Origin of the sequence: Paenibacillus sp. IHB B 3415, from assembly GCF_000802655.2 — a bacterium.
Lineage (GTDB): Bacteria > Bacillota > Bacilli > Paenibacillales > Paenibacillaceae > Paenibacillus_AQ > Paenibacillus_AQ phytohabitans.
The window spans coordinates 1-57,671 of record NZ_JUEI01000003.1; the positions used below are offsets into that span (position 1 = coordinate 1).

Sequence of the window (57,671 nt, forward strand, 5' to 3'; positions counted from 1 at the left end):
GGATTTAGAGGGATTTATCCCTTTGATTTTCCCGTACCGCCCACTTGCGGGCGAATTCACTGGGATTCCTATCCCGAGAATAACTTCGTCCGTCAGACGAATCAGCTCCAAATTCCAAAGTAACTGACCCCCAACAGACGAATATCATAATTCCCAATATAACAAAAAACCTCCTTGCGGAGGTTTCAGCTAAAAATCTGATTTAAGGTGTCGGCATGCCGCCGTTAGCATTCAGAGTCTCGCCGCTGACATAACTGGATTCCTGGCTGGCCAGAAATACATAGGCCGGGGCCATTTCAGCCGGTTGGCCGGGACGGCCGAGCGGTGTTTTGGCTCCGAAATCCTTCAGCACTTCCTGCGGCTGTCCGCCGCTTACCTGAAGCGGAGTCCATACAGGTCCAGGTGCTACAACATTGACCCGGATCCCCTTGGCGGCTACCTGCTGAGCCAGCGATTTGCTGAAGGTGTTGATTGCGCTTTTGGTGGTGGCATAATCCAGCAGAATCGGCGCAGGCTCATAAGCCTGAATGGATGCAGTGTTAATGATCGTACTGCCCGGCTTCATGTGCTTCACCGCTGCTTTACAGAGCCAGAACAGCGCATATACATTGGTCTTGAAGGTTGCATCGAATTGCTCGGTGGTCAGATCAGCGATATCCGGTACAAACTGCTGCTTGCCGGCGATATTGGCCAGGATATCAATCCCTCCAAGCTCCTCTACGGCTTTGGCTATCAGCTGCTCGCAGTATTTCTCGTCCTTCAGATCGCCCGGTACGGCAACGGCTTTGCGGCCGGCTTCCTCCACCAGCTGGACAACTTCCTTCGCGTCAGCTTCTTCCTCCGGCAGATAGGCAAGAACCACATCAGCTCCTTCACGGGCAAAAGCAATGGCTACCGCCCGCCCGATTCCGCTGTCCGCTCCGGTGATCACGGCCTTGCGGCCGGTAAGCCGCCCGCTGCCGCGGTACGTTCCCGCCCCGTCATCGGGACGCGGGTGCATCTTCTTCTCCAGGCCGGGACTCGGCTGCTGCTGTTCAAACTCCGGCGTAGCTTTTTCATACTGCTTCGCAGGGTCCTGAATCGTATACTGATCGCTCATTGTGTATTCCTCCTCTGTAGGCTTCTGACTCTTTCTATGTAACCAGCTTCCCATTTTCCTAAACGAATTATGTATGACCAGGAATATGAAAAAGCCCCCTGCTAAATAAGCAAGAGGCTTGACACTTCCCATTCAACCCTTCTTAAAACTCTTCGTACACCGCAGGGTCCTGATCCCACAGCGGTCCGGTTGCCGGGATTTCCGCGATCCGCTTCATCTCTTCGTCTGACAGCGTAAAGTCGAAGATATTAATATTCTCCCGCTGATGCTCTTCCGAAGAGGATCGCGGAATCGGAACTGCACCCAGCTGCACATGCCAGCGCAGAACAATCTGTGAGATGGATTTATTATGCGCTGCGGCAATTGCGCCGAGCTGTTCATTCTTCAGCAGATCCGTGCCGCGTCCCAGCGGACTCCAGGATTCTGTAATAATCCCGTGTTTCCCGTGGTAAGCACGCTGCTCTGCCTGATTGTAATACGGATGCAGCTCAATCTGATTGATGCTCGGTGCTACGCCTGTTTCCTGAACCAGACGATCCAGATGCTCCGGCAGGAAATTACTTACCCCTATCGAGCGGATCAGCCCCTGCTTCTGGGCATCGATAAGTGCCTGCCATGCTTCTACATACAGGTTCACCTTCGGATTCGGCCAATGGATCAGATACAGATCATAATAATCCAGCCCTGCCCGGTACAGCGATTCCTGAACGGTCACGATCGCCTCATCATACTTGTGGTGACGTCCCGGCAGCTTGGAGGTAATGAACAGCTGGTCTCTTGGCACTCCGCCCTGCCGCACTGCTTCGCCGACAACGCCTTCGTTCTCATAGTTAAATGCTGAATCAATCAGGCGGTAGCCCAAATCGAGCGCAGTCTTCAGACTCTGTACACCCTTCGTGCCTTTAATCCACGCCGTTCCAAAGCCAATCGCAGGCATATTCAACCCGTCGTTCAACAATACTTCTGGAATGTGATTAGCCATGATGATGCAGCCTCCTCTATTAAGATAGTTGCTTACATTATCGCAGAGAATGAAGGTAATATCAAAATCCCCCATATCATTATTCTTATGATCTGCTATACCAGGCGGCTTTCCAGCGGGTAGCATACACCCCTTCCTTCAGATAATTAAACGGTACAGCCTTCCGCCGTAATTCCGGCAAATAGCGGATCAGGTTCAGGTCTTCAATGATCCAGACTGCACCGTCCTGATCTCTGGTATCTACAAACTGCAAATCCCGGCTGTGCAAATATTCCACCAGGTTAAATCCGGAGCCGGAGTCCCCGTCATCTCCCGTTTCAGCACTGTCGGCCGTTAAGCCCTGCCAGTAAGGAAGCTCCAGACCCGCATCCGCTTCCAGCAAGCTAAGCTCCTGCTCCAGCACCGCCTGTCTGTCTTCTTCCCTGCTTCGCATTTCTTCCGTCCAATAGTCCGTCAAATTCGGCTGCCGGCTGATTTCCTGATAAAAGAATTCCGCCGTCTTCTCTTGCTCTTGCTCCGCAGCAATGAACCCCGCTGGCTCCACCGCTGACCCTGGAGAGATCGAATCTTCAACACCAGGTTCCCGTTCAAGCTCCTGCCATTCCCGCCGGATCTGCGCTGCCCTGTTTATGATAACCGTCTTCAGCGCAGGTTGTCCGGCATTCCCGTCATCCACATCTGCCTCCTGCCGGTGAAGCTCACGGGGAATAACGAGCTCCTCCAGTCTGCGGAACAGCGGCTGCAGCGCCTGCTCCGGATTCCGGAAATATTCACCGCCCCGAAGCCGCACAAAACTCCAGCCAAGGCGTTCCAGTATGGCTTGTCTGTCCATATCTTCCTTAAGCTTCTCTGCCGGATGCCATTTGTCTCCGTCGCATTCCACCGCCAGACGTTTCCCGCCGCCTTCAACAACCATATCAATCCGGTACGCCCCTACTTTCCATTGAGGCAGTACTCTATAGCCTTCATCCAGCACCCGCCGCATAACCTGCCGCTCGAATTCGGACTCCAGCACGGGCTCCTGCTGTTTATACGCTGCATCCGCTGCATACGGATTTCTGACATATTCAATTAAACGTTTCCGTAAGTCGCCTTCCTTGAGCTGGGCTACGGAATCGAGTGAGTGCACCAGCCATAGCTGGTCGCGGGCGCGGCTTACAGCTACGTTATACCGTTTCTTGGTGCGGTTCCCCGGATCAGAGATCAGGCGCAGAGGCACAGCTTCCTCTGAAGCATCCACCATGGACAAGAACACAATATCGCGCTCATCCCCCTGAAACTGGGCGGAGTTGCCGCAGCGAATCTTCCGCCGCTTGTATTCCGTTGCCGGAATATACTTCTGCAAATACTGGTCAATCAGAATGGCCTGCTCTTCGCCAAGCAGCGTAATCACGCCAAATGTAGCATCCTTGTATTCTTCCAGCTGGATAGCAGACAGAATTAGCGAAGCAATGGCCTCTGCTTCTGCCTCATTGCGTTTACTGTTCCGGTTCCCGCCCTCAACCCGGTATTCTACGGTATACGGTTTCGTGGTTACTCCGCCGGCATCGCGGAGCGGAAGAATGGAACCATTATAGGAGAGCAGGTTGCTGAACTGGATAATCGGCTCCACACAGCGGAAATGCTCCCTAAGCTGCGTCATGCCCGCGAATGAGGTTTTGGCTAAGTCATAAATTGAGGTGCTGCCGTCATAAAGTGCGGCATTGGGAATCCCCTCCAGATGGGCATCCATCAGTCTTCTGGTCTCATCCAGCCGCTGGCCGATGGCCTCCGGGCTTACCTGCTCATCATCACCTACCACGACAATTTGTGTGCCCAGATACAGTGCTGTCAACGCCATAATATCTGCCTGGCTGGCTTCATCCACGATAACCACATCGAACCGGTTCTCCGACGGAGTGAAGCTGTCGACCACTCTGTACGTAGGCATAATCCAGACAGGAACAGCCGTCTGGCAGACCGGCATCAGCTTCCGGGCTTCGGCAAGCAGATGAGGAGCTGCTTTTCCCGTACGCTTGCCGGCTTTTTTCATCAGCAGCTTCCAGCCGTGAAGAGCATTCTGCTGCTTCAGCGTAGTTTTCCGGGCAAGCGCCAGCCAGGCCTTCTTCTCCACTAAGTGAAGTGTGGCCGCTTTGAACTTTTTACGGATCTCCACCAGTTCTTCTTGAAGTTGTTGTGCGGAGATGCCCGCCCGCTGATCAAGCTCCATATCCAATTGTTTAAGCAGCCAACCCGCTTCCAGTCCATTGGGGGCCCGGTGCTCTCCGTGGATTCCGCTTCTGTGCCTGAGCGCCTCCGCCCAATCCGGAGCACTCTGCTGCAGCCGCTCCAGCCATTCTTCCCTTTGGCTGATCCGCGCGCTTTTATCCCATAATTGCTGAAGCGCCTGATACGCTTGCTCATAGGACTGCGGGTCCAGCCGGGCTATACTCTCCTGCAGCCTGCAGGCTATAGCGGAACGGGAATCTGCCAGTGACTCTGCAGCCCTGCCTGCTTCCGCAATCTGCTCTTTAACTGTTCTCCATTTCTCTGCATTAATATTGGCACCTATAATAGAAGGAAGCTCTTGCTCTACCAGCTCCCGCATATGAATCCAATCCATATGTTTGCCTACCGTCATAGGCTTGGCGTTCAGCAGAACATTCCACAGCAGCCCCTCGCTCTCGAGGGATTGAAGCGGCGGATCAAAGCTTGTCTGCCGCCAGTCCAGCAGGCTGCGGATCTCCTGAATAATGTTATCCATATACTCTTCGGGCTGCGGTCCGAACCGGGCCAGATCATATCCGCCCCCGTCCGTAACCTGACGCTTCCAGCGGATGACGGACTTGGCCCGCTGCGCCTGATACGTACCGACAGTAAGCAGAGCGTCCAGGTAGGCAGCGTTGACCACTTCAATTCCTTTGCCGGGAGGCGCAATAAGCTCGCAGGCCTTCTTCCACGGTCTCTTAAGCAACAGCTGGAACGTGCTCAGCTTTCCCCCGTCTTCCAGATACCGCTTCATCTCCTCCAGTACAGGCAGCAGCGGTTGCAGATCCGTATCGGCCAAATGTTCAAAACCATAGCTGTACCGCGCAGTTCTGGCGGCGCGGTATAGCTCAAGCCACTTCTCCACTTCTTCCAGCAGATCAGTCCAATCCTTCTTCTCCGTTTCCTTGGATGAGACCAGATTCAGCTTCCAGTCCTCCTCAGTAACGGCACCAAACGCCTCACGCAGCTGCTGGAGAGCGGCGTTCAGCTTCCCGGGATGTACAGCCATACCGGGCTTGAAGTAAGGAAGATGTCTGACGGTATCTGCAGCGGCAAGTGTCTGATATTCCAGCACAAGCTCATGGAAAATTTCAGGAGTGACAGGCAGTTCTATACGATTGCGTAAATACTGGAATTCCGCTTCATCCAGCGCACTGATTTCCCCAGAGCTTCTATATAACTGTTCCAGCTCGTCAGGGGTAAGCGGACAAGCCTGTCCGGCCGCTATCCTTCCCGGCACCAGCTCCATCGTATGCCGGCCTGCGGAGATCATTTTGGCAGCTGCGGATGGATCGAAGGAAGTGCCAAACATAACAATAGACCGGTAATCGTTCTCTCTGGAGAGCCGCAATCTGTCTTCAATGCCTCTGATCTGCTCCAGAATGGATTTGCGTCCGGCAGTCAGCTGTTCTACTTCCGCTTCCGTCTGTTCAATGGATATGGAGCTTAAGGTGGAAGTAATCTTATCTATGGAATTCTCCAGCTGCTTCTGCCCGCTGGCATCATCCAGCACGCTGACACACAGATCCTGAAGCGGCCTTGCCACCTTGTCACGCAGCACGGCGAGTGCCCTTGAGGTGTGACTGGTGACCAGTACGCTTTTGCCTTCCGCCAGGAAATGGCCCAGCAGATTGGCAATCGTATGCGTCTTCCCGGTACCCGGCGGGCCCTGCACCAGAACAGAACCGTATCTGCCCAGCTTAAGAGCAATATCCAGCTGCTCTGAGTTCGCTTCTTTGGTGAACAGAATCTCTTCATTCTCACCATTCACATTCAAATTCGAATATGAAAAAACCTGCATTCCGTCTGAAGCCTCCCCCGGATCAATGCCGGTAATTCTGGCAATCGCCTGCGGGAGTTCCTCTCTGTCATTTAGATCCTGTATGATCTCTTCGAAGGCATGATCGAAACCAGCCGACCGCTTGCGCAGGAAAATAACCGGTTCTCTCCGGATATACACTGCTGTCTTGTCCTGAGCCGGTTGTGCAGATGGTCTATTATAAGGAATAAACGCTGTCTGGGCAGACAAGTATCCGGATACTTTGCGCAAATATTCATCCGTATCCGTGAAATCCAAAGGGGAGCATGCAGCCTCGAGCAAATCCGCGGTGCATTTCTTAATCGACCCCGGACTGACTTCAGGCACATCCCTGAACAAGGAGCCATGAAATTCGGGGGCGGCTTCGGAGGATATAACTGTAAATTCGGGTCCCTCCGGATCGAATACAAGCTCGATCCTCTGTAACAGCACCGGATGGTGAATCGTCTCCGGTGTAAGCTCCCAGTGCAGAATCCCGTCGCCGATCATCAGCTCCACAGCGTCCCGCTCACGCTCAATCCACGAATAGAGCATGTACAACTCCTCGAACAGCTTAATCGTTCTGCGGACAGGCCACTCCCGCTCCTGCCAGGCCTCACGCTCCAGAATCCAATTCTCCCAGAGCCGCACTCTCTCTTCGTCCTGATCGAAACGTTCAACATAAGCCTCATATTCCCCGGAATCCGCAGCCTCCCGGTAGCTGTCCATGCTCTCCAGCCGTTCAGGGCGGTTATGAATTCTCTCCCAATCCGGCTTCAGCCAGCGCTGCAGCAGCTCCGGCGGCTTCGGACAGGCTGTCCGGTCAGGCCGCTTCACGCGAAGCAGAACCTCAGGCATCTCCTCGTCTATACGTTCAGAGGGACTTATCCCCTCTGTGAAATCACAGGTCACATTTGAATGAACCGGCAGATCCGCAAGGGACTGCGACCATAACTGCCCGGATATATGCTTGATTATCGGCTGCTTCAGCTGGTGCAGAGCCTGCAGATAGGTGAATACCTGAATAAGCTTCTGTTTCGCCGCGATTCGCTGATCTTCGCTAATTCCCATACAAAGCCCTTCTTCTCTGTCCTTTTGCGACAAAGATCCTGTTTTTTGAACTAATTATAATATAATCTGCCAGGTTACAATACCAGTATTTTCATACCAAGTAGAAACGGTACCGTACTTTAAAGGACGGTACCGTTTCAGCGAGAAATAGAAGGATAATTTATCATGTGAAACATATAAATTCTTATATTTTCAAATAACCCCGCAAGGCGGGGCTTTAACTGCGATGTTTAATCAGGTACTTTGCGTGGACCCCATATCATATAATTATTCCCAAAAAAAGAGACGCGGATTCCCCGCGCCTCTCATCAGCTTTATCTGCTTTTTCAATTACTCTTCTAAAGAAAATCAGCCCGTGCCGGTGTAAAAGCATCCAGTAAAATGCCGTCATCCTCCAGCGGGATACAGCCGTGAAGCACATTCGACGGGAAGTGGATGCTGTCCCCAGCCTTGACGGTCTGTACATCCTGCGTTTCACCGTCATCGATCATGAACTGAAAGCGGCCCTGCAGCACATAGGTAACCTGTTCATGCACATGCTTGTGCAGCGGGATTTCTCCTTCCTGGGCTTGGGCGAACATCACCTTCGTATACATAATCTGGTCGCTGTGAGCGAGCACCTTACGGGTAGTATTGCTGTCTACAGTTACAGCCTGAATCTCTTGATCGTGATAAAACATAAAATAATACCTCCTATTCAATAGTCACTAAATCGATTTAGTTAGTGTGCGAAAAAATTAATGGAACCAGCGGAAAATCCCCCATAGGATAACCGACAAAGAAGTGAAGTCCGGATCAGCGAATGTTACCCCTTCAGCTCCCAGGTAGGAGAACAGCGGCAACGTAAGAGCAGGCAGCAGACACAGCAGGAAACCGTTCAGACAGCTGGAAATGACAGCCCCCCTGAAGCCGCCGCTGGAATTCCCGAAGATCGCAGCAGCACCGCCGGCCAGGAAGCAGGCCATAATTCCAGGAACAATTACCGGCAATCCAACGAGCGGGAACAGGAACACGCAGGCCACACCCGTGAAGAAGCTGACCAGGAATCCGACCAGAGCGGAATTCGGCGATTTGTCGAACAGAACCAGGACATCCACGCCTGGGATTGCGCCCGGAGCGAACACTTGGGAGAAGCCTTTGAAGGCAGGGACGATTTCTGTAGTAAACAGCTTAACACCGGCTTTGGCGATATACAACCCGGCGGCGAAAATTGCAGCCTGCTCCAGAATGAAGACGATATATTCCTTGCCATCCGATAATTCGTTAACAAAATCAGCACCGGCGACGAGTCCTGACACCAGCAGCAGCACCAGCATCGTTAAGGTAGTAGCCACATTGGGATCGCGCAAAAAGCTGATCCGGTCGTTAATCTTGATGTTCTCCGTATCATTCTCACGGTTGCCGAACACTTTGCCCAGGTATGTACCGATGATGTAGGAGGTCATGGAAGCATGAGCGATGGTATATTCATCCGACTTGATGATATTCCGGCTGGCATTGCGCAGCAGATAAGGAAATACCGCCATGTAACTGCCTATGGCCAGGGAACCGACAATAACAGTCACTACTGAACTAAGGCCCAGACCCTTCATAACCGCAGTAGCGGCGAAGCTCATGAACAGAACCAGGTGCAGGGACAGATAGATGTATTTGAACTTCGTAACCCGCGCAAGCACAATGTTCAGAATCATGGAGAACAGCAGGATCAGCGCAGCGTCTGCACCAATCTGATCAATGGTCAGCGCCATGATCGCTTCGTTACTCGGCACAACACCCTTGAGGTGGAAGGCATATGAGAACATTTTGCTGAAGTTGGTGAGCACGCCGCCCAGGATACCGCCGCCTACTTTGATCATGGTGAAGCCCATGAAGGAAAGGGTTGTGCCCGTAATAATTTCAGGAATCTTCTTACGCTGGAAGATGAGGCCGAGAAGCGTCACAATGGCAATAATAATTGATGGCTCTTTGATAATACTCATAAACATATGCATGGCGGGTCTCCAACTTCTTTCTCTTAGTTTTTAATTAGCTACTAAATCGATTTAGTAGTGCTCCAAAAAAATTTGGTATTCCGTAAACCATCGTAAACCATGAAACAACATGCCTTAACATTGTGCAATAAAACTACTTTGTTTGTTTGTGAACAAAATCACAATCGTAGGCAAACACTTCACTCATTAACCGCCATCCGGTACCCCCTCTTCAAAAGAACACGCTATCATTGTTAAAAACAGGAACATTCAGGAATGCAAGGGTATTCATGACTCGAATCATACGATCATTATAACGTGATATCTGCTTTTTGCAACAGAAAAAATAAAACCGTTTCCAAAGCAAAAAAAGACTTACTCTCCTTCTCCGGTTCTGTCTCCGGTCCAAAAGAAAGTAAGCTGCGCGATTCAATAATCTATGCCTTTAATCATTCAGTCCAGCCTGCGGACCGATTCCCTATGGTTAATCTCAGGGTTCAAACGGACCAGCTCGGGCCGCCCTGCCTGCTCCTCTTCCTTCTGGTCAATTAGATCCAGCAGCAGCCGGGCGCTCCTCTTCCCCATTTCAAAGCTTGGCTGGGATATGGTCGTAATCGGCGGATTGTAGAAGGAAGCAAAGGATACATCATCGATCCCGATGAGGGAGAAATCCTCCGGTATGCTTAAGCGGTTATTCTTGGCGTAGATCAGCACCTGCTCCAAAATCATATCATTGGTGGCGATGATGGCAGTAGGCGGATTGTCCATATGGAACAGCTGCCCGATCAGCGCCGGCATTTCGTCCAGTCTGCCGCTTTTGATATAGCTATCATTCACCGGAAGACCATGCTTCTCCAGCGTATTTCTGTAACCGGACAAGCGCTCAACCCGCGTGGTAATTGCCTTTTTTCCAAGCGGGAAGGTGATGATTCCTATTTGGGTATGGTTATGAAGGACGAAGGCTTCGACTGCCAGCTCGCTGGCTTTTTCGTTATTGAGCAGTACGGTGTCCACGCTAATATCGTCTATTTTACGGTCAACAAATACAAATGGATAACCATTCTTAACCAGCGAGGAATACATCTTCTTATTCTCTTCCGTCGGAAAAATAATCAGGCCGTCCACCTGCCGCGCAATCATCGACTGAACGTATTTCTTCTCCTTGAGCGGGTCATCATCGGTGTTGCAGACGATCACCTGCACCCCCTTCAGCTGGCATTCATCCTCTATGGCACGCACAACCTCCGTAGTGAACTTCGATAGAATGGTTGAGGAAATCACGCCTACAATGAACGTCTTCTTATGCTTGAGACTGCGCGCCACCTCATTGGGAATATAGTTAAGCTCGTCAATGGCCTCTTCAATCTTCTTCTTCGTATCCACACTCATATAGTTGAATCTCTTGTTCAGAAATTGCGAAACCGTACTTTTGGATACCCCCGCAAGTTCGGCAACTTCCTTCATCGTAACTGCCATGATCCAGCCCCCTACAACACTTTCCCTTATGCAAAAAGACACTTCGCCCGTGTGCCAAAGTGTTTTCACGGCGCATGTGAGTTCTACTGTATTATATACTTTCTTGGGCGGGTAGGAAATCAGGCATAAATTTGCCCTAAAAAAAAGAGGGAACCAGGAAAAATGTTATGCGGCTAGGCTCCCTCGTCCTTTGAGCAGGATCAACTTGAGCAATGGGGGGACCTAGCCAGGCATTTGGCGGAAACGACACAGTTTGTTCAGAGTTCATTCTTTAAGCGAAACGCGGGATCTTTTGCAGCCGGCAAAGTAATAAATCATAAATGTTGTAAGTTTTGCAACTTTGATTCAATCATATTTGGGTGTTTGAGAGAATTGTTGTATGAAATACAAGAATTCTACCGCTAAGCCGCCTGCAAGAGGAGAAATGTTGCCTTTTGTACAACAACTTCCGATTACGGTCGATTTAATCAAGGAAATGTTGTATTTAGTGCAGGATTTCAAGTCAGTGTAACTGACTGCCGCCAAAAGGATCGCAGGAGGACCTCCACCAGTCCTTCCCCTCAACTAATCAGGCCTCGTTAAGCTGGCCAGATGCCGGTACTGCCATTCACGCTCCTGCGTGACGGCGAGTTCGACTCCGGCAGGGGCCGCTGCGGCATGAACAGCCTTGACGGCATAGGTTGCGGCATGCACTGCATGGGTGGCAACATGCGCAGTTGCCGCAGCATGTCCGGCAGCGCGGGCTGCAGCGCAAGCCTCTGCCGGACCGGCGTCACGGGCCGCCGAATGAGCGGCAAACGCAGCTTGGCGGGCTGCGGCCATCTTAAGCTCACCGCGCACCCAGGCGCGTCCTGCTTCAACCGCTTGCCGCGGCCGCTGGTCTTCCGGACATGCTGCCTCCAGATAAGGCAGCACGCGTTCGGCGCAGTCGGCAGCCCAGAGCGCTAACACTTGATGATTACTTGTGCCTGCAAGCGCGGCGATGGACTTATCCAGCCCGCCCGCGGCCAGTTTCGTTTTCACTATATTCCTCCTATGGAAGAAGGCCGGAATCTTCCAGCGATCCGGCCCTTCGTTATTATTCATTTCTATCAGGCATTGCCAGGCGGAAGCTTGACCAGCACAGTATACTCCGTACCTGGTTTCAGATCCTTAAGAATACCAGCCTCCGCTAACTGGCCGTCCAGATAGACTTCTGTCGCCTTAACCCCCGCTTCACGCTGCATCTTGATATGCAGCTCGGCACCTCTGAAGTTACGTTTAACCGTAACCTCCGGCCAATCGGAAGGGAGCTGCGGCTTCACCTGCAGTCCTTCACGCATGCCCTGGAGTCCAAACAGGCCATCTATCAGGCAGCGGTATACCCACGGAACGGTGCCAGTATTAAACAGATGGCTGGAGCGTCCGGCAGTCTTCGGGAATTGCTTGTAAGCACCGCGGTAATAGTTGGGGATGAAGACAGGCAGTTGGCCGCGTCTGATGATATCCCCGATGTCAGGTCCCGGGATCATTTTGCGCAGCAGGCGGTACGCCTGATCCTGCTCTCCCACCGCATACAGGCCATAGATATAGAACGCTGCAGCATGATTATAGACTGCCCCGTTCTCGGCAGTGCCCGGATGCTTCTGCGTGACCCGGCCTACATCCTCCCGCATGGCGGTATAGGAGGGTGCCAGCTTTTCCACTCCGTAGGGTGTCTCCAGCTGCTCCGTGACCGACTTCATCAGCTTCTCCCGCTTCTCTTCATCGGCCGCACCGCTGAGCAGCGCCCAGCCTTGCGGATTAATGAAGATCCGCCCTTCCTTATCCTCACTAATTCCGAACACGACATTGTCATCGGTGATTCCCCGTGCGTACCACTCACCATCCCAGAAATACTGATTGACGACCGCATTCGTCTCATCCGCCGCAAGGCGGAATGCCCTGCCCGCCTCCAGCCGGCCGCTGTGATCACAGATATCCGCCCAGATCATGCAGGCATACGCCGTAGCTATCGTCAGCCATCCGGATACTCCCTTGCCCCGGTAGCCTACCATATTCATCGGGTCACACCAGTCACCCTGATTGATATAATTCAGACCCCGTTCATCCCGCTCATGCATCAGCCAGTGCATCGCCCGGTCAATATGTTCGAAGACAGATCCGACTTCCTCACTCCCCGCATAAGGGACAACCTCTTCCAGAATGCTGTAATCATCCGTCTCATCCAGATAGGTACTGAGGCAAATGGGCAGCCAGACACAGTGATCCGTATGCGGGACCTGATTAATATATTTCAGTTCAGCGGCCTCATGCAAAATAATGCCATCCGGCATGGCTCCACTTACCGCCTGCTGGCTTAGAGCAGTCAGGAAAGCCCTTCTTGCCGTCTGCGGCTTAATATAACTCATGCCCATATTATCCTGCAGATAATTACGGGTCTGGGGGTCTGTCGTCAGGCGGTTCGTCTGCCCGTGATAGTACATCTGCCGGGGCAGCCAGTGGTTGACCAGATTGTCGAGGTCCGCATCCGGAGTCGTGATCTCAATGCAGCCTCTGCCTTCGCGGATGTATTCCGCGTATTCACGTTCCGCAAGCTCAAATCCGTCTTCGCCGTCGGCATCAGCATTAAGGAACATCCGCTGGCGGATATCAGCGATCTCCTGCTCTGTCTGAGCCGGACCGAAGATGAACCGGTATTCGCGCTCTTCACCAGGCTCCAGGCCGATACTATACTGCAGAATGGCAACTGGTGATTCGTAACGGGCTTCCCCTTTGGAGAGCAGACTGCTTCTCAGCGCTGACGGCGAGCTGATCCCGCCTTCCCCTTCGAATGCTTCCTGGTTCACTTCCCAGGACGCGGGGGCATGATCGGCCAGGAGGAAGGTCTTATCCTTCAGGTGTTTGATCCTGTCATATTCCTGATATTTCTGATATGGCGTAACGGCTGTAGCTACGATGCCTTGCAGAGCTTCCTTATACTCGCCCGACTGGTTCATCCATGACATGTAGCCGATGGTGAAATAGGGATAGATGCTTATTTTCCGTGGAGCAGAAGACAGATTGGTTACCTTCACCCGCCACAGCTCCATCGGCTCATCCTTGGGCAGGCTCAGCGTCATCTCGATGGCGATACCGCTCTTCTCTATTTTCCACACAATATTATGTTTGCCTACAGCAAAGGTATAGTGATCAGGGGGCATACGTACGGGTTCATACGGGGCAGAGAATATCTCACCGCTCTCCTCATCCTTCACATAGACAAACCGGCCGGGATGGTGGGCATAATAGGGCTGCTCCGGCTGCATGAAGGTCTTGGCTTCCAGATTCGGGGCATAGGAGTACTTGGCAGGCTCGGGCTGCATGAACTGGGCTACCGCATACCCGCGGCAATTCATATGAATCATCATCTGCTCATTCCATAGAAATCCTGAAGCCTTGGGCAGAATTGTCGGGCTCGACAACTCATAATACTCGTTATCTTCAGATGCTCTTATCATTCTCATGCCTCTCTTTCCAGGTTTATAATGCGCTGATGTACCTTCTCTATGTTCAAGAATACGCTCTCATAGGTTACACGGCAAGTCTATGAGATTAGATTCATTTTCATCATTTGGGTTTGTATAGTAGAATTAGCCCAAGTGTCCAAGTATAGATGAGAGGTGTACCCGATGAAGGAACAATACCTGGCAAGACTTGAATTGTTCGCTGAAAATGCACAGAGAATCAAGAAAGACTTCCCCTGGCAAAATGCTCAGGTGAACCGCCTGGCCGCATTGCTCTACACCGTGGAGAACAAAACAGCCGATCCTGAAGCGATCCGTGCGAACCATGCGCTGATCAAGGAGAACACCCGGATGTTCTCTTCCTTCCGCGGGACTTCCGCCATCAGTATTGCCACCCTGCTCTCTCTTTCTGCTAAACCGGAGCAGCAGCTTGCCGAAACGTTAGCCGTGTATGATCTGATGAAGGATATCAAATTCAGGGCTTCTGACTATCTCGTCATTGCCGCCTATCAGATTGCTGCCCATACTACATCCGAGCAATATGTCCAGGTGATCGAACGCACGAAGGCATTCTTCGATGGCATGAGAGCGAAGCACCCTTTCCTGACCGGACAGGATGACTATATCTTCGCTGCCATGCTCGGAATTTCCAATATCGGAATCGAGCACGGAGTAGAGCGCCTGGAACAGCTCTATGTTGCTCTGAAGCCTGAGTTTTTCTCCGGCAACAGCGTTCAGGCTCTGACACAGGTAATGCTGCTTGGGGAGGAAGATGGCGGATCTGCAGAACGGGTGCTCAGCCTGCGCGAGGCCTTCCGTGCACAGGACATCCGGATGGACAAGGAATACACACTTCCTTCGCTTGGCATCCTGTCGCTGCTCCCTTATGAACAGAAAGAGCTGGTAAGCGATGTCTCGGAGACGTATGAGTTACTGCGTACCCGGAAGGGCTTCGGAAATTGGTCGATTAACAAACAGGAGCTGCTCCTGCTGTCTGCGGCACTGGTGTCCTATACGTATGTAGACGACGTGAAAAGCGGCATTATCACTTCCGCGTTATCTACCAGCATTACCAACATCATCATTGCCCAGCAGACGGCAATTGCGGTTGCAGCCGCAACATCCGCTGCTGCGGCCTCGTCTTCTTCGAATTAGATTATAGGCCTGCCGTGTGTGGCAGAGACCGGTTATGTGATGGAATTCCTGCACCAAATACAACATTTTCTTCGAAAAATCGGCCCTAAACCAGAACTGTTGCACAAAATGCAACAGTTCTTCGGTTTCAGGCAGTATGACGGGAAAATTCTTGTATTTTATACAACAATACTCTCAAACACACTGGTATCTTTGAACCAAAGTTGCATTACGTACAACATTAGGCCGATACAGTGTTTACCTAAAAGTCTCAATTCTGCCGGCAATGTATGCCGGCGACATTTCTATAAAAGTGGTTCCAGAAAAAGAGCCCGTCCCCAGTTTATTGGAGACAGGCTCTTTATTATCATCTAAGCTTCCCCTGCCTCCTCCGGACGCTCACGCTTGCCAATGCCGAAGGCATAATAGCCGGCAACAACAACGGCCAGGAACGAAGCCCCCACAATCAGCGACAGATGGGTATCCGGGTTGAACCACATGCCGATGATCACGAGTGACAGGAAGATAATGATAATGTAGTTGCTTATCGGGAACAGGCGCGACTTGAACGGATGATCTGCCATTTCGCCCTTCCACTTGTCGCGGAACCGGAACTGGCTGAAGGCCAGAGCAAACCACGGAATCATTCCCGGAAGCACACTGGCGCTGTAAATATAGAGAAACAGCTTGGAATCCGGCATAAGGTAGTTGAACAGTACCCCGACCAGCAGCAGGGAGATGGTTGTAATAATACTGTTTCTGGGCACCCCGCTTGCCGAGACCTTCCCGAAGAACTTCGGAGCCTGTCCGTTCTGGGCTAAGGTGTACAGCATTCTGCCCGCACTGTAGATTCCGCTGTTGCAGCCGGACATGGCCGCTGTCAGCACGACAAAGTTGATGATGCCCGCAGCGCCGACAATCCCCACCTTGGCAAAGGTCATCACGAATGGACTGCCGATTTCGCCAATTTCGTTCCATGGATAGATCGTTACAATGATGAAGATTGCCCCCACATAGAAAATCAGGATACGCCAGATGATATTTTTGATCGCTTTTCGCAACGTACGCTTAGGATCCTCGGCTTCCCCTGCGGTAATGCCCACCAGCTCAATCCCCTGATAGGCGGCCGTGACAATGCAGAGCGCAAACAGGAAGCCCTTCAGTCCTCCCGCAAAAAATCCTCCATGGCTGTACAGGTTCGACAAGCCGAGCGGCTGTCCGCCGTTCCCCAGACCAAAGAAAATCACTCCGGTTCCAATGACCAGCATCACGACAATGGCAACGACCTTAATCATCGCGAACCAGAATTCAAACTCCCCGTACAATTTCACAGCTGCCAGATTGGCTGCCGCAATAATACCTACACCAATCAGAGCCGGAATCCACTGCGGTATGTCCGGGAACCAATATCCCACGTAAATCCCGATTGCCGTAACCTCAGCCATACCTACAGTCACCCAGAGAAACCAATAACTCCAGGCAGTGAGAAATCCGGCCAGCGGACTGATGTATTTGTGGGCAAAGGTGGCAAAGGAGCCGGTGACCGGTTCGAGCACCAGCATCTCCCCCATAATTCGCATCACAAAAAACATGATTATTCCCGCCAAAAGATAGGCCAGCAGCACGGAGGGTCCCGCCCACTTAATCGTACTTGCAGAGCCCATGAACAACCCTACGCCAATCGTACCGCCGAGTGCGATCAGCTCGATATGGCGCGGCTTAAGCCCTCTTGTTAACTGTTTCGTTTCCAAAAAAATGCTCCCCCTCAGATATGTTCCTTGCCTATGTAGAACGCAAAACTATCATAGTATGTCAGAACCATTGTATGCTGTGACATACATTAACGCAATGCAGAATTACTCCACCAAAAGTTCGTTCGATTGTAACAAGAAAATTAGCTGTAAACCTATACATTTTGTTTCATAGTGTTATAATCACTTTGATTTATTCACAAGAAATAAGAAAAACAGAAGCAGGTGATCAGATGTTTGAACTTAAATGGCTGTGGCAAAACCTGGAGGGCAACCGGGCACGGTATATCGTGGCGCTTTGTCTCTCGGTAGTGGGCTCAAGTCTTACGATTGTGAACCCGTACCTCAGCCAGCGTATCGTCGATACGTTTATAGCCGGCGACCATGCAGGGCAGAATCTTGCTACAGAAAGGGGACTGCTCATTGCGCTCTGCCTGGGCATGATTGGCTTTTCCCTGCTCCGCACAGGTCTGGCTTATCTAACGACCATGCAGTACGAAATATCCTCCCAGAATATGATGTACAACATCCGCATTTATTTGTACAACAAGATTCAGGGGCAGGACCGGGAGTATTATGACCGCAACCGTACCGGTGATCTTATGACCAAGATGACAGGCGATCTGGATATGGTCCGGCATTCGATGGCGTGGATTTTCAAGACGATCATTGAATCGCTGACGATTTTTCTGGCGGCCGTTATTTATTTCCTTACGATTGATGTCCAGCTGACGCTGTGGATGCTGATCCTGTCGCCACCGATTTTTGTCGTGGCCTTTATCTTCGCCAAACGTGTCCGTCCCATGTACATTGATCTGCGCGAGCGGCTGTCCCAGCTTAACACGACGACCCAGGAGAACATTTCAGGCAACCGTGTAGTCAAGGCTTTCGCCCGTGAAGAGTTTGAGATTGCCAAATTCACGGAGAAGAACGTCAACTACTCTGTGGCGAACAAGAAGGCGGCCCTCGTCTGGCTTGATTACTTTCCTTATCTGGAATCCTTCGCCCAAGCCTTCAACGTCATCCTGATGCTGGCCGGCGGTTACTTCCTGATGCACGGCCGGATCACCTTTGGTGAGTTCGCAGCCTTCTCCTCGCTAATCTGGGCGGTATCCAACCCTATGCGCAATATCGGGATCATTATCAATGATATCCAGCGCTTCTTTGCCAGCTTATCCAAAATCGTCGATATCTATTATGCCCGCCCCGCTATTGTGAACGAGCATAATGTCACAGAGAGCCGCCGCTATGAGGGCCGGATTGAGTTCGAGCATGTCCGGTTCAAATATGACAGCGCTACCGTGCTTGATGATCTGAGCTTCACGATTGAACCCGGCGAAACGATCGCCATTATGGGCGCGACAGGCTCGGGCAAAACATCGCTGATCAACCTGATCCCCCGGTTCTACGATGTGGCCGGAGGCCGCGTGCTGGTAGACGGCAGAGATGTCCGTGAGCTTGAGCTTGATGAACTGCGCGGGAATATCGGGATGGCTACGCAGGACGTCCTCCTGTTCTCCGATACGATCGACGGGAATATCGCCTATGGCGATCCCGAGCTTACGGAAGAAGAAGCACAGGCCTATGCCGGCCTCGCAGCAGCCCATGACTTCATCGTCAAAATGCCGGAAGGCTATGACACGGTAGTCGGCGAACGCGGTGTCGGCTTGTCCGGGGGACAGAAGCAGCGTATTGCGCTTGCCCGCGCGCTGGCGGTCCGCCGTCCGATCCTGATCCTGGATGATACGACGTCTGCCGTCGATCTGGAGACGGAGGAGCATATTCAGCGGAGTCTGTGTGAGCTGGAGTATCCCTGCACTAAGATTATCATTGCACAGCGGGTATCCACTACCGCCCAGGCAGACCGCATCCTGATCTTAGAGGGCGGCCGTCTGATTGAGGAAGGCACCCACGCTGAGCTGCTGGCCAAGCGGGGGTATTACTACGATGTATTTATGCTGCAGAACGAGGGCATTGGAAGGCAGGTGACCGAGAGTGGCCAGGAATAAATTCGATGTCGATGAGAATCTGGAATCGCCGTTTAATATTAAGCATTTCCGGCGGGCCATGGTCTATATCAGACGCAAGAAGAAACCGATGATTCTCGCATTCGTGCTTAGCGCACTGTCGGCGGCTATCGCCCTATCAGCCCCGCTGATTATGCAGCATGTGGTAGACGTAACCATTCCCGCCAAAGAAATGGGCGCGCTGGTCGGCTGGTCCGCGCTGATGCTGGTGACCATTGTGGTCAGCGTAATTCTGGCTACTATCCGCTCACGGATTATGACCAGTGTCGGGCAGGATATTATCTTCGATATCCGTACCGATCTGTTCAAGCATCTGCAGGATTTGCCGTTCAAATATTATGATGACCGGCCGCAGGGCAAGATCCTGATCCGGGTTGTTAACTACGTCAATGCGGTATCCGACGTGTTGTCGAACGGAATTATTAACTTTATCCTGGAAATCGTGAATCTGATCTTCATCGCTGCCTTCATGTTCGCCGTCGATGTCCGGCTCTCCTTCGTCATCCTTGCCGGATTGCCTGTATTCCTCGGTGTCATGCTGCTCATCAAAACCCGGCAGCGCCGGGCATGGCAGGCGGTATCGAACAAAAGCTCCAATCTGAACGCCTATCTGCAGGAAAGTATCAGTGGTATCGGCGTGACGCAGATGTTCTCCCGGGAACAGCGCAATGAGGGTGTCTTCACGCGTCTGGCCGGTAACTTCCGCACAGAATGGATGCGGGCGCTGCGTTACAATACGCTTATCCCGTTCACTGTCGATAACTTGTCTACTATGGTTACGGCAATGATTTTCCTGGTCGGCCTGCTGACCCTGGACCCGCAGAGCATGACACTTGGTGTCATTCTCGCGATGAGCAGTTATGCCGCCCGCTTCTGGCAGCCGATTCTGAATCTATCCCAGCTGTACAATAACTTCATTAATGCGGTGGCTTACCTGGAGCGTATCTTCGAAACGCTGGATGAGCCGGTTACCGTCAGCGATATTCCCGGGGCGAAGGAGCTGCCGCCCGTTCAGGGCCGGGTCACCTTCGACGATGTAACCTTCGCCTACGATCCCGGACTGAACATCCTGGAGAACATCTCCTTCGATGTCGCAGCCGGAGAGAGCATCGCCCTGGTCGGTCCGACCGGTGCCGGCAAAACCACGGTCGTCAATCTGATCTCGCGCTTCTATAACCTTACCGGCGGCAGAATCCTGATCGACGGGCAGGATATTGCCGGGATCACGCTGAAATCGCTGCGCAGCCAGATGGGGATTATGCTGCAGGACAGCTTCATCTTCTCGGGAACGATTCTGGATAATATCCGCTACGGCAGGCCGGATGCCACCGAGCAAGAGGTCATCGCCGCTGCGAAGGCCGTCTGCGCCGATGATTTCATCCGTGAATTTGACCAGGGTTACCTGACGGAGGTTAATGAGCGCGGCTCCAAGCTGTCCCAGGGACAGCGGCAGCTCATCTCGTTCGCCAGAACCCTGCTGGCCAACCCGCGTATTCTCATTCTGGATGAAGCCACTTCTTCCATTGATGCACAGACCGAGCGTCTGCTCCAGAAGGGTCTGAATGAGCTGCTCAAAGGACGCACCTCGTTCATCATCGCGCACCGGCTGTCCACCGTGAAGAACTGCGACCGCATCATGTATGTCTCGAATAAGGGCATTGCGGAGAGCGGCTCGCATGATGAGCTGATTGCCCGCCGCGGCCTCTACCACCGGCTCTATACGGCGCAGAAGATGGAAGCATAAGCCTCCCCCACAAAGTGAGGTTCCCGCTTCGAAGCTGATTCGGGTACTTTGCGGGGACCCCAGACAGAATATTAGTTCTTACAGCACCAAAAAGCTCAAGCCTATTAACGGGCCTGAGCTTTTTTATCTTATGGTCACACCTGAATATAATCTTCCCTAAGCATACTGTATATCTCCAGATCGACAATTCCTTTGCCTGACCATAAGGCGGCTTGCCGCAGCATCCCCTCCTTGATGAAACCGGTCTTCAGGAGCACCTTCTTGGACGGTTCATTCATCAGCATGACTTCAGCCTGAATTCTGTTCACCTGAACCTCTGTGAAGATATAATCCAGCAGGATTTCAACAGCCTTAGAGGCAATACCTTGTCCCCAATGGTCTTCCGCCAGGAAGTAGCCGATCGTCACCATATTCACCTTCTGATTGAAATCACAGGCTTCAATAATTCCGAGCAGACGCCCCCCCTCACCACTGGCAAAGATCCCCCACTTGATCCTTGATCTTTTGGCGTAGTCCCGTTCAAAATGTCCTATCATATTGCTGACTGTAGCCTTGTTATGCTTCGGAATGATCCCGCAATATTCAAATACCTTGTCATTGCTGTAAATATCAAATAGCTCGTCCAGATGAGTCTCCTCAATTCTGTTCAATACAAGTTCATCTGATCTTAGTACAGGAAACCGGTCAAACACAACGTCCATATTCATTCCCGCCACTCCATTCTCCGAAACTTATACGCGCTGCTTAATGGGGATATATAAATCAACCTTACACTTGCCTTCCTGATCCTTCATAGGATCATTCAGACAGAATTCGAGGCAGGGCCTGTCGTCCGCTTCATATCCGCTGCGGGGTAACCACACACTGAACATGCTGTCATACGCGAGGACCAATTTGTCCACCGTATCGTAGTATGAATACACCGCATACATGCCGCCGGATACTGTCTTGAATTCCACCTGCGGCCGGTGTGCTTCCCGCTCAAACCCTTCCGGAACTGTGACGCAGGCATCATACCGGCACGCAGTCTCCTCTACGAGATCCCCGTCATCCAAGGATATTCCGATAAACTGCTGATTCCCTGCATGAAGACCGTGCTGGTCTGCCCAGCGGCTTAGCTTGTCCCATGCGGTATACGTATCCAGGTAACTTCCAATATGCCTGATATAAGCAACTTCAACATCCGGGATCTGCCTGATTTCTACCATACTATCCCAAGCCCTCCTTAACAGCGGATTACTTCTTGCTCTATTGTAATCTGCCAGGGAAGCTGATTCTGCCTGCATATTGCTGAGGGATGATGCGAAATTGCTATTTCTCCGGCTGCTGTTCCTGATATTGCCCGGTGTACAGCCATAATACCGTTTGAAATGGGCATTAAAGACCGATACCGATTCGAAACCGCATTGACCCGCGACCTCCAGGATGGTCTTATTCGTTTCGGTCAGCAGCACCAGTGAGTGCTGTATACGCTTCCTGGTCACAAATGCCATGGGAGTCACGCCAACTATAGCTGTGAATATTCTGCTGAAATGATATTTGGAGAAATGGGAGATCTCCGCCAGCGTATCGAGCTTAAGCGGCTGACTGCTATGTTCCTCTATGTAGGCAATGACCTTACTGATCCGTTCTCGATATTCCTCATTCATCACTGAATTCCCCGCCCCAATCATGCTACAATACATTACAAATATTAGCAGATGAGGCGATGATTAATGGTTACAAATCTGTATTTCGTAAGGCATGCGCACTCGGCTTATTCTGCCGATGAATTAAACAGACCTTTATCTGAACGTGGACAGGCAGACGCACAGAGGACCACGGAGCTGCTCATCCATGAGAATATTCATGTCCTGATCTCCAGTCCCTATAAACGGGCAATACAGACCATTGAAGGACTGGCCGGACCCCTGGGCCTTGAACCTGTAATCGAAGAGGATTTCAGAGAACGATTATTGTCCGGCGGACCCGTCAGTGACTTCGGCCAGGCCATTGCGAAGGTATGGGAGAATCCCTCTTTTGCCTGGGAAGGCGGAGAATCTAACCTGATTGCCCAGGACAGGGGAGTTCAGGCACTCCACAAAGTATTGCAGCAATACCAAGGCAGTAACGCCGTCATCGGGACTCACGGTAACATTATGGTCTTAATCATGAATGCGCTGGATAAGCGTTATGATTACGGCTTCTGGAAGCAGCTGGATATGCCGGATATCTATAAGCTAAGCTTCAATGGAGACACACTTACCGGCGTGCAGCGGATTTGGAACAGGAGCTGAATCCGGTTAAACTGGACAGACTGCTGTCACAGCTCTATGGTATAACCTAATCAAAGGAGAGTGAGCACGATGGCAAGCTATGAATATTCGTCCAAACAGGAGCTGCTAGAAACGATCCATACCCTCTACCTGCTCTTGGACGCTGAGTATGGCGGTATTGACGATAAGTACAAGGATACGCGAATTCCTGAAGTGGATAAAACCCCCGCCGAGATCATCGCCTATCAGCTGGGATGGCTGGAGCTGGTGAGGAGCTGGGATCAGAACGAGCTGGAAGGACAGGCCTTCCTCATGCCGGCTCAGGATTATAAATGGAATGAGCTGGGCGGATTATATCAGTCCTTTTACGACAAATATTCTGAGTATTCACTGACTGAACTGCGCAGCTTATTCCGGCAATCAGAGCAGCAGTGGCTGGAATGGGTCAGCACATTGACGGAAGAGGAGCTGTTCATCCAGGGCTCACGTAAATGGACCGGAACCAAGGACAACTGGCCCATGGCCCGTTGGATTCATATCAATTCAGCCGCTCCGTTCAAATCCTTCCGGGGAAAGATCAGAAAGTGGAAAAAGCACTTCCCCGCCGCGCTGGCATAACCTCCACTACCCCGGCCCGGATCATTGCTGGCTGCTGCCCGCTCCTCCATCCGTCCCCTGACTGCCGCCTCTCCGCATGCCTCCCCGATCCCCTCCCCGGCCGCCGCCATTGAAATTCGTGCCGCCGTTCATGCCGGGGAACCCGTTTGATCTGGAGTTGAAATCGTCACTTGAAATCTTCTGGGCAGTAATTGCATCGCAAGAGGTGAGCACCAGCGAACAGCTAAGCACAGCAATGAGTAAGGTGATGCGAAATTTCTTAGTCTGCATCTTTAGCCGCATGTCCAAGCCCCCTTTTCGTGGTCAGAAGTTCATAGACATCTTTAAAGCCCATGTAGGATAAGACAATCAGCAGCGGATATACCGGATAGATATACCGGGCCTTGATCTCCCAGAGCAGATAGAAGCCGATGAAGCCCAGAATCACCAGCACCAAAGAGGTTTCCGCAAACCGCTTAGCCCGTATCCCGCAGATCAGCCGGAAGAGAATGAAGCCATACATCAGGAAATTCTGCACATAGAGCACCCAGATTCCTCCGATCCGGTAATCCGAAGCTCCCTTAAGCAGCTCTGATGCAGAGGTTGAATAGATATAGCGGTCCATCACAAAGCCGTTTCGTCCCCCTCCGCCTATAGAGGTTCCATCATTCCCGATGCCGTACCGCTCAACCTGATACGTCCCTTCGGTCCAGGTCCATACGAGCTTTTTATAATACATTCCGGCAAGCTCCCCTAGAGTAGCCTCCCAGAGCTTATTGCTGATGGACGCTTTGAACAGCTCCACGCTCTCCGCTTTATTGTATCCGGCATCCTGCTGATAGATATTATAGCTCTCCCGGTTATCCCAGAAGCCGAGCGTCTCCAGATTGATCCCCATATTCAGCCACATATAGACCGGCGCAGCATTGCTGGAAGGGGATTCGTCCACGATACCTGTTGCCTGGAGCGCAGCGTTCTGCGTCCAGCCCGGAATGTTAAATACCAGCAGCGTTATGCCTATGGAGGCGATGGCTTTTTTAAGCCCCAGGTGACGCAAGCTAAACAGCAGGCAGATAACTACTGCAATCAGGAAGATCATGCCTGTGCTCCGGAAATAGTTGCCGATGGCCAGCAGGATGGCCGCAAACACGATATCCCTCATGGATCTTCTGCGGATGAATGTAACGGCAAAGTACAAAGCGCTGGTCAGCAGAGCTGTTGCAATCACATCATTATAGATAAAGTTGCTCATAAACAACGACGGAATATAGGTCGCGGCGAATACCAGGACACCATAGTCGTTCGATCTGGACTTGGCATTCAGCTCTTTGTACAGCAGATAGATCATTAGCGTGGTGACCAGCGAGAACAGGATATTGAAGCTTTTGATGACCAGATAATTGTCCGGGAACAGGAACAGCAGCGTCTTCAGGTACAGAACGATCGAGAAATTGAACGGGAACATATACAGGTATCCGCCCGGCTGGAAGGATGAATAATCCTTGTTGTACAGCATATCCCACGCCAGCGACAGCACCGTTTGCGAATCGTCCGTAGGCATGCGGGTGAACAGGAAGATAATCACGAGCTGGATGGCGCCAGAAAATAACAGGACCGCAGGGATGACTATTTTCCTGCTGTATTTATTAAGCTTCAGACAGAGCCTGTACAGCACGTAGCTCAGTCCCAGAACGACTGCGGTCAGCAGGATAAACAGCAAGAGATTTTGTTTCTCCAGCACTGTTGTATCACCATAGATTGCATAGTTATACTTCGCCCTGATAAAGAAGGAGGAAGCAATAAAGAGCCCTATGAAGAAGGCGAGCATGACATACAATATTCGCTGGATTCCCTTTACCAATGATAAGCCTCCTCTACGGCAGCGTCCGTTCTCCATCCGCACATGCCTTGATTAATAAAAGTAGTATAACCACCGAACCTGAATAACAGATGAAGATGGGGTTAAGGTGAATTTCAGGTGCGCCAATATACATGGATAAAGCTGGATAGCACGAAAAGACGCTGCAGAAAAGTAAATTTCTCAGCTTCACATGGTAAACATATTAATGTTGTACGTAATGCAACTTCGAATCGTAGATACCCGGGTGTTTGGGAGAATTGTTGTATAAAATACAAGAATCCCTCCGCTGAGCCGCCAGTTGGAGGAGAAATGCTGCATTCTGTACAACAATTGTCGATTACGGCCAGTTTATTGAGGGAAATGTTGTATTTGGTGCAGGATTTCATATTACCTATCCTTCAGATTCACTCCCCGATCACAGTAGGGTATAATTATATGAAACAAGAATAATTACAAGGGTGTGGTAAAGATGAAATGGCAAGAGGTTCGTTCCATTTACCCCGATCAATATGTGCTGCTCGAAATATTGGATTCTCATACCCAAGATAATATTCAGTTCATAGATGATGTTGCTCTAGTACGTGCCATCCAAGATCCCGATGAGGCCACCCGGCTATTATTAAACTGCAAGAATAACAATATTGTTTATCATACCGGACAAGAGAATATCACTGTCGAACTTAGAAATCATCCTCTGTACAGGAGTAGATAAGATGCAAATTGAGTTCATGCACGACTTACTTCAGACATCGATGACTATTAACTATAAAGGCCGTTTCTTAACCATAGACAATTTAGTGATCGATACAGGTGCTGCTCACTCTCTTCTGTCATCTGACATTGTTTCTGAACTAGGCATCAAATTTGAAAATGGAGATAAACTTGTCCGTAGCTTTGGAATCGGCGGGGATGAATACACGTTCCAGAAAACTATTGATCAAATCCAAATCGGTGAATTGATTATGAAGGATATCCCCATTGATTTTGGAATTTTCCATGAAGGTATTAATTATATCAACGGTCTCATAGGACTGGATATTCTAAAAAACGGGAACATGGTTATTGATCTAAGTCAGATGGAAATGTCCCCTGCAAAATCCAGTCACAGATAGAACCAGATAACCCCACGTTAATCCCCCCCACACCGGCTTTCACGATGTTTATCGTTCAGAAGCTTAGATTGGATAGCAGCAACTCAACTCATGGTACAAAAAATCCCCTCCAAGCCCTCTCCAGCCACCGCATCCTAAGATGCTGCTACCGGAAAGTCTGCCTGAAGGGGATCTGCCGTACTTGAATCTATTTACTTAAGCGGGTTAATCATTAATACCCTAACAGACTCTTTGTCTTCGCAAAAATATCATTGGCCATCTCCGTATACCGCGTGCTGCCGTTGGCTTCAACCTGAGCCGTATACTGGTCCCAGTTGTCCAGCTTCTCCTGGCCGGTCACGAACTTGAGCGTCATGGTCTTGACGTAATCCATCAGCGGCGTCGAGATCAGCTTCATCTGCTCATTCTCTTCAGGAGTAGCCATGATCGGCGGTGCCAGCTTGCGGGTATCCCGTGTCGACTGGACGCGGCTCACGAAGTCTTTCTCCCCATCGGTCATCTTGGACATCTTCAGCTTCTCAGAGCCGCCATAGGCGAACATCCCGCCGGCGAAGCCATAATCCACATTCAGCTGCTTAGCAGCACCTTCATTGATTCCGTTGTAATAGATATCCGGATTCAGCACTACATTTCCGTCTGCATCCAGGGTATACGTCTCCCCTTCTACGCCCCATAAGCTGAGCATCTGCCCCTCATTAGAGTACCAGAACCAGTCGACGAAACGGAGCATCTTAATGAACTCTTCTTCGCCCAGATCATCCAGCGCATTCTGGCTGATCATGATTCCGTTCTCCAGACGGGAGGTTTCGACCTGCAGTTTTCCTTTGGGGCCGCCCGGCTGGGTGATCATGTAGAGCTCGCTATCCGGAACCTGCATCTTGCTCTTGAAATCGGCCATAACCTGATAGATTCCGCTGATCACGTAGGTGTCGCCCTTGAAGAACTTGGCTTGTGCTGCATCATCTTCCTGAGTGAAGGATTCAGGGTCCATAATGCCTTCATTGACCAACTTGTTGAAGTAACCCAGATAGTCCTTGAAGTCATCGGAGGCATCGGCAAAAACAAACTGCTGCTTATCCTGGTCAAAGACCAGACCGTTGGATAATCCCCAGCCGGCAGTAACGCCATATTGAACCGCAGCAATGTTCAGTGCGGAATCTCCCTTGAACTGGTCAGAGATGACATAATTGCTGCCTGTGAAGTCCTTGACCTTCTTCATCGCTTCATAGAAGTCTTCGTAGGTCCAGTTGCCCTGCTGGCCTTCAACATCCACTCCTGCAGCCTCAAACACATCCTTGCGGATAATGTAGGAATAACCGCCGCCGGCAATCTCCCACATGCCTGGAAGCACGTAATATTTGCCGTCCTCCTTGAGCTTAGCCTTCAGGTCCTCCTCCATTCCCCAATCCTTCACGGCCTTCATATAGTTCGGCATGTACTGCACCCAGTCACTGACAGGTACAATCTGGCCTGTGGCCACGAAAGCGGATTCATCATAAGTCTTAGGAATAATATAAGGTGCATCTCCGCTGTTCACGAGCAGGGATTTCTGGTTCTCATATTCGGTTCTTGCCGTAATGGCCAGATCGAAGTTTACATTCGTTTTCTCCTGGATCGCACTCCACAGCCGCCAGTCTTTATTATATGGATAATTCTCATGGTCGCTGTACATCATGGAGTAGGTTACCGGTTCGTTCGAGTGGAAGGTCTGATCTGCGCCAAAGGTATAATCTTCCGCCCCGGCTGTTGCAGGTGCATTCGTACCCGCAGCATTCGGTGCTGTGGAATTACTGGTGCCCGAAGCCTCTTTATTTCCGGATGAACAAGCGGTCATAGACAACATCAACGCCAGCGATGCCATTGCAAGTGGTTTACTGAATCTCATTGTTTGCCTCCCTTTTTGTGTATAGAGCTATATATAACAGAGAGGGTCATAACCCCCTCCGGTTATACCGTTTATCCTTTGACCGCGCCGATCATCATGCCCTGTACGAAATACTTCTGCACGAAAGGGTACACGCAGATAATAGGCAGTGAGGTTAACACCATGGCTGTCGATTTGATGCTTGCCGCAATCTGGCTCGTCTGATCGGAGGATGCCCCGATTTCTGTCGGACTGACCGCGTTGTCGATAATTTGCTTCAGATACAAGGCGACCGGCCATTTCTCCTTGGACTGCAGATAGAGTGACGGTCCGAACCAGTTATTCCACATGCCGACCATAACGAACAGCATAATGGTTACCAGAATCGGCTTTGACAAGGGCAGAATGATTTTGGTAAAAATCCCGAATACCCCCAGACCGTCAACTCTTCCCGCTTCTTCTAATTCATAAGGCAGGCTGGCAAAAAACGTCTTCATCAGGATGACATTGAAGGCGCTGATCGCCCCCGGAATAACAATCGCCCAGATCGTATCCCGCATCTCTAAAGTTTTGGCCACCAGGATATAGTTCGGGATGAGCCCGCCTCCGAAATACATCGTGAATAGTACGAATGGAATGAAAAACTTGTTGAGCCGCAGCTTCTCTTTGGACAGCGGATAGGATATCACTGCCGTTGCGGTCACCGCGATTAAAGTGCCTGTAACGGAATATACAATGGTGTTCCAGTAGTAATGGAAGAAATCCGGCTTGCTCAAGATCACCTCATAAGTTTTGGTCGTGAATTCTACCGGGAATAAGGTCACCTTGCCTGCATAGATAGCGGCTTCCGAACTGAAGGACTGGGCTACGAGATAGACAAATGGATACAAGGTGAAGATGACAATCAGAATCATAAATATACTGTTCATAATGTTAAATAAGTTAAAGGTTGAGGTTCGCTTCACGGGTTCGGCTCCTTTCTACCACAGGCTTGATTTCGTAGTTCTTTTGGATACGGTATTGGCAATCGTCACCAGGATCAGTCCAATAATCCCTTCGAACAAGCCTACCGCTGTCGCATAGCTGAAGTTCCCTCCGGTGATCCCCATCCGGTACACATAGGTAGAGATAACATCAGCGGTTTCGTAGGTAAGCGGATTGTACAGCAGCAGGATTTTCTCGAAATTGGAACCCAGAATACTGCCGATATCCAGAATCAGGAGCACCATAATCGTCGGCAGAATGCCGGGAATGGTCACATGCTTGGCCAGCTTGAAGCGGTTAGCGCCATCCATCTTCGCTGCCTCATACAGCGATGGATCGATGCCGGTCATCGCGGCCAGATAGAGAATCGTTCCCCAGCCCAGGCTCTGCCAGACGCCGGAGGCAACATAGATCACCGGAAACCACTGCGGCAGGGAGATGAAGGAGATTTTCTCCAGTCCAAAGGATGTCAGAACGCTATTCAGGGGGCCCGTTAAAGAAACCACCTCTTTAATCATCCCTGCGACGATAACCATGGAGATGAAATGCGGAAGATAGGATACCGTCTGGACGAATTTCTTCCATTTGATCCTCCGTATTTCGTTAAGCAGGAGCGCAAATGACAAAGTAACAGGGAATTTCACCAGGAGATAACTGACACTTAAGGTAAGATCATTGAAAAAAGCCCGCCAAAATGTCGGATCCTTCATAAACATCTCGAAGTACGTAAACCCGACCCATTCGGTACCCAGGATATTAGGCCCGCCTCTGTACTTCCGGAAAGCAATAATGTTCCCCAGCATCGGTGCGTACTTGAAAATAATGAAGTAGATTACCGGGATGACCAGAAACGAATATAGCTTCCATTCTTGTTTAACATGCTTCCATAAGGGAATTCTGTCCGCCTTCTTGCGTGGAATCATGCCTGCTGTCTTGGCTTTAGCAGGAACTGCCATGTCATCATCACTTCCTCATGAATAATTCGTCTAGCAGGGACGGCAGCCTGACGCTTGCGGGCGGGTTCGCGGCCGTCCGGATGTAATCGCTTTCTGCTCCATCAATGTACTTGCTAACCCGGCGGCTCATCAATGTTCAATACCGGAAATGATGTACGTTAACCTGCAAATGGCGGTTGACATCTTGAAACGGATAGACGGTTTCGCGTATTTCCGCTCTGGAAACCAAAAAAGATGACCTCCGGCAACCGGAGATCATCTGTCCATCTGCTTCACTATTCTGTTTCACTGGATCGCCTTGTATTTCCCCGGCGTAATCCCTTCATACTTCTTAAATACCCGGATAAACGCATGGCTGCTGGCGAATCCAACCTTCTCGGCGGTATCGTCGATGCTTGCCCCTTCGAGCAGCAGAACCTTGGCTGCTTCTACCCGGCTCTGGCTGATATAATCACGCAGTCCGACCTGCCCTGTCTGTTCGCGGAACAACCGGGATACATACTGCGGCGTCAATCCGAAATGATCGCCGATCTGTGACACACTCAGGTTCTTATCGCTGTAGTTCTCCTGCACGAACGCTGTAACCTTCTCGCCGATACCGGCACTCGTCTGCAGATTAGGCTTACTGCGGAGCACCGTGCATACCCGCTCAAAGATATCGAGCAGCTCCTTCTCGAATTCGGGCTTCGTGGTGCAGGACAGCAGCCGCTTGAGCGGCCGCCATTCATCCCAGGCGATGCTGGCCTGCTCTTGATCAGGAATGGCTTTAATCATCGTAGCCGCTACATCAAGCAGGATGCATTTCGAGATTTCATGCGACCTCTCTCTTTGGAACGCTTGCTGTAAGATACTATTAATCATCTCGTTGGCCTTATCAAATTCATCGGCCTTCAGGAAGTTGATCAGCATCATCTGGTCATTCACCGTGAAGAAATAACTGCCGGCGCTTGGCTTGATGCTTCCGTACCAGATCAGCATCTCATCTCCGAGCACGCTGCGGTATTCCTGGGCTTCCAAGGCTTGAAGGAACGCGAGATTCACGCCGTTCAGACCTGTCTGCAGCTCACTGCCCACTGTGGTGAAGCGGAGCTTGTACCGGAGAGTAATGAATTCGTAGGCTTGGGCCAGATCATCCTCGATATCATCCTTCCAGTGCTCTGCACGCTCCGGAGCTACGTTCACGACCGCCGCCAGCATGCCGTCCATATCAGTGAAATTGATCGTCCAATGATTGCTGACCAGGTCGGCAACAATATTGGATACAATAAATTGGGATAACGCGAGATCCTGTATCCCATCGTCATCGCTATCGATATAGAACAGCAGCACTGCGAAATTATCAGTCGTCCAATTCAGCTTATACATCTTCGCCAGCTCCGTGAACGGGACGTTACGGTCTGCCTGACCCTTCAGGAGCCTCCCTAAATAGTAATTCTGCAGCACGCGCAGCTGTTGATCATGCTTATTGTTCGTATCATCCCGTTCCCTGATCGTCTCCAGAACATTCCTGCGGATGAACGTATATTCATCCAGGTATTCACCGGTGCCCTGCGCAGGATTGCGGGTGAATACGCTGACCAGCTCTTTGATCGGATCATAGTTTTTGCGGGCGAAATAATAGATAACCGCACTGCCAACCGCAAAGCACAGCAATAATCCGTACATGTTCATCGTCCGCATTCCCCCGATATGCTCCCAGAAGACATCGGTCGGAAACACGCTGATATACTTCCAGCCTGTCGTATCGGACGACTCGATGGTAATCATCGATTTAACTCCCTGAAAGGTGCTCGTAAAGGTGCCGGTGCCGCGGTCATTCCATTCCTGATAAGCCGAAGGTTCGATCAGCGTATCTCCAGCATTCTGAATCATAATCTGGCCGTTCGTGTCCATAATAAATACCCGGCCCCGCTCTACCCAGTCGATGTTCGCGAGCATCGTCATCATCTTCTCCACATTAAGCGGTACGATGAGTGCGCCTGTTAGTTCGGCAGTCGCCTGAATCGGCAACGAACGGATATAGAACGGGGTATACGTAACCTTTTTATCCAGATTCTTGAGTGGAAGCAGCACGTATTCACCCGAATGATGCTGGCCCATAAGCTGCTGCCAATCATCGTAAGCGAACGTATCCGTCTGAAGCTTCATCTCATAAAAAGATTGTTCTTCTATATAGGTCTCACTGGAAAGCACCGACTGCAGCGGTTTGGAATATAAGTTAATCTCCTTAATGAAGTTGTTGGCAGATAACATTTTGCCCAGCTCCTGCTTCAGCCCGTATACCTTGTAAGCGTTATCAGCTGTGGATGAAGACAGAAAGCCTTTCACTTCGGAATGAACGGCCAGCTGTGTGGCCAGGCTCTCTGTCTGCCGCAGCTCCCCGTCCACAATATATCTTACCTGCTGGAGCATCGCCCTGCTTGCCAGCTTAATCTCATTTTTCACAATTTCTCTCGTCTGACCATAGATGATCACACTAAGAATGACAGGTATGCACAGAATCACCGCATACGAGACAATTAACCGGAAAACTACACTTTGTGTGAAATGGCCCCTTTCCAAATTCAATTGCAATCCCCCTAATTCCCTTTTTTGTACATTTCAATCATAAATGAAATTGGGGTAAGCTTCATATGTACAATTTGAAATCTGATGTACAGTTTAAGCAGGTTTGGCTATTTACTCACTGCGGATCACACGAAAACCCTGGTCATTTCCCCTGCTGCTCCCCTCAAACTTGCCCCGAAATGATACCTCTGTATTGTTAACGCCGCCGATCCACCCGCCGCCCTTCACCAGTCTGAGGGAGCCGCTGTTGCTGTCCGGGCCTTCGTACCAGTTCCAGCACCATTCCCTTACGTTACCTGACATGTCGTAAAGCCCCAGCTCATTGGGTTTCTTGAGGCCGCTAATTTTCGTTTGGCTATGATTATTCTCGATCGCCGGCCAGTTCCAATCCCCGTTTAAGAATTGATCCCCGGAATTCCTCCAATACCAGGCTACCTCATCAGCCTTGCTGCTTCCGCTATAGCTGCTGCTCTTGCTCATCTGTCCTCCGCCTGCTGCATATTCCCACTCCGCTTCAGTCGGCAAACGGTAGCCGTTCACTCCTGCATTGACCGTTACGGTCCATTTCATAAAATCTCTGTCGCTTGTATTATTCGGATCAACAGTGTTCTTGTCTATATTGTAATAGGGCTTCAGGCCCTCTTTCATACTCCGTTGATTGCAGTACTCCACAGCATCATACCAGGTTACACTCTCTACGGGCAGATTATCCCCTTGAAACTGGGAGGGGTTATTCCCCATCACCTCCAGCCATTCTTGTTGAGTCACCTCATATTTACTGATATAAAAATCCGGGAGGGTCACATCTGTTCCGTAATAATTGGATTTTGTGTCTACAAAGGTACCGCCCTCGACCCATACAAGACGCTCTTCCCTGGCAGGCTTCTCCTGCGAGCAGGCACCGGCAATACCCGTTAACGCTATTAAAAAGACAATCAATAGTTTTCGCATGGATATATCTCCTTTGAACCGATTGGGAAAGGTACGGACCTGCTGATAAGCATCTATATAGGAAGCACAGTAGTCATAAATGTTGTACGTTCTGCAACAGCATGACGGAAATGTTGTATTAGGTGCAGGATGATATAAAAGGTTTAATCTGGAGTTCAGCCTATATAACTGGCTTATTAAGGCCGCCGGCTGTGTGACCGGCAGGCCTCCGTCCTATCAATGATCAGCCGTCTTTCTGAATAACCGGAACCCGGTTAGTGCCTGTCAGCTGCCTGTTACCACACCGTTACATTAGAACTGCCGCTGCTCTGATACCCTTCTGTAGCAAGGACCTGATACGACCAGCTGCTTCCCAGATTCATGCCTTTACTCGCCCATGCGTTAACATGGTTGCTGAAAGTGATAGCCACGTTGCTGCCCGTCGCTCTCTTCGACTGTCTTACACTCCAGAACTGGGTGAACGTTGCTGTACCGTCAATGGAGGGTGCGTTGGTCCGCGTAGTCGTATAGATATCATAGGTGCCCCCGTCACTGGTCACGGTGCCTTTATACGTTCCGGTAGGTCTGTAAGTACCCCAGCTGTCAACAACGTAATATTCGATGAGTGAATTTCTTGTCCAGCCGTACAGGGTCAAATACCCGTTGCCGGACGGCGCCCAGACGCCTGCATTGTAGTTGATTGTTCGTGTTGGCGACCCAACATTCCAGCCTTTACCGACCACGAAATTTCCGGTATTGGACCAGTTCACACTGTAATTCCCGCCAGATCCGTTCGTAGCATTGACTGTACCTCCGCCATCAGTCCAGTTCTGCCAATAATCTGTCGCTGCACTTGAGGTCGCTGCAAACGCGCTGAAGCTCATGGTGGCTGCCATCAATACCGTTAGAATTTTCTTGTTTAACTTAAACATTGAATTACCTCCTAAGAATAATTTGTTGTGTACAGCCTTTCTTCCCCGCCCTCACTTGCCCGTAGCCTCTGTCCGCAGAATCTAACTTATCCTGAGTTATCTCCCAGATATTTACTTGTCCTCCTTCACGAGTAAATTATATAAGGTAAGCGTTTACATTTCTCTCTGCAAATTAAAGGTTTAATCCCAATTTTTATAGGTCTTATGGAGGCGAGACGGCAAAACCTTGTCAATTAAAAAAAACCGCCCCATTAAAGGACGGCTCTGCATCAGCAATCTTATGGATTTTGTCAGCCCATCTTGATTACGGCCTTCACCACATCTTCCTTGTTATTGATTACGAAATCAAAAGCCTTCTGGGTATCCTCGAAGTTGAATTCATGGGTCACGATACCCTTGACGTCAATTTTACCGTCGGCAATCGCTCCTATGGCGGCAGGATACAGGTTGCGGTAACGGAATACCGATTTGATGTCGGCTTCTTTGAACATAATCTGCATAAAGTCGAAGTCGATGATATCCTTGGCTGCGAGTCCGACGAGCACAATCGTTCCGCCTCTTTTGACCAGATAAGGCGTCTGCTTCACGGTATGCTCGCTTCCCGCTGTTTCAATGACCTTATCTACGCCCTGACCGTCTGTCAGTTCAGCGATTACATCCAGAACATTCTCCTGCCTGGCGTTGATTACCCGGGATGCGCCCAGCTTCTTCGCTGCTTCCAGCCGCTTCTCAATGATATCTACGACCACAATATCCGTTGCCCCATATGCCTTGCAGGCCAGTAGTGTGACAAGTCCGATGCAGCCCGCTCCGAGGATCACAACACGGTCACCCAGCTTAATTCCGCCTTGTGCTGCAGCATGCAGGCCCACCGCCAGCGGCTCCACCAGTGCCCCCTCTTCTGAAGATACGCTGTCTGGAAGCTTGAAGGCCATATTCTCCGGAAATGCCATATAATCCATCAGGCAGCCATGGTAAGGCGGAGTCGCCAGAAACTGTACATCCGGACAGAGATTATACTTGCCGCTCTTGCAGAACTCACACTGGCCGCAGGTGACTCCAGGCTCCAGCGCAACCCGGTCCCCTACCTTCAGATGCTTCACCCCTGGTCCCAGCTCCACCACTTCTCCGGCACATTCATGCCCCAGGATGAAATCTCCGTCGACCACGAAGTCACCGATCCGGCCATACTCCAGATAGTGCACATCTGAGCCGCAAATCCCGACATATTCCAGCTTCACAACAACCTCGCCCTCTTTGGCTACCGGCATGTCAATTTCATTCATTTCCAATTTCTTCAGCTCTGTCATATAAAAGGCTCTGTTCTTCACAAGTTTCTCCTCCTCAGGGGCATTAGCGTTCTGTATAACCATCTGAATTACTTCAAGGCCTCTGCCTTCTCCAGCAATTCGATATACTCATCCACGTTATCCTTGGCAATCAGCGGGTTGCCAATATCAGTGTCGATCTGTTTCTCCGCACCGGTCAGCAGCTTGTTACTGGTATCGAGCAACTTCTCTGCCAGCTCAAAAGCATTCTGCAGACAAGTGGAGGTCATCTTGCCCTCCTTGATCAGCTGAAACGCCTCTGCCGTTCCATCCACACCATAAGCCAGCATGCTGCTGAACTTGGCATTATCCTTAACCGCTTCAATCGCGCCTGCCGCCATATTGTCGTTCATAGAAACAACAGCATCGATGGTATCGTTGGCCTGAACCCAGTCCTCCATATATTTCATCGCTTCGTCCTTGTTCCAGTTGGCAATCTGTTCGCCGACGATCTGCACATCCGGACGTTTGTCGAAGAATTCCTTCTGCCAGCTCTCTCTGCGCTTGTCAGCGTGGAAGTTCCCGGACGGGCCGTTCAATACAACGACCTTGGCATTCTGCGGGATCTGATCCAGCGCTGCGCGGGCATTGACTCCAGCCTGCTCGTAAGGATCGGCATCCACGGTTGAAGCTCCTTCAATGCCGGAGATGCGTGCATTAGTAGTGATGGCAAAAATACCGGCTTTGATCACCTTCTCTACGTAAGGTCTTTGCGCTTCACCGTTATTCGGCTGCACAATGACAAGGTCGAATTTGTTCGTAATGGCATTCTCGATCATGGAATTCTCTTTATCGTCACTGGCCTGCCCGTCGAAGACCTCCAGCTTGATGTTCGGATATTTCTTGGCTTCTTCCTTCACGGCGTTGGCAAGCCAGGCTGCAAAGGAGTCAGACTGCGCACGGGCGATATAGGCAACCTTATATACTTTCTCACCGCTGTTACTTCCTTGCGCTCCTGAATCGGAGGAGCTTGCCGTATTCGAATTGCCACAGCCTGCTAGCAGTCCCAGTACCAACAGCATCGAAACTAAGGTGATCCATGTTTTTCTCATTGTTTTTCCCCTTTTATTTATTTTAAACAGCGCCGCTGTTTAATCCGGTTGCCTGGACATCCTCTTACCTGTACCGGGTCACTTGGCGATTCCCGGACTCTGCTCCCTCTTGCGTCCGCTGCTCTTGCCGTTCTTGTCTTCAATTCTGCCAAGTGTGTTCTTGGTTCTGCGGTTCTTGGACCGGATATCGTAGATTACCGCCAGCGCTATGATGGCCCCGCGAATAATCTGCTGCATGTAGGAGTCGACATTGGTCAGGTTCATGATGTTATCCAGGAAGCCTACAATGAAGGCGCCAGCCAAGGTGCCGCCCGCCGAACCGATCCCGCCGGAGAAGCTGGTGCCCCCGATGATCGCCGCCGTCAGCGCCGTGAATTCATAGTTGATTGCACCGTTGGGAAGCCCGGCATTCACCCGGGACATGAAGAGAATTCCGGCAACCCCTACGAAGATACCGTTGATGATGAAAGCCGTGTATTTAACCTTGGATACGTTGATACCTGAAGCGGTAGCCGCTTCTTCATTCCCGCCCACTGCAAACAGCGAGCGTCCGAACCTGGTATGCCGCAGGATGTACCAGGTGATAAGGGCAAAGGCAATCAGAAATAGCACGGGGATAGGAATGAAGCCGATGGAGCCTTGGCCGAGGACGGTGAAATCCCCCAGCTGCAGGATGTTCTGTCCTTTGGTGAAGAGGAGGGCAACCCCGCGGGCCATCGTCAGCATGGCCAGTGTCGCAATGAATGGCGGCGTCTTGAAGGTGCTGACCATCACGGCATTGACAATATTGCACACCACGCCGGTCACGATGCCGACGACAATAGCGGCTGTAAAGGAACCTGTAGATTTGTAAGCGGATACAGCAAACACTCCGGAAAGGGCCAGCACAGAGCCCTGCGATAAATCCAGCATCCCGCTGATAATCAGCAGGGTCTGGCCAAACGCCAGGATGGTAGTTACCGCCAGCTGGGTGGAGATGTTGGTCAGGTTATTAATGGACAGAAAGTTCGGGTTGGCAAAAGAACAGACAATAAATAAGGCCAGCAGCACCAGATAGATGCTGTACGTCTTTTTAAATGTGCTCCAGAATTGGCTCCAATTCATCTCTTTCAATTCAGTTCACCTCATTTGATGTAATCGTTCCGGTGGCGTACTTCATAATCTGCTCCTGGGTGAAATCCTCCCGGCTGATCTCCCCGGTAATCGTGCCCTTGGCCATCACGTAAATCCGGTCGCACATCCCCAGCAGCTCGGGCAGCTCGGAGGAGACCATAATGACGACCTTGCCCTCCTTGACCAGATCTGTCATCAGCTTATAGATTTCGTATTTGGCGCCCACGTCGATGCCCCGGGTAGGCTCATCCAGAATAAGAATATCCGGACCCAGAATCATCCATTTGGCCAGCACCACCTTCTGCTGGTTGCCTCCGCTCAGCGAGGCGATGACTGTATCCATCGAGGGTGTCTTCACCCGCATCTTCTGGAACATCTCCGACACGATATCCTGCTCGGCCTTGGCATGATGCCGGAAGCGGTAGAACACGCTCTTCAGGGAAGACAGGGTCGTATTCTCCTTCACCGACCGCATAGGAATGATCCCGTATCTGCGTCTGTCCTCGGAGAGCATGACCATACCATGCCTGATGCTCTGCTCCACGTTCTTGATCGTGACCTCGCGGCCCTTGATGTACACCTGCCCGGAGGCGATGGGATCAAGCCCGAAGAGCGAACGCATCACCTCGGTTCTCCCTGCCCCGATCAGTCCGGCGAAGCCGACCATTTCCCCCTTACGTGCATGGAAGCTTACATTCTCATAACCGCCGTGACCGCTCAGATTCTCTACCTTCAGCAAGGTGTCGCCAATCTCTACTTCTTCTTTCGGGTAGGTATTGGTAAGCTTGCGGCCGACCATCAGCGAGATCACCGTCTCAATGTCCAACTTCTCCTTGGGATGGCTCTCCACTACCGTTCCGTCCCGGAATACGGTAATCTCATCGGCGATCTGAAAAATCTCGTCCAGCTTATGCGAAATATAGATAATACTGACGCCCCGGGCCTGCAGCTCCCTGATCTTCACGAACAGCTTATCTACTTCCTCGTGGGTAATCGCAGAGGTAGGCTCATCCATGATGATGATATCTGACTTGTACGAAATCGCTTTCATAATTTCCAGCATCTGAATATCGGACACCGTCAGATCCTTGAGCAGGGTAGTCGGGGAATACGGCAGATTCTCTGCACGCAGCAGCTCCTTTGTACGCGCTCTGACCTGCTTCCAGTCCACCTTGCCGAACCGGTTCGCCGGCAGATTCCCGAGAAAGATATTCTCTTCCACTGTCATTTCCGGCACATAGTTCAGCTCCTGGAATATCATCGAAATCCCCAGGCTCCGTGCCTGAATCGGGTTGCCGATTCTGACGGGCTTCTCGTCTATGAAGATCTGCCCGCCATCCGGCTGGTGAATGCCGTTGATGATCTTCATGAGGGTTGATTTACCTGCACCGTTCTCGCCGCACAGGACATGCACCGAACCTTTTCTCACCTTGAAATCAATCTTGTCTAACGCCTTGACCCCCGGAAAGGACTTCTCGATCTGTGACACCCTGAGTTTAATGCTCTCTTCCATTCCTTTCCCCCCATATGATGAACTGATTTCCCGCCTGCTCCAATTGTTACTAAAGTACTTTTATAAAACCTTCTAAATAAGATTATAGCCAGTTTTGTATTGAAGTCAACAAAAACTTAAACCGTAGTGGAAACGCAGTCAATTGGCAGTTTTCTGTATAAAGCGGACATACATAAACGCCTCCGGAAGAGGGCGGAGCTGCAGATGCAGCACCGTCCCTCTTCCGGAGGCGCGGGAGAAGAACAGGATATTCTTTTGATTAAATCCACGGTTCAAATAAGCTGAATGCTGAATATTAACTCAAGGCCCGGTCGTCACTGCGGTGAATATTTCGACTTCCGGCCGCTGACGTCCCCAGATTTCCTGATTTGTACCGCTGCTCGCGGTGGAAATCCCTTGTCTCCGTCTTATATGGCTAGATGCTGTCAATAAACTCCGTTACCAGTTCCAGCGCGGCTCCCACGGCAGTAGCCTCCAGCTTGTATTTGCAGACCCGGAGGTAGGTGCCGTCCTGCTCGAAGGTGTTCTTCCGGGCCGCGAGCGCCTGGAGATCATCAATGTATTCCTCCATATACGCTCCGGCATAACCGCCGAGAATTACATCGCAATCGTACAGCATCCGCAGGTTGTTAATTGTAATCACCAGATAGCCAAGGTACTCCTGCCAGATGGCCTTTTGCGGCTCATTCCCCTCCCGCAACAGCCGGAAAAATTCAGAAATGCTGCCCCCGGTGCTGTCCGATAGTATTCTAGCTGAGCAATAGGCATCCACACAGCCCTTCTGCCCGCAATAGCAGGTACGGCCCTCAGGCATAATCGTCATGTGTCCGAACTCTCCGCCACGGTGGTTCTGACCGGCATAGATCTGGTTACTAACTATAATTGAACCGCCCACGCTGTTGTTAAGGGATAAATAGACTACATTGTGAATGTCTTGCTCCCCCCACAATTCGGTGAAGCCGGCCGCGTTCGCATCATTGCTGAGCACACAGGGATAAGGGATGAATTCGGCGAACCGCCGGACACTTCCGCCTTTGAAATCAATGACTGTGGCATAGCTCACCGTCTGGCGGTCATCGGACAGAATCGCGGGCAGCGCAATCCCCACGCCCAGAATCCGGCTGCGGTCAAGCTGGCATTCTTCCACAAAATCCTCCACCAGCTTGCCCACCCCCTGGAAATAGACCTCGCTGTTCGCGAAGGGGAAGTGGTTTCTGACATTCTTAACGATTCTGCCGCTAAGATCAATGATGACTATCCCCACATGGTTCAGGGTCACATCCAGCCCGATGGCATATCTCGCCACACTGTTGCAGGCCATCGACTTGGCTTTGCGGCCGCCGGTGGATTCGAACAGTCCGGTCTCCTCGATCAGCTCTCTTTCCTGCAGCTCTTTTAGGTTCTGGGTTACTGTAGGCAGGCTTAGATTGAGCGCCTGCGCAATCTCTTGAATAGAAGTAGATTCACGGTGATACAGATATCGGTAAATGGCGTTCCGGTTCATCTTTTTAACTTCCATACTGTTCAAGCGATGTGTCGCCATCATATAGCCTCCGACTTTTACAAATGTACTTTAATAATGTATATAAATATAATATACAATCACACCCGTTTTTGCAATCATCTGTATGTTTTATTTGTGAATATTTTCACTAATATACGGTCATTGTATCAAGTATTTATTTCCCCGTCATTAGTCTTTTCACACTTGCACCCCGAATTGCGTTGTTTTGTCCAAACCGTGGCCCCTAGACTAGCTCGACTCTTACGTTCAACCGCATAAACACCCTAATGTTGTACGTATTACAACTCTGCCCCCTAAATAATAGACACCTCGTCAGGATTGTTGTATGAATTACAAGAATTGTCCCGCTCAACCGCCCATTGGAAGGCGAAATCCTGCCTTTTATACAACAATTCCCGAATAGGACTGATATTAATAGAGAAATGTTGTATTTCGTGCAGGATTTAGTAGGGTAGGAGTGACAGCGAACGGTTGAGCCTGAATGAATTCATCCTTAGAGCGGCTGCCATCGCCGATGCACACCCCGATAATCTTCTGCTGCCCTGCATGTCTTCCCCCTCCTACTCCCTCGCTACGCTCACCATCCTAACCCCAAGAATGACAAACCAGGCTGCAAACAGCAGCTGTGCTACAAAGTTCATTACGTTACCTATTAGCCAAGGAAACGAGCCGATCAGATCGAACACCCCTGCCAAAAGCCCAAAGTAGGCCGTGAACCTGCCGATTCTGCTTGTTCGGATGACAAGGCTGAGCAGAATAGTCCCTAACCCTAAGATAAGCGCGATACAGTGCATGCCCCCATAATAAATGCTGATAACCAGCCTGTAGAGGTCAGGGGAAAGTCCAATGTCATACACCGGATATACTAACCGGCCCAGTATAACAACCATGATTATATAGACGGGAATGGTGACCGCAAATAAGCCGCAGCCGAGCATCGTTCGAATGGAATCCCCCTTCACCAACAGCCGGTACAAGGCCACGATGGAGGGCATTAGCAGTAATGCGGCGAAGATAAGCACTTCGTCTGCCATGGAGATATTAAACCGCCACTCCTGCAACCAGGACATCAGCTCAGCATCCGGCAGCGGGGGAGCAGGCATAGGCATCATAAACAGATACTGGGCAAAAAAGAGAATGCCGGAAAGAATGAATGTGATTCCGCCGAACTTAATCAGGTTAACCGTTGGTTTCAAGCCGCTTCATCTCGATTCAGTTATATATGAAATTAGCCTCAGAATCCATTACTTGTCGTATGCTATAATCATAGCAAAATTGCCAGGAGGAGCCTATGAACCGGATACAAAAAATTACTGACAGAGATCAGAATATATCACAAGAGCTGCTGGACATTTGGGAATCAGCGGTCCGTGCCACGCATTTTTTCCTAACAGAACAGGATATTGAAGGATTACGTCCCTTGGTTCATCAAGGTATCGCACATGTCTCCCATTTGCTTGCCTATACCGGTCAGGAGTATTATCTCGGCTTCATCGGCGTTCAGGAGCAGAAGATTGAAATGCTGTTCGTAGACCCCGCCGTCAGAGGACAAGGCATTGGTAAGCAGCTAGTCACTTATGCCCTGCACACTCTAAACGTACTTTACGTGGATGTGAATGAGCAAAATCCCCAGGCTCTCAGGTTCTATGAGCATCTGGGATTCCAGGTCTATGACCGGTCTGAACGGGATGAACAAGGCCAGCCTTGGCCTATTCTGCATATGAAGCTATCACAGATATAGCAATCCGGGCAGCCTTAACGATATCACCCAGCGCCATGCTGGCCTTACCCGGCTTATCGAGCACTTGCTCAGGGATATAGGGCACATGGATGAAGCCGCCGCGCATAGCCGGATAATGCTGTTCAATGTGATGGAGCAGACCGTACATCGTGTTGTTGCAGACATAAGTTCCAGCGCTGTTCGAGAGGAAGGCCGGCAGGCCGTTGTCTTTGATTCTCTGAACAATTCTTTTGACAGGCAGGCTGGAAAAATAGGCATTCGGTCCGTCCGCGCAGACCGGCACATCCTCCGGCTGGCAGCCCTCGTTATCGGCAATGGGAGCATCCATCAGATTAACTGCAATCCGTTCCACCGTAATGCCGCTCACCCCGCCCGCCTGTCCGATACAGATCACCGCATCCGGCTTTTCGGCCTCCATATAGCTGATCAGTGTCTCCACCGACTTCTGGAACACCACGGGCAGAGACCGCTTAATGATCTCCGCACCGCCAATGTAATTCTCCAGACGCTGTACCGCCTCCAGCGAAGGATTGACAAGCTCTCCGCCAAACGGCTCGAAGCCTGTTATAAGGATTTTCATAGCGTGTAGCCTCTCTTTCTTTCTGAGCCGTTATCCCGGAAAAGCCAGTACATGCGCATTGTCAATCAGGAACAACGCTATGGATCATGTCCGCTTAACCTCTACTCCCTCGCTGTCCAAATATTCAGCGCACGCGAGCGGACCGCAAGGTTCGTGTGATTTCTGAACGACCGCAAACGCTCTGCCGGTTCCGGGCTCCAATGTAGAGCCTGTCCTGCTACTTCCAGCAATGAAAGTCCCATATACGGGGATTCGTAGCGCTGTCCAGCCCCTAGCACATCCACAATTTCGAGCAGAGTCTCCGGATTCCAGTATCCTGTGCTGTCTTGTATACTATGGGCGATCTGGCTGTACGCTTCGCTTAACAGCTGCGGCTGATCTGACATACCATCAACCATCCGGTTCAGATACGCGGCGGATTCCTCCACGTTATTCCAGTCAATGGCTGCGATATACAACTTCATCACAAGCTGCTGTAAAGTCTCATCGGCTGCGTGACAATCGATCAGTCCCAGGTACAAAGGGATAAGATGGATACGTGTATTCTTCGGCAACGAGGTCAGCTGGTTAATTAATTTCTGGAGGCGCTGCCGGTGAGGCAAATCTCTTCCCGCTGCTGCATTCCAATCCCCGCTTATCCCTGTACCGGCCAGCTTCCGGCAAACACCAATTACAACCTCGTTGACCTTGCCGTCGCGGCAGGTTTCGATCAGCGTGTTCACCGCAGCTTCCCATCTGGTGCTGTCTTCCAGGTCCGTAATCGCCTGAGCAGCGGCAGCAGCAATCACGTCCTCATTTCCGTTGTTCCACCAAATCATAGCAGCAAAAGCATACCTGCCAACGAACGTATCCGGATGATTGGCAATCTCAATGATTAAGGCCAGATAGCGCGGTCTATAGTCAAGCGGAAGAGCATTAGGCTGCTGGGATAATAAGCTTAGTGCGATATCACTCTGCGGGGAAGCAGCGATGGCCCTTAGAATCTCCCAGCTGCGTTCATCATCCAAAAGCTGTTTGGCAGCATGCCCTATGGCGATGATCACATCCTTATGGGCGCTTGGCTTGCCGAGCTCGTTCAGGAGCAGCGGAAGGCTGTCCTCACTTCTATACGTACCAAGCAAACGGATCGCTTCTTTCCGGACCGTAATCTTCAGCTTATCCCGGTTCAGCAGCTCTTTCAGCATGGCAGCCAATAACACCGGATTCACTCTGCGGATGCACCTCGGGATCGAATACATGGCCACACGGGCCCGGTCTCCATCCAGATTGTCCAGCAGAACGGGGAGCGCCTTCTCCGGCTCTTCCAGCAGTGACAGGGCATGAAGCGCCGCCTCTGCTACAGCGACTTCCTTATCCTGAACCAGTCCAAGCAGCCTGTCCGGGTCAAGATCAGGCATACCGGCCATGATCCTGATCACTCTTGCACGCTCGGACAGACTGCGCTTAGGATCGCCAGCAATTTTTGCTAATACAGAATGGTAAGCTTGCTGCTGACGCGGCAGCCACCGGTAGAATCCGCTCTCCGCCGGCACGGGATAAATCGTTTTGCCTGACAGAAACCTGCCTTTGATCACAGCTCCCGAAATAAACGGATCGAGCCACTCCTGACGCTTTAAGTGCAGATGCCGGAACACTTCATGGATCGTAATATACGATTTATCCGAGGCCAAAAGTTCCTTAACTCGGGCATCACGCGTCTGATGTGGTTCAAGCCAGAGCCGGGTTGCACGCATAGCTATTGCATCTGCCTTGGCCCTCGTGGCTTCCTTTAACAGATTCTGAAGTTTAATAATACCGTGACCTCTTTTGCCAAAAGAACCCGCCAGGCTCATTACCAGATAGTAGTTCTCTGTCCGGTTGGCCTGTGCAGCAAAGGTATAAATGCTGTCGAAGATCCTCTCTTCTACGCCCTGGGGCAGTTTCTCCAGTGACGGAAGGGATAGCTGCCCGTTCTGCTTGGCCAGCTTCTTGATTGTATTTAGCGCAAACTTGAACAGCTCACCGTGAGGCTGCCCTGCGTTATGCCGCAGAATAGCAAAGGCCAGCTGCTGGACAGAGAACTTCGTACCATGCGAGGTATCTCTGGCATCGATAACACTATCAACGAGTAAAGTAAGCAACTGCACATGGGCATCCTCGTATACAGACGCAGGACTTTCTGACAGCTCCTTGAACACTGCGCTGCGGACAGGGTCCTGGTCATTCTTAATCCGGCCCAGATATACCAGGGTTTCATTCATCCCCCGCCTCGACAGAACCGTACTTCGTATCAGCTGCATAAGCGCCGTAGCACGTTCGTCTGCACTGGAGACCCGTGTGGCCAGCTCAAGCTGCTCTCTTGAATGAAGAATGGAGCGGCAGGCGGTAATACGGAGGGTCCGGTCCCGGTTATCCTTGATCTCACGAAGGCCAAGCATCCGGGCAGCTTCCTTATCACGCAAGGCATGCGGTAATACATACAGTAATTTTTCCGGGAAAATACGCCCTTTGCGTCTATCCTCCTCATACACGGCATCAAAAATCACCTTGCGGTTAGACGGCGCCATATGTTCAAGCAGCTTCGCTACATGCATAGGGTAATCTGCGAGTATTTTCGCAATCCCCATCCACTGGTCTATGGACAGAACTTTCTTTCTTTTCAGCACAGCCTCAGGAACACCATGGGACAGCAGATCACTCCGCAATTCCGTTTGTGTCAGCAGCTGAAACACTTTATCCGGATTCTGGCGTACAAGTGTGCCCAGATGTTCTTTGAGTGCAGGATGTATAATTCCCATAGGATCGTGATTCAGTGCACACGCAAGCATCAGATCCGCCTTATGATTGCACAGATGTTCCATAGCAGACGAGAACCTCGACCAGACATGCCCCTTTTCCCTGAGTGGTGCGCTTTCCAGCGTTGCCGCGAAGTATTCCGCTACTACATCAAGATGCCGGCTGGCTAACTTCTTCCAGTCTCTGATGGCAAAACCGATATCCGCAAGCCACGTCCTAACCGTTGCCTTATGGCAGGCCTGCAGTATAATTGCTGCCTCCTCCGCTCCCCACCGGGCGTATACCACGGGTAACAGGCGTTCCGCCAGCTCCTGACGGCCTATCTGTGAAATGGTGCGGAGCAGCTTGCGGCGGCAATCATGTGATAAATGCGGGAGCTCACGTTCAATCTCTTCATCTGAAGCTGCTTTGGATAGCAGACCCGCAGCCGTGTTCCTGATACTTGCCAGGGGATGCCGCAGCGCAGACAGAATAAGCGGGGCATCCAGTGTGGCGATGGCACCCATTAAGGCAAGGCGCGCTTCATACGCACCGCCCTCCAGTAATGAGGCCAATAATTCGGAGTACTGGGCTGATCCCAGGTGATCACGGCCCAATGTCGTTACTTTTCTGATTCTGTCGGAGTAACCTAGTGAATCCAGTTCTTTAAGTAAGCTCTGCTTGTCCAATGGATCTCTTTTCAAAATCATAAGTCCTCCTCGTTAACCTGTTCTGGTTCCATTCAAGATTTATTCTCTTTACTTTGGGTCATTCCCTTTAAAAATCCATAGTTTCACATCTTTACAGGCTGAACTTAAGCGCTCCTACAGTTCCAAAATCCCCCTCCGATCCTTTGCGCTATTGTTATTTTCTTGTATTCATCTAGATAATCTTCCTAACAAAAAAAGGCAATCCCAAATCCGGTTATTCAACCGTCTTCAAGATTACCCGTTGTATGGCTTACTCTACCATTTCATTCTTATCGCGCTTCTGTTGGATAAACACATACGTCTTCTCATCCGACAAGGCTTCCGCAAATGCGAAATCAAACCCGTCGAAGCCCTTGATATCCTCCACGCGGGTAATTTGCCGCTCGGCCATGTAGCGGACCATTTCACCCCTGGCCATCTTGACCAGCGTCGCCCGCTCAACCACCTTGCCGCCGATGTCCTGCCCGAACACCACACTAATCATTCGAGCGTCCTTGCCAATGTACGGGGAGATACACTTGCTGTATTCCTTGGAAGCCAGGTTCAGAATGATGTCACTCTCCGCGAGCAGCTGGTCCGCCAGCCTTCTATTCCAGAACTCATAGAGAGAACTGAAGCCCGTCCCACCCAGCTTAGCCTGCATCTCCAGCCTGTACGGCACTACGCCATCAAAAGGTCTAACGATTCCATAGAACCCGGATAAAATCCGCAAATGCTGCTGAAGATAGTCCAGCTCCTCCGTCTGAAAGATCCCGGGCGCCATGTACTGGTACTGTATTCCCTCATATGAGAAGATAGCCGGCGTCAGATTCCTGGTGACATCCATCTCCCGGATCCGTTCCATATTCAGCGTGGCGATGGCATCATTGCATTTCCATAGCGCTTTGGCTTCTTCATAATTCAACTTGCGTAATAAGGCCAGAAGAGTCTGCGAATCGCTGATGAACTGCGGCACTTGGCGGTAATCCAAGAAATCAGTGTCCGTCTTCATCTTCTTGGCTGGTGATATAATGATTCTCATGCTGCTCCCTTTTCTACCCCCGCGGGGAAAACTAAATATACCTTTATACTATCATAATTTATATTATATAAGCTGAACTTAAGATACTAACTAAAAGCTTAGTCGTCACTGCGGTGAATATTTGGACTTCCGGCCGCTGCCCATCCTTCTAGTGGCACATTGTATTCGGTTTTTCGCATACATTAGGCTCGTTTACTCTATCGCCGGCACATTGTATTCGATTTTTCGCATACATTGGGCCCATTCGCTCTATCGCTGGCAAATTGTATTCGGTTTTTCGCATACATTAAGCCCATTTACTCTATCGCCGGCACATTGTATTCGATTTTCAGCATACATTGGGCCCGTTTACACCTCACACAACACAAAAAGCCCAAGCCCGGCATAACACCCCAGGCTTGAGCTTTTCATTATTCCCCAATAGTCTGAATAATCGTATCAAACGGTTCTACTTCCAGAGTCTGTAGCCCATACTCCGTCTCGATCGTAGTCTTTTGCAGCTGGTCGCTGTTATTGATCACGACGAGCATCTTGCTCTCCGGATAATACGCGCACTCGGTATAGAGGTTATCCGGGATGTACTTCGTATCCTGTAGCTCCTTACCGGCATAGCGGATCAGGTTCAGCAGCAGGCGGGTATTCTCCCAGCCGAATTCGAAGGAAGGCAGGTAGATTCCCTTACCTTTACCGAAACTATTCGCAGATAGCGTGATTTTGCCGTCTACCTCACTGAGCACCGCAGCGAAACCATCCGTAAGATGGATACCGTTCTTCGGTGTAATGCTGGCGCCATCAGGCACCAGACCTTGCTCAGCTTGAACCTCATACGCCCATTTGCCATGAGCTACCCGCGCACCCGTGTCCTCATCCACACCCAGAACATGCGCCATTCTGAAGTAGCTGTCGTAACCCTCAACCGCCGAAGGCTGGTTAACCCCGATAAAGGTACCGCCCTCATACACCCATTTGGTCAGGACATCCACCGGCTTGCTGTCTTTCCAGTAGTCCCCGCCGCTCCAGGCTGTACCGGCGCCGCCTGCATTAATCACTACATCCACATGCTGCAGCACGCCCTGGCGGATATCCTCGAAATCAATGAACTGCACCTCAACCGGCAAACCGGATAGAGCTTCATTAATGTGAATCAGATCATGCATATACGTCTCATGGAAGTGGCCGGACAAGGTCCACGATCTCAGCTTGCCCCAGCTGTGCAGAATGGCTACCCTGGTCTTGATATGATATGGCTTGCCTTGGTGATGCAGCTCTTTAATCTCTCTGAATTCATTCGCAATCTTCTCGATGTAATCACAGAAATCCGGGTAAGGCTCGACCAGATGCAGATATCCGCCCAGGCCAATCCGGTCAATCGGCTCACGCAGGAGGGCACGCCGGATGTTGATCCAGTATTTTTTGGCATCCAGTGTCGGATTTCCCCCTTCCATGAAGGTAGGCGCGCCGCCTAAACCCACCGGGAACAAGTACGGATGCAGCCGGATCTCATGCGTATCCACTTTCACCCCTGAACAGAGCCTTGCCTCATATCCCGAGAACACACATTTGATCATCCCGTCGAAACCAAACTCACCGAAGCGGTCATTGTAAGGCTCTGCGCCAACCCAGCTGTCATCGTAGAAGACATACGCCAGCTTGTCATGCTTATGCACAATATCAATTAACTGCTTGCCGAATCCGATCACGAAGTCATTGATAAAAGCCATATAGTCGAGCTTGCGCTGCTCCGCCGGGATATGACTGACGCGGTATTTGCCGCCGTTCACGAAATCTTCTGCCGTCAGCGAATAGCCGTATTGCTGCGCGAACAGATCCAGAGCTCTGGCACTCACCGTGAAATCATATGAACCCCAGTCTGAGAACAGATGGCGGTTACGCTCACTGCTGCCCCAGATCCAGGCGAAATTATAGAACAGGGAAGTAAACCGGACAACCGTTGTTTCCTTATGCTTCACACACCAGTCTTCCATCCAGTCCAGCAGGTATTTCTGCGTGTCAGCATACATAGGATCAATCTGCATCAGATGCTCTTTGTTCCAGTTGTTCGTGGTGTGATTGTACATGGAGATCTCTTCCCAGATCCGGTAGGCCATGAAGCTGACGGTGTATTTATGCCAAGGCGCGATTCCCGTAAGCACCACATTGCCTGATTCCCGGTCGTAATTCCACTGCTCTCGCGGCACTTCCTCACCGGTCGTCCGGTCATACACCTGCCAGTACTTGAACGCCTCACGGGAATCATTCACTCTGAACTGTTCAGCGAAGAAATCCTCCATCAGGTAGACCGACAAATAATCTTGTACAGCCACCTTCGGATTCGTAATAAGGAAGCTCTGCTGCAGCTTATCCGGGTTCTGTGACGCCCATTCATTATGGTCCCGGATGATACAGACTGTAGAATATATGCCGTATCCGGCATTGATAATCTCATCAGATAACTGTGTACCGTCACTGTCACGGATGACATCGGCACCCCAGCGTTCAGCGAGTTCAAGCGTTAGCGCTTCGTAACCGGATTCTCCCGGCAGTGTGAAAGCGCCTGTTGATGGTTTGGACAATTCGGTTCCCTCCTATTTAAGCATATCGGACAAGAAAGCAAGTGCTAAGCCTTGGCCCCAGCCTTGAATCCAGTCTTTTGGAATATTGCGGTACCCTTCGCGGTCCTTCATTACGGCTGTGCCGCCGGATACGCCCAGGACACGTCCGTCTTCGCTGATGTTTGCAAGAATGCCTTTTAACGCTTTTTGCACATATTTGGTGTGCAGCGGATTGCCGTTGTTGATCATAGCCGCCGCAATGCCGCAGGATGCCGATACTTCTTCATAAGATTCCTCATCATCCAGCACCGTCCGCCACAAGCCGTTCTCCGTCTGGACAAGCTTCAGCGCCGCCAGCTGATCACGGAGCGAACATTCCACGTCCATACACTGCGGATACAAATACCAGTCTTTCAAAAGCGGCTTCACCTGCGACATCGTATACGCACCCCAGGCATTCGCTCTGCCCCAGTATAATCCGGACATATGATCCTGCTTCACATTGTTGTAGCCATGGAACCAGAAGCCGGTGCCAGGGTCCTGCAGATACTTGATATGCCAGTAGTATTGGTTGAGGGCATCCTGGATCAGCTCCTGATCCTTCAGCTTACTGCCTACACGCAGCAGGAAAAATGCCGCCATAAACAGCGTATCCGCCCAAGCCTGTTCCGGAAAATCATTAGAAATCGATACCGTATGCTGCAGCACATTGTCTCCGAACCGCAGCGCATTCTTACGGATGTATTCCACCTTGCTCATGGCAATGTCCCAATATTTCTGCTCCCCTGTCGCTTCATACAAGGTGATCAGCATGTGGCCCATGGCACAAGTATTGACCGTCCAGTCTGGCAGCCCCAGCTCAATATATTCATCCGCCCACTTAACCAGTCTATCCAGGTACTCCTTGTTCCCTGTAGTCTGATAAGCTCTGGATACCCCATAATAAGCTACGCCGCAAGGCCAGTCCCATGTTAAGTCCATCGCCAGTGTTTTGTTGGTGACCTTGTCAATAATGCTCAGAATCTCTTCCCTGTTGAAATCCACTTGAATCATCTTCATACCCCTCTCTTGTCTCACGCGCCTCAATAGCGCTTACTATCCGTCTCATTTGCAAGCGCTTTACATACTCCATTGTAAGCAGTAAAATATTCTATATCTAAGCATATCCACAGCAAAACTGCGCATTTTCGACCATTTATCTATTTTAATATTATAGAGGAGTCCCCGGATATGCCCAGAAAAAAGAAACCCGTCATCGAGTACCGCCACTACAGCCTGCCGATCCATTTCCCTGTGCTGCTGTTAAGCGGGGAACGCTGGAAGATTTCCGATATCAAGAGTGAGCACCTGCATTTCCATAACCACCTGGAGATTGGGATTTGTTATTCGGATAGCGGCATCATGGAGATCAAAGGCGAGTCTGTACCTTTTACAGCAGGTGATGTGACCTTCCTCCCCCGGTACCTTCCGCATACGACGTATAGTTCTCCGGGTGAGGCCAGTCTGTGGTCTTATCTCTTTTTCTCGCCGGAGGACCTCTTTCAGCATTCCTTCAAAAGCGCCTATAGCAACTTCGAGCCGAATTTGTGGGCGGTGCTGGGGAAGAACTGTATCCTGAATAAGGATAAGCATCCCATGGTGTATAGCTTGGCCACGTCGATCGTGGAGGAATTGCAGCAGCAGAAGCCTTATTATCAGGAGAGCGCCTACGGCTTATTGCTGTCCTTGTATATCGAGTTGCTCCGAATCCATTCCACGAATGAGGCGCTGACCGATCAGGAAGCAGGGCATAATCTGAAGGGCGACTTCGTCATCTCCCCGGCGCTGGAGTATATCACCAGAAACTATATGCTGCCGATGACTATCGACTTCCTGGCCGACCTCTGCCACCTGAGCACCACCCACTTCCGCCGCAAATTCCATGAAATGATGGGCACCGCCCCCCTAGATTTCCTTAGCAGTACCCGGATCGAAGAGGCCTGTAAGCAGCTGAAGAGCACCGAGGATTCTATTCTTGAGATTTCTGAAAAGGTGGGGTTTCATTCCATCTCCAGCTTCAACCGCTGTTTCTCTAAGCTAATGGGCACGTCGCCCAAGGAATGGCGTAAGAGTGCACAGTCCGAGACACAGTCGGCGAAGGCAAGTATTCTGGAATTTACGGGGTGGGTATGAGAATGAATAATAAGGGTGAAAAGTCTATCCTTGCAGAGAAGATTCACGAACTGAACAAGCAGGTGCTGGCAAAAGAAGAGGAGCTTGCCGTCCTAAAAAAGACCCGCGCATATCTTCCGCAATCTAAAGCACAAAGATTTCAGTTCATCGAAGACTATAGCTCCGAATTTTCGGTAGAGAGGCTGTGCAGCATTCTTGAAGTATCGCGGAGCGGATTTTACAAATGGAGAAGTACCGAAGTCAGCCCTCAGGCGAAGCGCAAAGCCTTACTGCTAAAGCGGGTCGCTTACCTCTTTGAGGCTAACCACGGCCAATACGGCAGTCCAAGGATCACCCTCCTCTTAAGGGAAGAGGGCTACATTATTAGCGAGCGGACAGTAGGAAAGTACATGCGGGAACTTGGTTTACGTGCGTCTTACTACAAGCAGGTGGATAAACTCGCAGAGGATCACTCCTGAGTGCCCCATACCGAATCAAGTAGCTCATCCACTGACCAGCAGATTAGGCCCAACATACTGGTTCGCCTTCATTTCATCCCTTAACTGAACATCTGCATCAATCGATTGATAACATTAGTAATTGGATAAACGTATCTTAATTTGGACGTTTCGGAGTGTCTGGAGTAATTAGTTGTATAAACGTCATTTAATTTCATGCATTCCCTCTACTGTGGACTATTTCCGGCATATTAAGTGCTGATTATCCAACTGTTGCCCGGCAAGGGTGCCTCCGTTCATGAGCAAGTGGAGAAAATCCAACTAGTTCCCCATCAGGGATCATAGTTGGGAAAATGGGCGGCTTAACTCAGGAAGAAGGCAACCGCATCCTGCGGATCGCCCGTAAGGGAGCCGATCCGGTATGAAATTTAGTGAACAATCAGGACGGGGCAATTCGATAACTGTGAAACTTTGTGACTGACACTACCTAACATCATTTCTTTTATACCGCTTAGCCCCCGACTTCCAATAATAATTAGTTGCTGTTTGGTGTTTTTTGCATAATTTAATATTTCATGCGCAGGGTCTCCCTTAAGATGGATCGTTTCTGCAAAGATCCCTTCAGCCGCTAATTTGAATTGGGCTTGTTGAAGCTGTTCTAAACTCATCTTTTCCATCTCATTTAACATTTCTTCCAAGTAGCTCTCTGGTATATATGGCATTCCGCTGTTTACATATGCATGGCTGACATTCACCAAAGTTACCTGAGTATTTTTGTTTTGTGCAATTTCAACGGTTGCTTCAAGGATTTTGTTAGTTATTTCAGATTTATCGATGGCCACGAAAATTTTCTCGAACATATTAAATCAATCCTTTCCTTCGTAAGTCTTAATTGATTCGGCATTTTTTCTCTGCGGATGTCATCCTCATGATGAAGAACGGTATGATTATTGAAAAAGGAACCCATGAAGAGGTTCCTTTCCGGCGACATCTTCTATGCGGATTTTTGTATGAACAGCCTCTTCTGTTAAAAGAATTTAGAATACTTGTACAACTTCTTTAATATCATCGATTTCCTCAAGAATTGCGCGCTCAATAGCAGCCTTTAACGTAATCGTAGCACTTGGGCAACCGTTGCAAGCTCCCAAAAATCTTAATTTGGCTATACCGTTCTCAACCTCGACGAGTTCAGCATCACCACCGTCACGCAGTAAGAAAGGACGTAGTTTGAGTAGCACTTCCGATACTTCATCGAATAAAATTCCATTCTCCTCCATTATGCCAGCTCCTCTCATTGTTTTGCCAACAGTCAATTCAAGCCTTTTTCACCCTGGATAGTCTGAGTGATCCTTTGCTTTTTGCCTAAGACTGGCCTCTTGATCCGAAAGTTCCCTTATAAGCGTATAAACAGAGTCTAAAGGTATCAACGCACCACAGCTTGCGCTCAATCCTGACAGCATATTGTAGTAGAACTGAAGTTTTCGTATCTCCCGGGTAAGTTGAGCTAGTTCTGAATTGTCCGAATTCTTTTTCTTCATTACCAACACCTCGTACTTCCTTTATGAATCAACCGATGCTTCCTTCCATCTCAAATTGAATCAGCCGATTCATTTCAACGGCATATTCCATCGGCAATTCTTTGGTAAACGGCTCAATGAAGCCCATTACAATCATTTGTGTGGCCTCTTGTTCTGTAAGCCCGCGACTCATTAAGTAAAACAATTGCTCCTCGGACACTTTGGATACTGTTGCCTCGTGCTCCAAAGTAATCTGATCGTTTTTAATTTCATTGTACGGAATCGTATCTGATGATGACAGGTTGTCCAAAATCAACGTATCACACTTAATATTAGACTTGGAGCCCGCGGAATCGCGACTGAAGCTGGACAGTCCCCGGTAGTTTACTTTGCCACCCTGCTTGCTGATGGATTTGGATATAATCGTAGATGTTGTCTCGGGAGCAAGGTGAATTACCTTCGCGCCGGCATCTTGATGCTGACCTTTACCGGCTACGGCAATAGACAGAATGGACCCCTTGGCTCCCCTTCCTTTCAATATTACAGCCGGATACTTCATGGTTACCTTGGAGCCAATGTTGCCGTCCACCCATTCCATTGTGGCATTTTCCTCTGCCACAGCCCTTTGGGTTACCAAGTTGTAGATATTAGGAGCCCAATTCTGGATTGTCGTGTAACGGACACGGGAATCTTTCCGGCAAATAATTTCAATAACTCCGCTATGCAGAGAACTGGTACTATAAATAGGCGCTGTGCATCCTTCAACATAATGGATAAAACTACCCTCTTCGGCAATAATTAATGTCCGCTCGAATTGTCCCATATTTTCAGAATTAATACGAAAATACCCTTGTATAGGAACCTCACACTGAACACCTCTCGGGATGTATACAAAGCTGCCACCTGACCAAACTGCGCTGTTAAGCGCAGCAAATTTATTGTCGGCGGGAGGGATGATCGTTCCGAAATATTGCTTGAACACTTCAGGATATTGCTTTAAAGCAGTATCCGTATCAAGGAAAACAACGCCCTGATCCTCCAGTTCCTTCCGCATACTGTGATAGACTACTTCCGACTCGTATTGAGCGGATACGCCTGCCAGAAACTTTTGCTCCGCTTCAGGAATCCCTAGCTTGTCAAAGGTTGCTTTAATCTCGGAGGGAACCTCCTCCCAGGTCTTTCCCTGTTTTTCGGAAGGGCGAACGTAATATTGGATGTTATCAAGATTTAGCCCGGACAAATCCGCTCCCCACCCAGGCATCGGCATTTTGTAGAATTGCTTCAAAGCTTTCAGCCGAAAATCGAGCATCCACTCCGGCTCTTCCTTGATTCGGGAAATTTCCCGGACAATCTCTTCAGTCAGACCCTTTCCAGATTGAAAAATAGACTGGTGCTCATCGCGAAACCCATATTTATATTCACCCATATCCGGCGCTTTTTTAGCCATTAGTATCACTCCTTTTAACCCTCATAAGACTCACTTTGATTGGCTTTGATTCTCTATGATCTGCCAAGCTTTTTCTCCACTACATCCTGCAGGCGGCTACGCACTCCCTCCAGCGGGATCTCCGAAATGACAGGAGCGAGGAATCCGAAAATAACAAGATATTCGGCTTCACTCCGTGAGATCCCGCGCGACATCAGATAATAGATTTGTTCCGCATTTACTTGCCCCACGGATGCAGCATGACCGGCGGTTACATCATCCTCATCTATCAGCAGGATCGGATTGGCATCGCCGCGCGCATTTGGACTTAACATCAGTACACGTTCTGTTTGCTGACCATCACAATGGGTTGCACCTTTTTCAATTTTTGTAATCCCGTTGATAATGGCTGTAGCTTCTTCACGCATTACTGCGCGTGTGATCATTTGGCTCACCGAGCTTCTGCCAAAATGCTGGGCTTGCGTAGTAAAACTCAATTTCTGGTCCCCAGAGCCTATCGCAATCACCTTAGCGTCAGAGATGGACCCGTTGCCTTGGAGTAATGTCTTGGTATCACTGGCGGTATAGCCATTATTCATCTCGCCGACAATCCATTCTACACCGCCATCCGCAAGCACAGCCGCACGCCGCTGGGTGAAGTCCGTTGTTGCTGCAGCAAGCTGATGAACAGAAGCGACCTGCACCTTGGAGCCTGCACCTGCAAACACCTCTACCACACCGTTATGCAAAACCTTGATATCATCTCTGCTCGATATATAATGATCCACATAGCTGATCTTGCTGTTGTTACCAGTCACAATCAAGATGTGAGGAGCAAAACGCACCCCGCTCGTATCGCTATAAAAGATCGCTTGAATGGGAATTTCAATCTCTATACCGTCTGGGACATATAGAAAAACGCCACCACTCCATAAGGCACTGTGCACAGCGGACAATCTGTGCTCTTCCGGCTTCACTGCCTGAAAGAGATAACGCTGAACCAACTCCTCATACTCCTTTGCCGCAGTATGCAGGTCCGTTAAAATTACTCCCTGGGCGGCTAAGCTTTCGGACAATCTCGTATACACTACATCCGAATTGAGCTGAACGATTAGTCCGCCTGTCACTGGAGAAGCAACCAAACCTCGAACAAGCTCCGGCGCATCTTCCAAACCCGGCCATGCATTCTCAGCCTTGTAATCTCCACTTTCGTAGATATCCCATTTTTCAAGCTTGATTTTCTCCACGCTAGGCAGCTCCAGCGTCCCTGCCAGCTCGAGTGCCTGAATCCGGCGTTCAAGCAGCCACCGAGGTTCATTCTTAGCGCTTGACAACGCGCTTACATCGTCCACATTCAATGAGTTTCTTGCTTGTATACCCACTTGCT

The 57,671-nt window shown here is 50.4% G+C and carries 44 protein-coding genes; 10 read left to right on the top strand and 34 right to left on the bottom strand.

All coding sequences use genetic code 11. From position 1 onward, the window contains the following. Window positions 1-202: 202 nt before the first annotated feature. The 8 genes from QW71_RS01770 to QW71_RS01805 form a co-directional block, all read right to left on the bottom strand. Window positions 203-1,099, bottom strand: coding sequence for an SDR family oxidoreductase (locus QW71_RS01770; protein ID WP_039292422.1), 897 nt, complete (start codon window positions 1,097-1,099; stop codon window positions 203-205). A gap of 142 nt (window positions 1,100-1,241) precedes the next feature. Further along, window positions 1,242-2,081: an aldo/keto reductase gene (locus QW71_RS01775; RefSeq protein WP_039292596.1), complete on the bottom strand. Its 840-nt coding sequence runs from the start codon at window positions 2,079-2,081 to the stop codon at window positions 1,242-1,244. Window positions 2,082-2,166: 85 nt separating this feature from the next. Continuing rightward, a complete protein-coding gene (locus QW71_RS01780) occupies window positions 2,167-7,197 on the bottom strand; it encodes an AAA domain-containing protein (protein WP_039292425.1) in 5,031 nt (1,676 codons plus the stop codon). A gap of 338 nt (window positions 7,198-7,535) precedes the next feature. After that, window positions 7,536-7,877 (bottom strand): cupin domain-containing protein, encoded by a 342-nt coding sequence (locus tag QW71_RS01785; RefSeq protein ID WP_039292427.1) that lies wholly within the window; start codon window positions 7,875-7,877, stop codon window positions 7,536-7,538. 57 nt (window positions 7,878-7,934) lie between these two features. Continuing rightward, window positions 7,935-9,188, bottom strand: coding sequence for a PTS ascorbate transporter subunit IIC (locus tag QW71_RS01790; protein ID WP_039292428.1), 1,254 nt, complete (start codon window positions 9,186-9,188; stop codon window positions 7,935-7,937). 432 nt (window positions 9,189-9,620) lie between these two features. Continuing rightward, the gene (locus tag QW71_RS01795) at window positions 9,621-10,643 is read right to left on the bottom strand and encodes a LacI family DNA-binding transcriptional regulator (protein WP_039292432.1); all 1,023 of its coding nucleotides are present in this window, start codon (window positions 10,641-10,643) and stop codon (window positions 9,621-9,623) included. A 564-nt stretch (window positions 10,644-11,207) separates the two neighbouring features. Further along, window positions 11,208-11,666 carry a putative immunity protein gene (locus QW71_RS01800; RefSeq protein ID WP_235441359.1) on the bottom strand — a complete coding sequence of 153 codons (459 nt, stop codon included), beginning with the start codon at window positions 11,664-11,666 and terminating at the stop codon, window positions 11,208-11,210. Window positions 11,667-11,734: 68 nt separating this feature from the next. Beyond that, complete coding sequence (locus QW71_RS01805) at window positions 11,735-14,122, bottom strand: GH36-type glycosyl hydrolase domain-containing protein (RefSeq protein WP_039292433.1); 2,388 nt, start codon at window positions 14,120-14,122, stop codon at window positions 11,735-11,737. A 171-nt stretch (window positions 14,123-14,293) separates the two neighbouring features. On the opposite strand from QW71_RS01805, the gene QW71_RS01810 reads away from it, so the two are divergent. Beyond that, entirely contained in the window at window positions 14,294-15,283 is a 990-nt protein-coding gene (locus QW71_RS01810; RefSeq protein WP_039292434.1) for a DUF4003 family protein, read from the top strand. Between the two features lie 350 nt (window positions 15,284-15,633). Here the strand turns inward: QW71_RS01810 and QW71_RS01815 are convergent, their stop codons facing one another. Beyond that, window positions 15,634-17,013 (bottom strand): amino acid permease, encoded by a 1,380-nt coding sequence (locus QW71_RS01815; protein ID WP_039292435.1) that lies wholly within the window; start codon window positions 17,011-17,013, stop codon window positions 15,634-15,636. A gap of 233 nt (window positions 17,014-17,246) precedes the next feature. On the opposite strand from QW71_RS01815, the gene QW71_RS01820 reads away from it, so the two are divergent. Continuing rightward, complete coding sequence (locus QW71_RS01820) at window positions 17,247-19,022, top strand: ABC transporter ATP-binding protein (RefSeq protein ID WP_039292437.1); 1,776 nt, start codon at window positions 17,247-17,249, stop codon at window positions 19,020-19,022. Next, window positions 19,009-20,784: an ABC transporter ATP-binding protein gene (locus QW71_RS01825; RefSeq protein WP_039292440.1), complete on the top strand. Its 1,776-nt coding sequence runs from the start codon at window positions 19,009-19,011 to the stop codon at window positions 20,782-20,784. Before QW71_RS01820 ends, QW71_RS01825 begins: the two co-directional genes overlap by 14 nt. A 134-nt stretch (window positions 20,785-20,918) precedes the next feature. On the opposite strand, the gene QW71_RS01830 is transcribed toward QW71_RS01825, so the two are convergent. After that, window positions 20,919-21,491, bottom strand: coding sequence for a GNAT family N-acetyltransferase (locus tag QW71_RS01830; RefSeq protein WP_039292442.1), 573 nt, complete (start codon window positions 21,489-21,491; stop codon window positions 20,919-20,921). Between the two features lie 24 nt (window positions 21,492-21,515). Continuing rightward, window positions 21,516-22,433 (bottom strand): GyrI-like domain-containing protein, encoded by a 918-nt coding sequence (locus QW71_RS01835; RefSeq protein ID WP_039292445.1) that lies wholly within the window; start codon window positions 22,431-22,433, stop codon window positions 21,516-21,518. A 66-nt stretch (window positions 22,434-22,499) separates the two neighbouring features. Between QW71_RS01835 and QW71_RS01840 the strand changes: the two genes are divergently transcribed. Continuing rightward, window positions 22,500-23,060, top strand: coding sequence for a histidine phosphatase family protein (locus QW71_RS01840; protein WP_039292446.1), 561 nt, complete (start codon window positions 22,500-22,502; stop codon window positions 23,058-23,060). Window positions 23,061-23,129: 69 nt separating this feature from the next. Then, on the top strand, window positions 23,130-23,657 hold the full coding sequence (locus QW71_RS01845) for a ClbS/DfsB family four-helix bundle protein (RefSeq protein WP_039292447.1): 528 nt from the start codon (window positions 23,130-23,132) through the stop codon (window positions 23,655-23,657). A gap of 21 nt (window positions 23,658-23,678) precedes the next feature. Here QW71_RS01845 and QW71_RS01850 read toward each other — a convergent pair whose 3' ends face one another. After that, window positions 23,679-23,939 (bottom strand): hypothetical protein, encoded by a 261-nt coding sequence (locus tag QW71_RS01850; protein WP_039292450.1) that lies wholly within the window; start codon window positions 23,937-23,939, stop codon window positions 23,679-23,681. Continuing rightward, window positions 23,917-25,497 (bottom strand): glycosyltransferase family 39 protein, encoded by a 1,581-nt coding sequence (locus QW71_RS01855; protein ID WP_039292453.1) that lies wholly within the window; start codon window positions 25,495-25,497, stop codon window positions 23,917-23,919. Before QW71_RS01855 ends, QW71_RS01850 begins: the two co-directional genes overlap by 23 nt. Window positions 25,498-25,966: 469 nt before the next feature. Here QW71_RS01855 and QW71_RS01860 point away from each other — a divergent pair, with 469 nt between their 5' ends. Beyond that, window positions 25,967-26,209 (top strand): hypothetical protein, encoded by a 243-nt coding sequence (locus tag QW71_RS01860; protein WP_039292454.1) that lies wholly within the window; start codon window positions 25,967-25,969, stop codon window positions 26,207-26,209. Between the two features lies 1 nt (window position 26,210). After that, a complete protein-coding gene (locus QW71_RS01865; protein ID WP_039292456.1) occupies window positions 26,211-26,609 on the top strand; it encodes a retropepsin-like aspartic protease in 399 nt (132 codons plus the stop codon). 211 nt (window positions 26,610-26,820) lie between these two features. Here QW71_RS01865 and QW71_RS01870 read toward each other — a convergent pair whose 3' ends face one another. The 12 genes from QW71_RS01870 to QW71_RS01925 all read right to left on the bottom strand — a co-directional run bounded on the left by QW71_RS01870 (window position 26,821) and on the right by QW71_RS01925 (window position 42,570). Then, window positions 26,821-28,494, bottom strand: coding sequence for a sugar ABC transporter substrate-binding protein (locus QW71_RS01870; RefSeq protein WP_039292457.1), 1,674 nt, complete (start codon window positions 28,492-28,494; stop codon window positions 26,821-26,823). Between the two features lie 71 nt (window positions 28,495-28,565). After that, a complete protein-coding gene (locus QW71_RS01875; RefSeq protein ID WP_039292458.1) occupies window positions 28,566-29,438 on the bottom strand; it encodes a carbohydrate ABC transporter permease in 873 nt (290 codons plus the stop codon). Window positions 29,439-29,453: 15 nt separating this feature from the next. Then, window positions 29,454-30,413, bottom strand: a complete 960-nt coding sequence (locus QW71_RS01880; RefSeq protein WP_083442369.1) for an ABC transporter permease subunit — start codon at window positions 30,411-30,413, stop codon at window positions 29,454-29,456. A 285-nt stretch (window positions 30,414-30,698) separates the two neighbouring features. Next, a complete protein-coding gene (locus QW71_RS01885; RefSeq protein WP_039292459.1) occupies window positions 30,699-32,981 on the bottom strand; it encodes a helix-turn-helix domain-containing protein in 2,283 nt (760 codons plus the stop codon). 111 nt (window positions 32,982-33,092) lie between these two features. Then, window positions 33,093-33,932, bottom strand: a complete 840-nt coding sequence (locus tag QW71_RS01890) for an SUMF1/EgtB/PvdO family nonheme iron enzyme (RefSeq protein ID WP_039292460.1) — start codon at window positions 33,930-33,932, stop codon at window positions 33,093-33,095. Between the two features lie 275 nt (window positions 33,933-34,207). Beyond that, window positions 34,208-34,843: a glycoside hydrolase family 11 protein gene (locus QW71_RS01895; protein ID WP_039292464.1), complete on the bottom strand. Its 636-nt coding sequence runs from the start codon at window positions 34,841-34,843 to the stop codon at window positions 34,208-34,210. Window positions 34,844-35,133: 290 nt separating this feature from the next. Beyond that, window positions 35,134-36,174 carry an NAD(P)-dependent alcohol dehydrogenase gene (locus QW71_RS01900; protein WP_039292465.1) on the bottom strand — a complete coding sequence of 347 codons (1,041 nt, stop codon included), beginning with the start codon at window positions 36,172-36,174 and terminating at the stop codon, window positions 35,134-35,136. Window positions 36,175-36,221: 47 nt separating this feature from the next. Beyond that, complete coding sequence (locus QW71_RS01905) at window positions 36,222-37,223, bottom strand: sugar ABC transporter substrate-binding protein (protein WP_039292485.1); 1,002 nt, start codon at window positions 37,221-37,223, stop codon at window positions 36,222-36,224. Window positions 37,224-37,301: 78 nt separating this feature from the next. After that, window positions 37,302-38,327 (bottom strand): ABC transporter permease, encoded by a 1,026-nt coding sequence (locus QW71_RS01910; protein WP_039292603.1) that lies wholly within the window; start codon window positions 38,325-38,327, stop codon window positions 37,302-37,304. Window positions 38,328-38,337: 10 nt separating this feature from the next. Then, window positions 38,338-39,849, bottom strand: coding sequence for a sugar ABC transporter ATP-binding protein (locus QW71_RS01915; RefSeq protein ID WP_039292488.1), 1,512 nt, complete (start codon window positions 39,847-39,849; stop codon window positions 38,338-38,340). Window positions 39,850-40,264: 415 nt separating this feature from the next. Continuing rightward, window positions 40,265-41,395: an ROK family transcriptional regulator gene (locus tag QW71_RS01920; RefSeq protein ID WP_200905871.1), complete on the bottom strand. Its 1,131-nt coding sequence runs from the start codon at window positions 41,393-41,395 to the stop codon at window positions 40,265-40,267. 539 nt (window positions 41,396-41,934) lie between these two features. Beyond that, window positions 41,935-42,570 carry a hypothetical protein gene (locus QW71_RS01925; RefSeq protein ID WP_039292494.1) on the bottom strand — a complete coding sequence of 212 codons (636 nt, stop codon included), beginning with the start codon at window positions 42,568-42,570 and terminating at the stop codon, window positions 41,935-41,937. A 95-nt stretch (window positions 42,571-42,665) separates the two neighbouring features. Here QW71_RS01925 and QW71_RS01930 point away from each other — a divergent pair, with 95 nt between their 5' ends. Next, window positions 42,666-43,115, top strand: a complete 450-nt coding sequence (locus tag QW71_RS01930) for an acetyltransferase (RefSeq protein ID WP_039292497.1) — start codon at window positions 42,666-42,668, stop codon at window positions 43,113-43,115. On the opposite strand, the gene pcp is transcribed toward QW71_RS01930, so the two are convergent. From pcp to QW71_RS01955, 5 genes are all read right to left on the bottom strand, one after another. Then, window positions 43,084-43,695 carry a pyroglutamyl-peptidase I gene (gene pcp, locus QW71_RS01935; protein WP_039292500.1) on the bottom strand — a complete coding sequence of 204 codons (612 nt, stop codon included), beginning with the start codon at window positions 43,693-43,695 and terminating at the stop codon, window positions 43,084-43,086. The genes QW71_RS01930 and pcp overlap by 32 nt on opposite strands. Before the next feature lie 101 nt (window positions 43,696-43,796). Beyond that, the gene (locus QW71_RS01940) at window positions 43,797-47,159 is read right to left on the bottom strand and encodes a HEAT repeat domain-containing protein (RefSeq protein ID WP_039292507.1); all 3,363 of its coding nucleotides are present in this window, start codon (window positions 47,157-47,159) and stop codon (window positions 43,797-43,799) included. Between the two features lie 250 nt (window positions 47,160-47,409). Then, window positions 47,410-48,180, bottom strand: a complete 771-nt coding sequence (gene yaaA, locus QW71_RS01945) for a peroxide stress protein YaaA (RefSeq protein WP_039292511.1) — start codon at window positions 48,178-48,180, stop codon at window positions 47,410-47,412. 410 nt (window positions 48,181-48,590) lie between these two features. After that, window positions 48,591-50,753, bottom strand: coding sequence for a 1,3-beta-galactosyl-N-acetylhexosamine phosphorylase (gnpA, locus tag QW71_RS01950; RefSeq protein ID WP_039292515.1), 2,163 nt, complete (start codon window positions 50,751-50,753; stop codon window positions 48,591-48,593). A gap of 12 nt (window positions 50,754-50,765) precedes the next feature. After that, entirely contained in the window at window positions 50,766-51,785 is a 1,020-nt protein-coding gene (locus QW71_RS01955) for a glycoside hydrolase family 105 protein (protein WP_039292607.1), read from the bottom strand. 177 nt (window positions 51,786-51,962) lie between these two features. Between QW71_RS01955 and QW71_RS01960 the strand changes: the two genes are divergently transcribed. Together QW71_RS01960 and QW71_RS01965 are read left to right on the top strand one after the other, a co-directional pair. Next, window positions 51,963-52,904 (top strand): AraC family transcriptional regulator, encoded by a 942-nt coding sequence (locus QW71_RS01960; protein ID WP_039292517.1) that lies wholly within the window; start codon window positions 51,963-51,965, stop codon window positions 52,902-52,904. 2 nt (window positions 52,905-52,906) lie between these two features. Beyond that, complete coding sequence (locus QW71_RS01965; RefSeq protein ID WP_052769836.1) at window positions 52,907-53,362, top strand: IS3 family transposase; 456 nt, start codon at window positions 52,907-52,909, stop codon at window positions 53,360-53,362. 407 nt (window positions 53,363-53,769) lie between these two features. Here the strand turns inward: QW71_RS01965 and QW71_RS01970 are convergent, their stop codons facing one another. The 4 genes from QW71_RS01970 to sufD form a co-directional block, all read right to left on the bottom strand. Then, the gene (locus QW71_RS01970; protein WP_039292518.1) at window positions 53,770-54,201 is read right to left on the bottom strand and encodes a universal stress protein; all 432 of its coding nucleotides are present in this window, start codon (window positions 54,199-54,201) and stop codon (window positions 53,770-53,772) included. A gap of 177 nt (window positions 54,202-54,378) precedes the next feature. Beyond that, window positions 54,379-54,618 carry a NifU family protein gene (locus tag QW71_RS01975; RefSeq protein WP_038596501.1) on the bottom strand — a complete coding sequence of 80 codons (240 nt, stop codon included), beginning with the start codon at window positions 54,616-54,618 and terminating at the stop codon, window positions 54,379-54,381. Window positions 54,619-54,907: 289 nt separating this feature from the next. Continuing rightward, a complete protein-coding gene (gene sufB / locus QW71_RS01985) occupies window positions 54,908-56,305 on the bottom strand; it encodes a Fe-S cluster assembly protein SufB (protein ID WP_039292526.1) in 1,398 nt (465 codons plus the stop codon). A 53-nt stretch (window positions 56,306-56,358) separates the two neighbouring features. Further along, window positions 56,359-57,666, bottom strand: coding sequence for a Fe-S cluster assembly protein SufD (gene sufD, locus QW71_RS01990; RefSeq protein ID WP_039292529.1), 1,308 nt, complete (start codon window positions 57,664-57,666; stop codon window positions 56,359-56,361). Between the last annotated feature and the right edge of the window lie 5 nt (window positions 57,667-57,671).

Bases quoted from the DNA above. Each gene is read 5' to 3' on its own strand.
- QW71_RS01830 (WP_039292442.1), bottom strand. From the start codon at position 21,491: ATGAATATGGACGTTGTGTTTGACCGGTTTCCTGTACTAAGATCAGAT.
- QW71_RS01780 (WP_039292425.1), bottom strand. From the start codon at position 7,197: ATGGGAATTAGCGAAGATCAGCGAATCGCGGCGAAACAGAAGCTTATT.
- QW71_RS01840 (WP_039292446.1), top strand. From the start codon at position 22,500: ATGGTTACAAATCTGTATTTCGTAAGGCATGCGCACTCGGCTTATTCT.
- QW71_RS01895 (WP_039292464.1), bottom strand. From the start codon at position 34,843: ATGTTTAAGTTAAACAAGAAAATTCTAACGGTATTGATGGCAGCCACC.
- QW71_RS01915 (WP_039292488.1), bottom strand. From the start codon at position 39,849: ATGGAAGAGAGCATTAAACTCAGGGTGTCACAGATCGAGAAGTCCTTT.
- QW71_RS01795 (WP_039292432.1), bottom strand. From the start codon at position 10,643: ATGGCAGTTACGATGAAGGAAGTTGCCGAACTTGCGGGGGTATCCAAA.
- QW71_RS01960 (WP_039292517.1), top strand. From the start codon at position 51,963: ATGCCCAGAAAAAAGAAACCCGTCATCGAGTACCGCCACTACAGCCTG.
- pcp (WP_039292500.1), bottom strand. From the start codon at position 43,695: ATGAAAATCCTTATAACAGGCTTCGAGCCGTTTGGCGGAGAGCTTGTC.
- QW71_RS01880 (WP_083442369.1), bottom strand. From the start codon at position 30,413: ATGGCAGTTCCTGCTAAAGCCAAGACAGCAGGCATGATTCCACGCAAG.
- QW71_RS01770 (WP_039292422.1), bottom strand. From the start codon at position 1,099: ATGAGCGATCAGTATACGATTCAGGACCCTGCGAAGCAGTATGAAAAA.
- QW71_RS01865 (WP_039292456.1), top strand. From the start codon at position 26,211: ATGCAAATTGAGTTCATGCACGACTTACTTCAGACATCGATGACTATT.
- QW71_RS01905 (WP_039292485.1), bottom strand. From the start codon at position 37,223: ATGAGAAAAACATGGATCACCTTAGTTTCGATGCTGTTGGTACTGGGA.
- QW71_RS01955 (WP_039292607.1), bottom strand. From the start codon at position 51,785: ATGATTCAAGTGGATTTCAACAGGGAAGAGATTCTGAGCATTATTGAC.
- QW71_RS01810 (WP_039292434.1), top strand. From the start codon at position 14,294: ATGAAGGAACAATACCTGGCAAGACTTGAATTGTTCGCTGAAAATGCA.
- QW71_RS01930 (WP_039292497.1), top strand. From the start codon at position 42,666: ATGAACCGGATACAAAAAATTACTGACAGAGATCAGAATATATCACAA.
- QW71_RS01975 (WP_038596501.1), bottom strand. From the start codon at position 54,618: ATGGAGGAGAATGGAATTTTATTCGATGAAGTATCGGAAGTGCTACTC.
- QW71_RS01970 (WP_039292518.1), bottom strand. From the start codon at position 54,201: ATGTTCGAGAAAATTTTCGTGGCCATCGATAAATCTGAAATAACTAAC.
- QW71_RS01805 (WP_039292433.1), bottom strand. From the start codon at position 14,122: ATGATAAGAGCATCTGAAGATAACGAGTATTATGAGTTGTCGAGCCCG.
- QW71_RS01850 (WP_039292450.1), bottom strand. From the start codon at position 23,939: ATGCGGCTAAAGATGCAGACTAAGAAATTTCGCATCACCTTACTCATT.
- QW71_RS01790 (WP_039292428.1), bottom strand. From the start codon at position 9,188: ATGCATATGTTTATGAGTATTATCAAAGAGCCATCAATTATTATTGCC.
- QW71_RS01845 (WP_039292447.1), top strand. From the start codon at position 23,130: ATGGCAAGCTATGAATATTCGTCCAAACAGGAGCTGCTAGAAACGATC.
- QW71_RS01870 (WP_039292457.1), bottom strand. From the start codon at position 28,494: ATGAGATTCAGTAAACCACTTGCAATGGCATCGCTGGCGTTGATGTTG.
- QW71_RS01860 (WP_039292454.1), top strand. From the start codon at position 25,967: ATGAAATGGCAAGAGGTTCGTTCCATTTACCCCGATCAATATGTGCTG.
- QW71_RS01775 (WP_039292596.1), bottom strand. From the start codon at position 2,081: ATGGCTAATCACATTCCAGAAGTATTGTTGAACGACGGGTTGAATATG.
- QW71_RS01940 (WP_039292507.1), bottom strand. From the start codon at position 47,159: ATGATTTTGAAAAGAGATCCATTGGACAAGCAGAGCTTACTTAAAGAA.
- QW71_RS01835 (WP_039292445.1), bottom strand. From the start codon at position 22,433: ATGAATGAGGAATATCGAGAACGGATCAGTAAGGTCATTGCCTACATA.
- QW71_RS01820 (WP_039292437.1), top strand. From the start codon at position 17,247: ATGTTTGAACTTAAATGGCTGTGGCAAAACCTGGAGGGCAACCGGGCA.
- sufB (WP_039292526.1), bottom strand. From the start codon at position 56,305: ATGGCTAAAAAAGCGCCGGATATGGGTGAATATAAATATGGGTTTCGC.
- QW71_RS01920 (WP_200905871.1), bottom strand. From the start codon at position 41,395: ATGATGGCGACACATCGCTTGAACAGTATGGAAGTTAAAAAGATGAAC.
- QW71_RS01910 (WP_039292603.1), bottom strand. From the start codon at position 38,327: ATGAATTGGAGCCAATTCTGGAGCACATTTAAAAAGACGTACAGCATC.
- QW71_RS01965 (WP_052769836.1), top strand. From the start codon at position 52,907: ATGAATAATAAGGGTGAAAAGTCTATCCTTGCAGAGAAGATTCACGAA.
- QW71_RS01785 (WP_039292427.1), bottom strand. From the start codon at position 7,877: ATGTTTTATCACGATCAAGAGATTCAGGCTGTAACTGTAGACAGCAAT.
- QW71_RS01890 (WP_039292460.1), bottom strand. From the start codon at position 33,932: ATGCGAAAACTATTGATTGTCTTTTTAATAGCGTTAACGGGTATTGCC.
- yaaA (WP_039292511.1), bottom strand. From the start codon at position 48,180: ATGAGAATCATTATATCACCAGCCAAGAAGATGAAGACGGACACTGAT.